We start from the raw sequence: 52,883 nt of genomic DNA, 5'->3' as shown, positions 1-52,883 counted from the left end.
CAGCGCCTCCTTGTTGATGAACAGCGTGCGGATCATCGCGCTGGAGCTGGGGTTCATCAGCACCGAGGTGAACCACCGCGCCTCGATCTTCAGCGCCGTGTCGAAGGGAACCAGCGCACCCTCATAGGCCGCCGACAGCAGCGCCTTGGCGGCAGGATACACCCCTTGCGTCTTGCCGTTCACCATCGCGGATGCGCCGACATAGGTCATGAATCCGGCCGGGTGATAGGGTGCGCCGCCGGGCATCTTGTAGCCCTTGGCGTCCCACGGTTTCACGATATCGGGTTCCGACAGTACCCATTCCTTGGCGCGGGCCAGCAGGTCCTCGGGCGGCACCACCTCGTCGATCAGCCCCGCCGCCTTGGCATCCTTGGGCGAGGACAGCTTGCCCTCCAGCAGAAACGGCGCGGCCATCATCGCGCCCATCTTGCGCACCAACCGCGTCGTGCCGCCCGCGCCGGGGAAGATGCCCAGCAGGATCTCGGGCAGGCCGATCTTGGCCTTGGGATTGTCGGCGGCGATGATTCGATGGCAGGCCAGCGGAATCTCGAACCCGATCCCCAATGCCGTTCCCGGCAGCGCCGCGACGATGGGCTTACCGCCTTTCAGCGTCTTGGGGTCGATCCCCGCGCGTTCGATCCGGCGCAGGACGCCGTGCATGTCCATGACCCCGGCAAAGATCGTCTCCGCCCCGCCTTCCTTCATCTTGGCCAGCACGTTCAGGTCCATCCCGCCCGCGAAGTCCTTCTTGCCCGAGGTCAGCACGATGCCCTTCACGTCGGGATCGGAAAGCCCCCTGGCGACCAGCCCATCCAGATCGGCAAAGCCCTGCATCGACATGACGTTCATCGACTTGGCCTGAAGATCCCAGGTGATGACCGCGACGCCATCTTCGACCGCATACGAAAAATCCATGCTCACACCCGTTCGATGATCGTTGCCGCGCCCATGCCCGAGGCGACGCACAACGTCGCAAGCCCCGTGCTTTTTCCCGACCGCTCCAATTCGTCCAGCAGCGTGCCGATGATGATTGCGCCCGTCGCGCCCAGCGGATGGCCCATGGCAATCGCACCGCCGTTCACGTTGACCTTCGAATGATCGACGTCGAACGCCTGCATGAAACGCAGCACGACGGAGGAGAATGCCTCGTTCACCTCGAACAGGTCGATGTCGCCGATCTGCATCCCCGCCGCGCGAAGGATGCGTTCCGTAACCGGAACCGGCCCTGTCAACATGATCGTCGGCTCGGTGCCGATCTTGGCCGTCGCACGGATGCGCGCGCGCGGGGTCAGGCCATGCGCCGCGCCGAACTCGGCGTCGCCGATCAGCACGCCCGCCGCCCCGTCCACGATGCCGGAACTGTTCCCGGCGTGATGGATATGCTCGATCCGTTGCAGATGCGGGTATTTCATCAGCGCGATCTTGTCGAAACCGGGCATCGCCTCGCCGATGTCCTTGAATGCGGGTTTCAGCGCGCCCAAGGCCTGCATGTCGGTGCCGGGGCGCATGTGTTCGTCATGCCCAAGGATCGTCAGCCCGTTCATATCGCGCACCGGCACGACCGAGCGGGAAAAGCGCCCATCCTCCCAAGCCGCGGCCGCGCGGCGCTGGCTTTCCACGGCGAAGGCATCTGCGTCGTCACGGCTGAACCCGTATTCGGTCGCGATCAGGTCCGCCGAAATCCCCTGCGGCACAAAACCCGTGTTCATCGCCAGCGAGGGGTCCACGGCAATCGCCGCGCCGTCGCTGCCCATGGCAACGCGGCTCATCATCTCCACCCCGCCCGCGATGTAACCGCCGCCAAGACGCGCCTGCGCGGCAGCAAGGTTCACCGCCTCCAGCCCGCTTGCGCAGAAACGGTTGATCGCAAGGCCGGGAATCCGCTGATCCAGCCCTGATGCCAGAACGGCGGACCGCGCAAGGCAGCCGCCCTGCTCGCCCACCTGCGTCACGTTCCCCCAGATCACATCCTCGACCGCGTGGCCCGAAAGGCCGTTGCGTTCGGCCAGCGCGTCCAGAACACCGGCGGACAGGCGCACCGCCGTGACCTCGTGCAGCGCGCCGTCGGGGCGGCCCTTGCCCCGCGGGGTGCGGATGGCGTCATAGATGAAGGCTTCGCTCATGATCTCTCCGGGGCTTGGTGCAAGGTCGCGCGGGTCAACTCCTCGCGCGTGGGGCTGTCGGGCAAATCCGCGATGCGGTTCACCCATGCGTGGCGGGATTCGATGCCGTCATTGCGGACCGGCTGGAACGGGAAATCGGGCGGCAGGCAGCCCGACATGATCTCGGTCGGGCCGCCATGCTGGCGATAGAACATCGGCGTGCCGCAGCGACCGCAGAACCCGCGATGTGCGATGCTGGACGAGGCGAAGACGGACGGCGTGCCATACCATGTCAGCATCGCATCATCGCACATCAGCAGCGAGGCAAAGGCATTGCCCGCCGCCCGCTGGCACATGCGGCAATGGCAGACGTTCGCCTTGGTCTCGCCCGCCTTCAGATGGAACCGCACCGCCCCGCATTGGCAACTGCCATGGGTTTCGGGCGTCTGCATCAGAACGCCTCTGCCGGCAGCGCCATGACCGGGTCCGCGCCGCTTTTGATCCGCGCCAGATGCATCGCCGTCGCCGGAAGGTGCCGCGCCATGTAATAGCGGCCCGTCGCCAGCTTGGCCGCGGCAAAGTCGCCCTGCTGGCCCGACGCCGCCTTCGCCATCCGGGCCCACATGAAACCAAGGCAGACATGCCCCATCATGTGCATGAAGTCATAAGCCCCGGACAGCGCGGCATTGGGGGTCTTCATGTTCTCCATGAAATACATCGCGGCGGTTTGCAGATCCTTGGAGGCGGCTTTCAACGGCTGGACGAAACCCGCCATTTCCGGTCCGTCATTCTCGCGACAGAAGGTCTTGATCATCTCGAAGAACGCCATGATCGGCTTGCCGCCGTCCAGCGCCAGCTTGCGCCCCACGAGGTCCAGCGCCTGAATGCCGTTCGCCCCTTCATAGATCATCGCGATCCGGGCATCGCGCACGAACTGCGACATGCCGGTTTCCTCGATATAGCCGTGCCCGCCGAAGACCTGCTGCGCCTGCGTCGCGCATTGGTATCCCATGTCGGTCTGGAACCCCTTCAGCACCGGCGTCAGTAGCGAGATCAGCGCCTCGGCCTCGGGGTCGGTCTTGGCCTTGTCGATCAACGACGCGCCCCAGAAGGTGAAGGCCCGCGCGCCTTCGAGGAAGCTTTTCTGGTCCATCAGGCTGCGACGGATGTCGGGATGCACGATCAGCGGATCGGCGGGGCCTTCGGGGTTCGCCGGAGGGATGCCGCGCCCCTGCAGCCGCTCCTTGGCATAGGCGACCGCGTTCTGATACGCAGGCTCGGCCACGGCATAGCCTTGAAGGGCGACCCCAAGCCGGGCCTCGTTCATCATCGTGAACATGCCCTTCATGCCCTTGTGCAGACCGCCCAGCAGCCAGCCTTTCGCCCCGTCGAAATTCATCACGCAGGTCGAATTGGCGTGGATGCCCATCTTCTCCTCGATCTTCGAGGTGGTGACGGTGTTGCGATCTCCAAGGCTGCCATCCTCGTTCACAAGGAATTTCGGCACGATGAACAGGCTGACCCCGCGCGTGCCGTCCCCGCCGCCCGGAGCCTTGGCCAGCACCAGATGGACGATGTTTTCCGCCAGATCGTGATCGCCTGCGGAAATGAATATCTTGGTCCCGGTGATCAGGAAGCTGCCATCCTCCTGCGGTTCGGCCTTGGTGCGCATGATGCCAAGGTCGGTCCCGGCATGGGGTTCGGTCAGGTTCATCGTCCCGGTCCAGTCGCAGGACGCCAGTTTCGGCAGATAGGTCCGCTTCTGCGCATCCGTGCCATGCAGCAGGATCGCGCTGTAGGCGCCGTGGGTCAGGCCCTGATACATGTTGAAGGCCATGTTGGCCGACACGAACATCTCGCCCACCGCCGTGTGCATCAGATAGGGAAGCCCCTGCCCGCCATATTCCTCGGCGCAGTCTATGGCGGGCCAGCCGCCTTCCTTCATTGCCGCGAACGCTTCGGGGAAGCCCTTGGGCGTGCGGACCACGCCATTTTCCAACCGGCACCCTTCGGCATCGCCGCTGGCGTTCAGCGGGGCCAGAACCTCCTCGGACAGTTTCGCGGCTTCGGTCAGGATCGCTTCGGTGAACGCCTCGTCAAGATCGGGATAGGTTTCGGACAGGTTCAGGACATGGTGCAGCACGAACTGCATATCCTCGACCGGGGCGCGATAGATCGTCATTCCTTCCTCCTATTCGGCGGCGCTGCGGAAACCGGCAAGGGTCTGCGCGCCTTGTTCAAGCTGCTGGCGAAGTTCGGTGATCGCCTCGTCCAACTCGGCGCGCTGCGCCTCCATTGCGGCAAGGCGCTGGCGGGCAAGGTCATAGGTGCGCGCGATCTGCGCCGCGCCCTGATCGCGGTCGTAAAGGTCCAGAAGCTGGCGGATGTCTTCGAGGCTGAAGCCGAAACGCTTGCCGCGCAGGATCAGCTTCAACCGGGCACGGTCGCGGCGGGTGAAAAGACGGCGGGTGCCGTCGCGGATCGGAAAGATCAGCTCCTTGGATTCATAGAAGCGCAAGGTTCGCGGCGTCACCGAAAATTCGGCGCACATTTCGCGGATCGTCATCAGCCTGTCGGTCATGGGTGTTCCCGTGCTTGCCGACCCTGACCCTAGCACGGGTTTACGTTGACGTTAGCGTAACGTCGCGTCAATGCCGGGTGATTGCCATGGCCGAGGCCCGCAGCGCGCGCAGATCGGTGATCGCGCTGTCCAGCGCATCGCGTTCGCGGATCATCTCCTCCAGCCGCTTGTCGGCCAGCGCGGCCATCGCCGCCTGCTGCGCCGCGGTCCCCTCGCGTTCATAGATCAGCAGCCACTGGCGGATTTCCTCAAGGCTGAAACCGAACCGCCGCCCGCGCAGGATCAGCGTCATGCGAGCCACCTCGCGCGGGCCGTAAAAGCGTGCACGGCCTTCCTTTTCGGGCTGCAGCAGCTCGATGTATTCGTAGTAGCGCAAGGTGCGGGGGGTGACGTCGAACCGTTCCACCATTTCCTTGAAGTTCAGCTTTTCGTTCATGCCGGTCCTCCTGCAAGGTGATGGTAGTGCGCGGCGCGGGCGGCTCAAATCTCTTGCGGCAGATCGCGCGAGGGTGCAGATCAGGGGAATGGATGCTCTCGACTCTGCCCGCCGTTTCCTTGCCGCGCTGCCTCATTGCGCCGCCCTGTCCATGACATTGGACGAGGCTGGCGACGGCTGGGCGGTGCTGTCCATGCCGTGGGACGCGCGGCTGGTGGGCGATCCGGCGACGGGCGTGATCGCGGGCGGCGCGGTGTCGGTCCTGATGGATACCGCATCGGGCGCCGCCGTCATGTCCCACCCCGAAGCGGCGGGCATCACAGCGACGCTGGACCTGCGCATCGACTACATGCGCCCCGCGACGCCGGGGCAGCGGCTGCGCGCGCGGGCGGAATGCCACCACGTCACCCGCACCGTCGCCTTCGTCCGGGCAACCACCTTCGACGATGGCGAAAAGCCCGTGGCCATGTCCACTGGCACCTTCACCGTCGTGAGGGAGATGACGCCATGACCCCCGAACCCGTTCAGGTGGTGAAACAACGGCGCGACACCGCGCTTGCGGCGCTGGTGGCCGGGGTGCCCTATATCGGCTTCCTCGGCATCCGGTTCGACCGCCGGGGGGACGAGTTGACCGCCGTGCTGCCTTATCAGGACATGCTGATCGGCAACCCGATGCTGCCCGCCTTGCACGGCGGCGTGACGGCGGCGTTTCTAGAAGTCGCGTCCATCGTCGAACTGGCATGGCAGATCCAGTGGAAGGACGTGGAGGCGGGCGGCCTGCCCCTACCCGCCTTGCCCAAGACCATCGGCATCACCGTGGATTACCTGCGGTCCGGCCTTCCGCGCGACGCCTATGCCCGCGCGCGGGTCAACCGATCGGGTCGCCGTTATGCCTCGGTCCATGTCGAGGCATGGCAGGACAACCGATCGCGCCTGTTCGCGCAGGCCACAGGGCATTTCCTGATGCCGGATGGTCGTTGACGCCGCGGCGATTCCCCTGTAACGGCACGGCTTCGATCCCATGCACCCTTGGAGGATGGGACGATTTACATATGGAGAATACCAATGGCTAAAGAGATCCCGGATCTTGTTGCCGTGGTGCGGACGGGGACTGGCAAGGGGGCCGCTCGTCAAGCTCGTCGTGAGGGCAACGTACCCGGTGTCGTTTATGGTGGCGGTGTCGACCCGCTGGCCATCAACGTCAACTACAACATGCTGCTGAAAAAGCTGAAGCAGGGCCGCTTCCTTTCGACGCTGTTCAACCTGAAGGTTGAAGGTCAGGAAGACGTGCGCGTCATCTGCCGCGGCGTTCAGCGCGATGTCGTCAAAGATCTGCCCACGCACCTCGACCTGATGCGCCTGCGTCGCACGTCGCGCGTGAACCTGTTCATCCACGTTGACTTCATCAACCACGATGCGGCACCGGGCCTCAAGCGCGGCGGCACTCTGGTCGTCGTCCGCAACGAGGTCGAACTGGAAGTCACCGCTGGCGACATCCCGGACCACATCACGGTTGACCTGACCGGCAAGAACATCGGCGATGTGATCCACATCAACGACGTCGTTCTGCCCAAAGGCGTGAACGCGACCATCGACCGCAACTTCGTCATCGCGAACATCTCGGCCCCGTCGGGCCTGCGTTCGTCGGACAACGAAGAAGGCGACGACGCCGCCGAGGAGTGATCCTTACCGGCCTACGGATCGGGGCGCGAAGGGAGACCTTCGCGCCCTTTTCATTTTCCCATCACCCAATCGTCGAAGGCGGCGATCATCCGGGGGCGCATTTCGGGATCGTCCGTCTCCACGATCTCTTGCAGGCGGTGGCGCCCGGTGATCCGGTGGACGCGGTCCGGATCGGCCTGTCGCCCGGTGATCGCGGCATAGTCGCGCAGGATATGCGGCACGAGGTCCGGCCCCAGGAAGCGCGGTGCGACGAATTCGCGGTGCAGCGGGCCGATGCCGCTGTCGGCGAAATCATAGATGCCATTCAACACCCCAAGCCGATGGTTGAACGCCATGTTCCAGCCATGCGCATCGAAAAAGCCGTAGATATCGCCGAAGGGATCGGGCGGCAGCGGATCGCGCAGCAGCGCCTCTGCCGCAAGGCGGGACACGTGCGAAAGATGCGGCAGCGCCAGCGCCGGATCTGGCCCCTCCTCGATGGGAACCGCCCCGTTCGCGGCCATCTCGGTCACGTCCAGCGCATGAAGCGCGGCGAAGAACCGCGCCAGATCGAGGGCCAGCCGCGCCTTGGCCGTCGCGTCCAGCCGGGCATAATCCTTCGGCTCCAGCACATCGCCCGGCAGCTTTCTGTGGGACGAGAAGACGGGCGGGCCCAGATGCAACACCATCTTCGGCACCGGCAGCGGCAGGCGCGCATGCAGCACCGCCAGCAGCCCCGCCTCGCGGCGCAGACGGCGTTCCGCGATCGGGTTGCGCGGGAACTTGAAGATCATGCGGTCGCCGACATCCAGCGCGATGCAGTCCCACCCGCCGTTCCGCAGCTTGAACCGCGCGCCGGCCAGTTCGGGGAATCGCGCCAGGATCGCCGCCCGCCATGGCTCGGTCGGGATCATGGCTCGATATGCTGGACCGAGGAGAAAAGCTCCAGCTCCGGATGCCCGGCATAGACATCACCATACCCGCCCGCGCCGCGATGCGCCTCGCGGAAGGCGTCGGACCGGGTCCAGTCGCGGAAGCTCTGCTCGTCCCGCCAGATGGTGTGCGAGGCGTAAAGGACGTGATCGTCCTTCGCCGGCCCGCGCAGCAGGTTGAACGACACGAAGCCCGGAACCTCCGGCAGCCGACTTTCGCGGTTTTTCCAGATCGCCTCGAAGGCATCCTCCTGACCGGGACGGATACGGAAACGGTTCATCGCAAGAAACATGGTCACCCCCTCAGACGCGGCAAAAGGTTGCCATAGATTGACGCCGCGTCAAGCGGTTGCGTCATTCGGGCGATGTCCCTAGAACGGATGCAAACGGAGGCGGCGATGAAGCTTTTGGTCGGTCTGGGCAATCCCGGCGCACGTTATGCGGGAAACCGTCACAACATCGGCTTCATGGCATTGGACCGGATCGCGTCCGATCACGGCTTCGGGCCATGGAAGCGCGGGTTTCAGGGGCAGATGGCCGAAGGGCGGCTTGGGTCCGACAAGGCGGTGCTGCTGAAGCCCGAAACCTTCATGAACCTCTCCGGCCAGTCGGTGGGCGAGGCGATGCGCTTCTGGAAGCTGACCCCCGCCGATGTGATGGTGTTCCATGACGAATTGGACCTCGCCCCCGGCAAGGTGCGGCTGAAGACCGGCGGCGGCCATGCCGGGCATAACGGCCTGCGGTCCATCCACGCCCATATCGGCGAGGCTTACGACCGCGTGCGGCTGGGCATCGGCCATCCCGGCCACAAGGACCGGGTTGCGGGCTATGTCCTTGCCGATTTCGCCAAGGCCGAGGCGGACTGGCTGGACGACGTGATGCGCGGCGTGTCGGACGGGGCGGCGGCGCTTGTTTCGGGCGACGGGCCGCGGTTCCTGAACGCGGTCGCGCAGCGGGTGGCCCCGCCCCGGCCCTCCACCGGGACAGAGCGCCCGGCGAAGCCCGCAGAACCGCCGCCCGAGGATACACGCAGCACCCTGCAGAAACTGGCGGATCGGTTCAGATGATGGAGCCTTCGGAAAACGTCCTTGGCGGCAAGCTGGAATCCTGTTCGGTCGATCCGCTGACGGGGTTCTATCGCAACGGCTGCTGCGACACCGGCACCACGGATCTGGGTCGCCACACGGTCTGCGCCGTGATGACGGCAGAGTTTCTGGCGATGTCGAAATATCTTGGCAACGATCTGTCCACGCCGCGCCCGGAATACGGGTTCAAGGGGCTGGCCCCCGGCGACCGCTGGTGCCTGTGTGCCGCACGTTTCCTTCAGGCGCATGAGGAAGGCGCGGCCCCGCAGGTGCGGCTGGAGGCGACCCATCGGCGCACGCTGGACGTGGTGCCGATGGAAATCTTGCAGATCTACGCGCTTTAGACCTTCATCTCGAAGCCAAGATGCTTGGCGACGGTGAAGATGTCCTTGTCGCCACGGCCCGACAGGTTGATGACGATGATGTGGTCCTTGGGCAGCGTCGGCGCCAGCTTGATCACATGCGCGATGGCATGGCTGGATTCCAGCGCCGGGATGATGCCCTCGGTCTGGCACAGAAGCTGGAACGCGCCCAACGCCTCGTCATCGGTCACGGAGACATATTCCGCGCGGCCCACATCGTGCAGCCACGCATGTTCCGGCCCGATCCCGGGATAATCCAGACCCGCCGAGATCGAGAACCCTTCGAGGATCTGCCCGTCCTGATCCTGTAGAAGATAGGTGCGGTTGCCGTGCAGCACGCCCGGACGCCCGCCGGTCAGGCTGGCGCAGTGCTGCATCTTCTCGTCCACGCCCTTGCCGCCGGCCTCGACCCCGATGATCTTCACCGAAGGATCGTCGAGGAACGGGTGGAACAGGCCCATCGCGTTCGACCCGCCGCCGATGGCCGCGACGATGGTGTCGGGCAGGCGGCCCTCCTGCTCCTGCATCTGGTCGCGCGTCTCGCGTCCGATGATGGATTGGAAATCGCGGACCATGCCGGGATAGGGATGCGGGCCCGCGACCGTGCCGATGCAATAGAAGGTGTCGCGGACATTGGTAACCCAGTCGCGCAGCGCGTCGTTCATCGCATCTTTGAGCGTGCCACGACCCGAGGTGACGGGAATCACCTCCGCCCCCAGAAGGCGCATACGGAAGACGTTGGGCGATTGCCGTTCCACGTCATGCGCGCCCATATAGACGATGCATTTCAGCCCGAACTTGGCGCAGACCGTCGCCGTCGCCACACCATGCTGCCCCGCCCCGGTTTCCGCGATGATCCGCGTCTTGCCCATCCGGCGTGCCAGAAGGATCTGGCCCAGCACGTTGTTGATCTTGTGGCTGCCGGTGTGGTTCAGCTCCTCGCGCTTGAGGTAAACCTTTGCCCCGCCAAGATGCTCCGTCAGGCGCGATGCGAGGTAGAGCGGGCTGGGACGGCCGACATAATTCTTCCACAGATCGTCCATCTCGGCCCAGAAGCTCGGGTCGGTCTTGGCGTGGTCATAGCACTTTTCCAGCTCCAGGATCAGCGGCATCAGCGTTTCGGAAACGAAACGCCCGCCGAAGATGCCGAAACGGCCATTCTCGTCCGGGCCGTTCATGAAACTGTTGATGCCGTCCTCGGCCATGTGCTCTCTCCTGCTGGATCGGTCCGGTTTACACCCGGCGGCAGTTCAGCGCAAACGCGGAACGGCAGGACCAAGCGCGGCACGGGCGAAGGCGGCGATCTTGGCGTGATCCTTGACCCCACGCGCCGACTCGACCCCCGAGGACACATCCACCTGCCGCACATTGGTCAGCCTGATCGCCTCGGCCACGTTCTCGGGTGTCAGCCCACCCGCCAGCATCCACGGCTTCAGCCAGCGGCGGCGGCCGACCAGCCGCCAGTCGAAGGCGATGCCGTTGCCGCCCGGCAGATCCACGGTGGGCTTTGCGTCGATCAGAAGCTGGTCGGCGGCAAGGCTCATCTCCAGCAGGTCCGCCAGATCGCCCTCGTCCGCGACGCCGATGGCCTTCATCACCGGCAGGCCATAGCGCGCGCGCACCTCGGCCACCCGTGCGGGCGATTCCGAGCCGTGAAGTTGCAACATGTCCAGCGGCACCTGATCGACGATGGAATCCAGCGCGGCATCATCGGCATCGACCACCAGCGCGACCTTGGCCAGCCCCGCCGGGGCGGCGAAAGCCAGCGCCCTCGCCTCGGGGATCGTCAGATGGCGCGGGGATTTGGCAAAGAACACCAGCCCTGCGTAATGCGCGCCAGCCGCGGCAACGGCAGCCATGTCGGCTTCCGTCCGCAGCCCGCAGATCTTGACCCGTATCCCGCTCACTTCCGGTCCAGAAGCGCCAGAACCTCATCTTGCGGCTTCTGCTCTCGCAGGCTTGCAACCTCCGCCCGAAGCTTCACGGCTTCCTTCTGCGACTTCACGCCGACCTTGCGGATCTTGTGTTCGCGAATCCATTCCCAGATGAATCCGATCAACAACCCGATCGCCGCCGCGCCAAGGATGACGAGGAACAGCGGCAGCTGCATCTGCCACGAGAACCCGAGGAAAGCGCCAAAGCTTTCGGGCAAAAGGCGAACCGTCACCGGGCCGCGATTGGCCATGGCGACGGCAAGAAGCAGGATCGACAGGACGGCGATCAGCGCGATACGGAAGCCACGGACCATCTCAGCGCCCGTTCAGCCTGTCGCGCAAAAGTTTCCCGGTCTTGAAAAACGGCACTTTCTTATCCTCTACTTCAACGGCTTCGCCGGTCCTCGGATTGCGTCCGACCCGCGCCTCCCGCGCTTTGACGGAAAATGCACCGAAGCCCCGAAGCTCCACCCGATCACCGCGCGACAGTGCTTCGATGATCTCCTCGAACACGGTGCTGACGATACGTTCGACATGACGCTGGGTCAGGTGCGGGTTTTCGTCGGCAATCTTCTGGATCAGTTCTGATCGTATCATTACCCCCCCGATGCGGCCATTCTGCCGCGCTTATCCCCCTGAATATACGCAATGTAATTCCTGTGACAAACAGGAAAACCCCCACAAGCAAAAAGGCCCCGCGACATGCGCGGGGCCTTTCCATTTGCCTTGCGGCAGATCAGCGGTTGTTCTTGAGCGCTGCGCCCAGGATGTCGCCCAGCGACGCGCCCGAATCGGACGAGCCATACTGTTCGACGGCCTCTTTCTCTTCGGCGATTTCACGCGCCTTGATCGACAGGCCCAGACGGCGGGTCTTGCTGTCCACGTTGGTCACGCGGGCATCGACCTTGTCACCGACCTGGAAACGCTCGGGGCGCTGGTCTGCACGGTCACGGGCCAGATCCGAACGACGGATGAAGGCCTTCATGCTGTTGTATTCGACCTCGATGCCGCCATCTTCGATCGCGGTGACCTCGCAGGTCACGATCGAGCCGCGCTTCACGCCGTCAACTGCATCCGTGAACGTGTCTTCGCCCAGAGCCTTGATCGAGAGCGAGATACGCTCTTTCTCGATATCGACTTCGGTGACGGCCGCCTGAACGGTGTCGCCTTTGCGATAGTTCTGGATCGCGTCTTCGCCGCGCTGGTCCCACGACAGGTCCGAAAGGTGAACCATGCCGTCGATGTCGTTGTCGAGACCGACGAACAGACCGAATTCGGTGATGTTCTTGACTTCGCCTTCGATGTTCGTGCCGACCGGATGCGTTTCAGCGAACACTTCCCACGGGTTGCGTTGGGTCTGTTTCAGGCCCAGCGACACGCGGCGTTTCGCCGAATCGATTTCCAGCACCATCACGTCGACTTCTTGCGAGGTCGAAACGATCTTGCCGGGGTGCACGTTCTTCTTGGTCCAGCTCATTTCCGAGACGTGGACCAGACCTTCGACACCGGCTTCCAGTTCCACGAACGCGCCGTAATCGGTGATGTTCGTGACGCGGCCCTTGTGGACCGAACCCAGCGGATACTGGATTTCCACCGAATCCCACGGATCGGACTGGAGCTGTTTCATGCCCAGGCTGATGCGGTGGGTGTCCTTGTTGATCTTGATGACCTGGACCTTCACGGTCTCGCCGATCGACAGGATCTCGGACGGGTGGTTGACGCGGCGCCATGCCATGTCGGTGACGTGCAGCAGGCCATCGACGCCGCCCAGATCGACGAACGCACCGTATTCGGTGATGTTCTTGACCACACCGTCAACGGTCTGGCCTTCGGTCAGGTTGGAGATGACTTCGGCACGCTGTTCGGCACGCGACTCTTCAAGGATCGCACGACGCGAGACAACGATGTTGCCACGACGACGGTCCATTTTCAGAATCTGGAACGGCTGCTTCATGCCCATCAGCGGGCCAGCGTCGCGAACCGGACGGACGTCAACCTGCGAGCCCGGAAGGAACGCAACAGCGCCGCCCAGATCGACGGTGAAGCCGCCTTTGACACGGCCGAAGATCGCGCCGTCGACGCGGGTCTCGTTGGCGTAGGCTTTTTCCAGACGGTCCCACGCTTCTTCGCGGCGGGCTTTCTCGCGGCTGATGACAGCCTCGCCACGCGCGTTTTCGACGCGGTCCAGATAGACCTCGACTTCGTCGCCGACGTTGATGTCAGCGGTCTCGCCGGGGTTTGCGAATTCTTTCAGGTCGACGCGGCCTTCCATCTTGTAGCCGACGTCGATGATGGCCTGACCCGCCTCGATGGCGATGACCCGGCCTTTGACAACCGAACCTTCGTCCGGGGTGTCGATCTCGAAGCTTTCCTTCAGAAGGGCTTCGAATTCGTCCATAGTTGCTTTAGCGCACATGCGTTTACAGTTTCCTTTATACGGTTTTTCTGGCCATGCGGTTGGCTCCGCCGGTCTTTGTGGAAATGCGAAAAGGGCCCGAGGCTTTATGCCCGACCCTGTCCGATCCTTTGACGGATGGCTTCGACGGCCATCTCGATCGCCGCCGATATAGACAATTCGGTCGTATCAAGCAAGAGCGCATCCGGTGCCGCGACCATCGGCGCGGTCGCGCGTTCGGCATCGCGCGCGTCGCGTTCGATCACCTGCGCCAGCACCTCGGCCTCGTCGCCGCCGACCTCCAGCCAGCGGCGATGCGCCCGCACCAGCGCCGAAGCGGTGACGAACAGCTTCACCTCCGCCTCGGGGCAGATCACCGTGCCGATGTCGCGCCCGTCCAGAACCGCGCCCCCGTCCTGCCGCGCGAAGTCCCGCTGGAACCGGGTCAGCGCGGCCCGCACCTCGGGGATGGCGGCGACGCGGCTGGCCGCCTGCCCCGCCTCCAAGGACCGCAGATCGCCGCGCGCCAGATCCTCGGGGGTCAACTGCGCCGCCGCGACCGGATCGCCGCCCTTCGCGCCCACCGCGCGATACAGCAGCCCCGTGTCCAGATGCGCGAACCCGAACTCCGCCGCCACGGCGCGGGCGATGGTGCCCTTGCCCGCCGCCGCCGGCCCGTCTATCGCAACCGTGAAGATCACCGGATATCCGCGCCCAGATCCGCCATCAGCTTGCCGAAGATCGGGAAGGACGTCGCGATGGGCGATCCGTCATCCACCGTTACCGGCTTCTGCGAGGCGAGGCCAAGCACCAGAAAGCTCATCGCGATGCGGTGGTCGATATGGGTGGCCACCGTCGCGCCGCCCGGCACCTTGCCGCCAAGGCCGTGGACGATCAGCGTGTCCTCGTCCTCCTCAATGGTTACGCCGCAAGCCTCCAACCCGCGCGCCATCGCGTCGATCCGGTCGGATTCCTTGACCCGCAATTCCTTCACACCGCGCATCACGGTCTTGCCCTCGGCGAACGCCGCGACGACCGACAGCACCGGATATTCGTCGATCATCGAGGGCGCACGCTCCGGCGGCACCTCGATCCCCTTCAGCGACGATGCCCGCACGCGCAGATCTGCCACCGGCTCGCCACCTTCCTCGCGCGGGTTCTCGAAGGTGATGTCCGCGCCCATCTCCACCAGCGTCGGGTAAAGCCCGTTGCGGGTGGTGTTCTGCGACACGCCGGGAACCAGAATGTCCGACCCTTCGACGATCACCGCCGCGCAGACCGGGAACGCCGCCGAAGACGGATCGCGCGGCACGGCCACGACCTGCGGGCGCAGTTCGGGCTGGCCCTGCAGGGTGATGACGTTGCCGGCGTTGGTGCGCTCCACATGCAGCTTCGCGCCGAAGCCCGCGAGCATCCGTTCCGAATGGTCCCGCGTCGCCTCGCGCTCGGTCACGACCGTCTCGCCCGGCGCGTTCAGCGCGGCCAGCAGCACCGCCGATTTCACCTGCGCCGAGGGCATCGGGGTCGTGTATTGCACCGGAACCGGGTTCGCCGCCCCCACCAGCGTCAGCGGCAGCCGCCCACCCTTCCGGCCATAGGACTGCGCCCCGAACAGCGCCAGCGGATCTGTCACGCGCCCCATCGGACGCTTGCGCAAGGACGCATCCCCCGTGAACGTCGCGGAAATCGGCGAGGTCGCCATCGTTCCCATGATGAGCCGCACCCCGGTGCCGGAATTGCCGCAGTCGATCACGTCCTCCGGCTCGCGAAAGCCGCCGACGCCGACGCCATGCACCGACCACGCGCCGGGGCCGTGCTGGATCACATCCGCACCGAAAGCCCGCATGGCCTTGGCGGTGTCCAGCACGTCCTGCCCTTCCAGCAGCCCGGTGATCTTGGTTTCCCCAACGGCCATCGCCCCGAAGATCAGCGCACGGTGGCTGATCGACTTGTCGCCCGGAATCTCCGCCACGCCTTTCAGCGGGCCGGAGCGGTGGGCGGTCATGGGTTCGGGGGTGCCGTGGCCGGACATGGGGCGTCTCCTTCTCTCGGGAACGCCCCTAGCATGTTAGCGTCAGCGGCGGAAGGTCACGTAATGCGGGGCGCGGCCTTCGCGCAGCGCCTTCTGCTCGTATCGGGTGGAATGCCAGTCGTCCCACGCGTCCGGCCCTTCATGGACCAGCGCGAACCCGGCCTTCGGCCCTTCCTCCAGCGTCTGGCGGATATAGTCGGGAATGTCCGAGGCGACGCGGAACTCCGCCCCCGGCTTCATCACGCGGAACAGCGGGATCAGGTGATCCTGCGTCACGAACCGCCGCCGATGATGCCGCGCCTTGGGCCACGGATCGGGATAGTTCAGAAACGCCTTGGAGATGCTGGCATCCGGCAGCACGTCCATCAGATCGCGCGCATCCCCGGGATGGACGGCCACGTTCGTCACCTCCGCCGCGCGGATCTTGCCCAGCAGCATTGCAACGCCGTTCACGAAAGGCTCGCAGCCGATGATGGAGACGTCGCGATACCGCGCCGCCATCGCCACCATATGCTCGCCGCCGCCGAAGCCGACCTCCAGCCACGTCTCGCGGCCCGGAAACAGGTCGATCTGCTTGCGTTCGGGGTTTTCCTCGAAGGTGATGCCGGCCGGGCGCAGATGGCCCAGATCCTCCAGATAACCCTTCTGGCTTTGCCGCAGGGTCTTGCCGTGGATGCGGCCATAGAAGTTGCGGCGTTCGGGGTGAAGGCTCATTCGTCTTCCTCGGGCGGATCGACGACGATGCGCCCTTCGGTCAGATCGACCGTGGGCACGATGGCGCGGGTGAAGGGAAGCAGAAGCGCCTCGCCCTTGCCCTGCACCTCCAGAATGTCGTCGGCGCCGTGGTTGTGCACCGCTGCGACCGTGCCAAGCAGGGTGCCGCCGGTATCGCGCACCTCCAGCCCGATCAGGTCGGAGTGGTAGAATTCGTCATCGCCAAGCGCGGGAAGCTTGTCCCGCCCGACGTAAAGCTGGGTGCCTTTCAGCGCATCCGCTTCTTCCTTGGTCGCAACGCCGGTCAGGCGCGCGCCAAGCCCGCCCGCGACGGGCCGGGTCAGCGTGATGCGGAACTGCCGCCCATCCTCCGACGCGACCGGGCCGTAATCGGCGATCGCCTCGGGGATGGCGCAGAAGCTTTTCAGGCGCACCTCGCCCCGCACCCCGAAGGACCCGGAAATCGCACCCACGCAGATACGGGACGAGGACATCTCTTACTCTTCTGCCGGAGCAGCTGCGCGGGCAGCTTTCTTGGCAGCCAGCTCTTTCGCTTTCTTGCCCGGCTCGGCGGCCTTGGGGTTGTTGCGGACGGTCTTCTCTTTCAGACCGGCAGCTTCCAGAAAACGTGCGACGCGGTCGGTCGGCTGTGCGCCCTGGCCCAGCCAGTACTGCACGCGCTCGACGTTCAGCTTGATGCGGTCTTCGCTGTCTTTCGCCAGCAGCGGGTTGTAGGTGCCCAGCTTCTCCAGGAAGCGGCCGTCGCGCGGCATGCGCGAGTCGGACGCGACGATGGCATAGTGCGGGCGTTTCTTCGAGCCGCCACGGGCGAGACGGATTTTCATGGCCATGTTGGTATCTCCTTCAAACGGTCATTTCTGGTGTTGTTCGTGATGCCTGATGACTTCGGCGATGATGAAGTTCAGGAATTTCTTGGCGAATTCGGGATCGAGATCGCCTTCGCGGGCCAGCCATTCCAGCCGCTCGATCTGCTGCCCCTCGCGCGCGGGGTCGGACGGCGGCAGCGCGTGCTCGGCCTTCAGAACGCCCACTGCCTGCGTGTGCTTGAAGCGTTCGGCAAGCGTATAGACGAGGATCGCATCCAGCCGGTCGATGCTTTCGCGATGGCCTTTCAGCAGTTCGGCAGCGCGGGCTACGTCGCTCATTCGGTCCTCCTCGGGTGGCGCCAGACGTCATGCGGAATGTCCGAGGCAAGCTTGCGCGCCTCCGGGTCGATCACCGCGCCCAGCCGCTCGGCCAGTGCGGCGGAACGGCGGTTCTCGGTCGCGATATAGCTGACGGCGGTATCCCATTGCAGATCTTCGAAGACATGGGTGCAAATCGCCTTGGCGGCTTCGTGTGCCAGCCCCCGGCCCTCGCCCAGATCCGACCAGATCGCCCAGGCGATCTCCGGCTCGGGGCGGCCTGCGATGAACATCGGCCCGGCATGTCCAAGCGGCGCGCCGCTGGTCCGGTCCGTCAGCACGAACTGGCCGAAGCCGCGCATGACCCATTGGCCGATGATGCCCGAAAACTTCAGCCATGCCGCATCGGCGTCCGCCAGACGGCTCATATACCGCGTCCGGTCCGAGGTCGCGAATTCGGCATAGGCCGGATAATCCGTTGCCACCGGGGCGCGGAGGATCAGGCGTTCCGTTTCCAGAACCGGAGTTGCGGAAAGCTGGATCATTTCTTGCGGCCAAGCCCCGACAGACCTGCGGGCAGCGTCAGCCCCTTCGGCATCCCGCCGAAACCGCCGGGCATCTGGCCCTTCATCGCCTCGGCCGCCTTGGCCAGCGCCTCGGGGTCCATCTGGCTCGGGTCCGGGGTCTTGCCGCCGATCATGTTCTTGAGGGCGTTCTTCATCATGCCGCCCTTGCCCATCTTCTTCATCATGTCCGCCATCTGGCGGTGCTGTTTCAGAAGTTTGTTCAGCTCCGACACCTCAAGCCCCGCGCCCGCCGCGATCCGCTTCTTGCGCGACGCCTGCAGAAGGTCCGGGTTCGCCCGTTCCTTTTTCGTCATCGAGTTGATCAGCGCGATCTGGCGGCGCAGCATCTTGTCGTCGAAGCCCGCATCGGCGGCGGCCTTCTGCATCTTGCCCATGCCCGGAAGCATGCCCATGACGCCCTGCATCCCGCCCATCTTCAGCATCTGGTCAAGCTGCGCCTTCAGGTCGTTCATGTTGAACAGACCCTTCTGGAAGCGTTTGACCATGCGTTCGGCCTGTTCGGCCTCGAACGTCTCGCGCGCCTTTTCGACCAGAGCGACGATGTCGCCCATGCCAAGGATGCGGCCCGCGACGCGCTCCGGCTCGAACGCCTCGATGGCGTCCATCTTCTCGCCCAGACCGACGAAGCGGATCGGCTTGCCGGTGATGGCGCGCATCGACAGCGCCGCACCGCCGCGCCCGTCGCCGTCCATCCGCGTCAGCACGACGCCGGAAATCCCGACCTGCCCGTCGAATTGGGTCGCGACGTTCACCGCGTCCTGACCCGTCAGACCATCGACCACCAGCAGCGTCTCGCGCGGCTGGGCGATGTCGCGCACCGCCTGAACCTCGGTCATCAGCACTTCGTCGATGTGCAGACGGCCCGCGGTGTCCAGCATCACGACGTCATAGCCGCCCATCGAAGCTTGGGTCTTGGCGCGTTTGGCGATCTGGACCGCAGATTCGCCTTTGACGATCGGCAGGCTGTCCACGCCGATCTGACCGGCCAGAATCGCCAGCTGCTCCATCGCCGCCGGACGGTTGGTGTCCAAGGAAGCCAGCAGTATGCGCTTGCCGTCGCGGTCTTTCAGACGTTTCGCGATCTTGGCGGTCGTGGTGGTTTTCCCCGACCCTTGCAGACCCACCATCAGGATCGCGGCGGGCGGGTTGTCGATCTTCAGCGCATCGGCACGGCCTTCGCCGGTCAGCACCTGCACCAGTTCGTCATGGACGATCTTCACGACCTGCTGGCCCGGCGTCACCGACTTGGTAACGTGTTGACCCTTGGCCTTTTCCTGCACCCGCTTGACGAAATCGCGCGCGACGGGCAGCGACACGTCGGCCTCCAGCAGCGCGGTGCGAACCTCGCGCAGGGCGGTGGCGACGTCGTCCTCGGTCAGGGCACCCTGACGGGTCAGGCGATCAAAGACGCCACCAAGCCGTTCTGACAGATTCTCGAACATGGCCTTACCCTTTCCAGTTGCCCTGCCCCGACATAGGCCGGAACGCTCCAAACGCCAACGTCACCCACGGGCGCAACGCGCTGGTGGATGGCGATCCCATGATGGGACCGGAGCGCATAACGGACTCCGGGACGCGGGCTCAATACGCGCCCTTCCCCCACGAGTCAAGGAAAGGCTTGAGTTTGCCGCCCCCACGCGTAAGTTGTGCGAAAATGCACAAAGGATGGTGCGCGCGTATGAGCTTCGAGAACTGGGACGAGATCCGCACCGCGTTTCAGGTGGCCCGCCTTGGCACCGTGTCCGGCGCGGCCGAAGCCCTTGGCGTGCATCATGCCACCGTCATCCGCCATATCGACGCGCTGGAAAAGCGGCTTGGATCGAAACTGTTCCAGCGTCATGCGCGTGGATACACCCCCACCGAAGCCGGGCGCGACCTGCTGACCGTCGCCCAGACCACCGAGGAACAGTTCGGGCAACTCGCCTCCCGCATCCGTGGCCAGGGCGAGGAGGTGGCGGGCGAGTTGGTCGTCACATCCATCAGCGGCGTGGCAGAACTGATGACCAAGACGCTGGTGGATTTCCAGAACCAGCATCCGGGCCTGATCGTGCGCTTCCTGTCCGACATGCGCGTCTTTCGGCTGGACTATGGCGAGGCGCATGTCGCTATCCGCGCCGGCGCCGCACCCGAAGAACCGGACAACGTCGTCCAACCGCTGATGCGCCTGCGTCACGGGCTGTATGTCGCGAAATCCTATGTCGAACGTTTCGGGATGCCGACCATCCAGACCGCCGCCCGCCACCGGTTCATCGGCGCGGAAGGGCCGATCAGCCGCGCCCCGTTCCACCGCTGGCTGGCAAGTTCGGTGCCGCCGGAATCGCTCGTCTTCCGCGCCTCGGACAGTTCCGCGCTGGATGAGGCTGTCATCAGCGGTGCGGGCGTCGGCTTCCTGCCGATGTTCCGCGCGCACAGCCGCGACGATCTGATCGAGGTGCTGCCCAGCCAGCCCGACTGGGATGCGCCGCTTTGGATCGTGACCCATGTGGACCTGCACCGCACGCTGAAGGTGCAGGCTTTCCTGACCCATCTGAAGACCGCCGTCAAAGGCTGGGACTGCGCGAAACCCGCTTGAACGTCGCGAACTTCGGGTATAATCCCGACCAATAGAGTAAGAAATCTTCCGCTGGCGGTTCCCTCGGCCCGCGCGAAGCATGTTCTCAAGCCAAGGGCCGCCCCTCGTGCCCGCGCCAGAGACGCATCCATTCAAGGAGCGCCCGATGGCAATGACCCCCGACCAGATCCGCACCGCACGGCAGGCAGACCCCAAGACCCGCGCCCGCGATTTCGCCGCCGCCCATGGCATCGCCGAGGCGGAACTGGTCGCGGCACTTGGCGGCATCCGCATCGACGCGCATCCCGACAGGCTGTTCCCGCTGCTGGAACCTTTGGGCGAGGTGCTGGCCCTGACGCGCAATGCCTCCTGCGTGGCGGAAAAGGTCGGCACCTACACCGATTTCCATCCCGGCCAGCACGCCTCGATGACCGTCGGGGCCGAGATCGACATGCGGATGTTTCCTTCGCACTGGGTGCATGGCTTTGCGGTGACGGATGGCGACAAACGCTCGATCCAGGTGTTCGACGCGGCGGGCGATGCGGTCCACAAGGTCCATCTTCGCCCGGCCAGCGACGTGGCTGCCTTTGACGCGCTGGTCGCGGCGCTGACGCTGCCCGCAGCGGCGCTGGACCTTGCACCGCGCACACCCGTTGAAGGCCCGAAGGCCGATCCCGCCCGTGCGGACGCCCTGCGCGCCGAATGGGACCAGATGACCGACACGCACCAGTTCCTGAAACTGACCCGCAAGCTGAAGATGAACCGGCTTGGCGCATACCGCATCGTCGGCGCCCCGCGCGCCGTGCCGCTGGACCCGCGCGCGATGACCGAGGTGCTGGAGCTTGCATCAAGCCGCAAGGTGCCGGTGATGATCTTCGTCGGCAACACCGGCTGCATCCAGATCCATGGCGGGCCGGTGGACAAGATCGTGCCGATGGGCCCGTGGATCAACGTGCTGGACCCCGGCTTCGATCTGCATCTGCGGCAGGACCACGTGGCCGAGGTCTGGCTGGTCACGAAGCCGACGCAGCGCGGCCCGGCGATTTCGGTCGAATGCTTCGACCATGACGGCGCGCTGATCGCGCAGGTCTTCGGATACCGCAAGAACACCGCGTCCGAGCCGTGGGAGGAGCTGACATCCGCCCTGACCCGCACGCTGGAGATCGCATGATGCGCGCCCTTGCGCTGCTTTTGCTGACCGCGCTGCCCTGTGCGGCGCAGGACCGTATCGCCTCGCTTGGCGGGTCGGTTTCGGAGATCGTTGCCGCGCTTGGGGCCGAGGATCGGCTGATCGCGCGGGATTCGACGACCCTGTTCCCGGAAACGCTGACCGCTTTGCCTGATGTCGGCTACGTCCGCGCCCTGTCGCCCGAAGGGGTGCTGTCCGTCGGCCCCGACCTGATCCTTGCCGAAGAAGGCGCAGGCCCCGTCGAGGCGGTCGAGGCATTGCAGCAGGCGGGCATTCCCTTCGTGTCGATCCCCGAAGATCCCTCGCCCGAGGGGGTGCTGGCCAAGATCCGCGCCGTGGGTGCGGCACTGGACATCGACGCGGAACCGCTGGCGTCGCAGGTGGAGGCCGGGTTCGACCGCGCCGCCGCCGCGCGGGCCGATGTGACCGACGCGAAGAAGGTGCTGTTCATCCTGTCGGCGCAGGGCGGGCGGTTGATGGTGGGGGGCGATCAAACCGCCGCCGGGGCGATCATCGAACTCGCGGGCGGGATCAACGCCGCCACGGGCTTCGACGGCTACAAACCCATGACGGACGAGGCGATCCTGACCGCCGCCCCCGACGTGATCCTGATGATGGACCGCGGCGGTGATCACGGCGCGGCGAACGAGGTGCTGTTCGCCCAGGCCGCGCTCGGTGCCTCGCCCGCGGCGAAGTCGGATGCGGTGGTGCGGATGGACGGGCTGCTCCTGCTCGGCTTCGGGCCGCGCACCCCGGATGCCGCGATCCAGCTTCACGACGCGCTTTACGGGGGCTGAGATGGTTGCCATCGCAGGCTCCGTTCCCGGCGACAGGTCGGACCGCGCAAAGCGGTTGTTCTTCTGGCTGCTGGCGGGGCTGGCGGCTGTGGCTGTGCTGTCCATCGGCACGGGCGCATCTGGCGTGTCGGTGCTGGACGCGGCGCAGGGCTGGATGGCGGGCAATCTCGATCCGCGCGACGCGCTGGTGCTGAAAAGCATCCGGCTGCCCCGTCTGGCGCTGGGCATGTTGATCGGGGCGGCGCTGGCGGTGTCGGGCGCGGTGATGCAGGGGCTGTTCCGCAATCCGCTGGCCGATCCGGGCGTGGTCGGCGTCGGCGCGGGGGCGAGCCTTGGCGCGGTCTTTGCCATCGTTCTGGGCGGGATGCTGCCCGTCTGGATGGGACAACATGCGGTCAGCCTGATGGCCTTTGCCGGGGCGGGCTATTCGACGCTCCTGCTCTATCGCGTCGCGACCCGGTCGGGGCGCACCTCGGTCGCAACGATGCTGCTGGCCGGGATCGCGCTGGGCGCGTTGGCGGCGGCGATGGTGGGGGTCATGACCTATATGGCCGATGACCGGCAGTTGCGCGACCTGACCTTCTGGGGGATGGGGTCGCTGGCCGGGGCAAGCTGGACCAAGGTCGGGGCCGCGCTGCCGCTGATCCTGCCCGCGATCCTGCTCTCGCCGCTTCTGGCGCGGGGGCTGAACGGATTGGCGCTGGGCGAGGCTGCGGCGGGCCATATGGGCCTGCCGGTGCAGCGCATCAAGCTGCTGGCGATCCTGACCGTTGCCGCGGCGACGGGGGCATCGGTCGCGGTGTCGGGTGGGATCGGCTTCATCGGCATCGTGGTGCCGCATCTGCTGCGCATCGGATCGGGCCCGGATCACCGCTGGCTGTTGCCCAATGCCGCCGTGCTGGGCGCGATTCTTCTGTGCCTTGCCGATATCGTCGCGCGGATGATCGTCGCCCCGGCGGAACTGCCCATCGGGATCGTGACCGCCATCCTCGGCGCGCCGGTGTTCCTGTGGATATTGCTGTCCCGCAAGGGCGTGGGGGCGCTGTGATCGTTGCCGAAGACATCTACGTTCGGCTGGGCGGGCGCGTCATCCTTGATGGCGTATCGTTCCGCGCGCTGCCGGGGCATCTGACCGCCATCGTCGGCCCGAACGGGTCGGGCAAGACGACCCTGCTGCGCGCCTTGACCGCCGAAGTGCCGTTCGCCGGGCGCACCGGCATGAACGGCACCGACATCGCCCATGCCAAGGCGTGGCAGCTTGCCGCCATCCGCGCCGTGCTGCCGCAGGCGACCCCGCTGGCCTTTCCCTTCACCGTGATCGAGGTGGTGCGCCTTGGCCTCGCCTCCGGCATTTCGGCCAACCGCGCGCATCTGGCGCAGCAGTCGCTGGCCCGCGTCGGGCTGCAAGGCTATGAGGGCCGCATGTATCAGGACCTGTCGGGCGGCGAGCAGCAACGCGCCCAGCTTGCCCGCGTTCTGGCGCAGGTGTGGGAGCCGGTGCTGGACGGCCAGCCCCGCTGGCTGCTGCTGGACGAGCCTGTGTCGAGCCTCGACATCGGCCACCAGCTTGTCGTCATGCAGATCGCCCGCGACTTTGCCGATGCGGGCGGCGGGGTGGTTGCGGTGATGCACGATCTGAACCTGACCGCGATGTTCGCCGACCGCGTGGCGCTGCTGGCGGGTGGCCGGATGGTCGCGCAGGGCACCCCGGCCAAGGTGCTGGACGATGCCAACCTGTCCCGCGCCTATCGCTGCCGGGTGCGGGTGAACACGCCGCCCGATGCGGGGACGTGGCTGGTGCCGCACGCGGCCTCGGTCTGACCGCGTCAACGCGCCGCCCATGATCACGGGATTGCGGCTTGCGGGCGGCGCGGCCCGCCCGCAAACTGCGCCTGCAACGGCAGGAGCAGGCATGGAAAACCGTCACGAGGGCGCAAGCGAAGAAGAAGCCGAAGCCATGCGCCTGCGCGCGGCGGGCGCCCCTGCTGTGGACATGCATTTCGAGGAAGGCGAGGACGAGCCGCGCCGCCCCCGCAAACCCGTCCGCAAACGCCTGTCCGAAGTGCTGGAGGATATCGCCCACGATCCTGCGCGCGACCGCATCTCGATCTCGGATCTGGTGCTGGCGATGGATGGGCGGGCCTTCGGGGCGCTGCTGCTGATCTTTGCGCTGCCCAACGTGCTGCCGACGCCGCCGGGCACGTCGGGCATCCTTGGCCTGCCGCTGATCTTTCTGTCGGCGCAGTTGATGATGGGGCGGCTGCCCTGGCTTCCGGCCTTCATCGCCACGCGGTCGATGGAACGGTCGGCCTTCGCGGCGCTGGTCGGCAAGATGACCCCGGTGCTGGGCCGCGCGGAAAAGCTGCTGGCCCCGCGCCTGACCTTCATGGTGTCGGAGATGGCGCAACGCTTCATCGGCGCGGCGCTTCTGGTGCTGGCCATCGTGCTGGCGCTTCCGATCCCGCTGGGCAACATGCTGCCCGCCTTCGCGATGACGCTGATCTCGCTTGGGATGCTGGAACGTGACGGGCTTTGGGTGGGGATCGGGCTGGTCTTGGGCGCGGTATCGCTGGTGATCGTCTGGGGCGTGGTCTGGGCGATGATTGCGGCGGCGATGTTCCTCTTGAACGAGGCGTTCAGCTAGATCCCTCGCCGCGCCCGCAGCGCCGCCCCGATGGTGCCATCGTCAAGGTAGTCGAGCTCGCCCCCGATCGGCACGCCCTGGGCCAGTGACGTGACCTTGACCGCAGCGCCCAGAACGTCGGCGATGTAATGCGCCGTCGTCTGCCCATCGACCGTGGCGTTCAGCGCAAGGATCACCTCGCGCGCGCTCTCGTCGCCCACGCGCTGCACCAGTTTCGGGATTCGAAGTTCCTCCGGCCCGATGGAATCCAGCGCCGACAGGGTGCCGCCAAGGACGTGATAGCGGCCACGGAACGCCCCGCCCCGCTCCATCGCCCAAAGATCGGCGACATTTTCCACAACGCAGATCTCGCCATTCGCGCGGCGCTCGTCCCGGCAGATGGGGCAGATGTCGGCATCGCCGATATTGCCGCAGATGGCGCAGTCGCGGGCCGAAGCCGCAACCTCGGCCAGAACCTGCGCCAAGGGGGCCATCACCTGCCCGCGCTTTTTCAGCATATGCAGCACCGCCCGGCGCGCCGAACGCGGGCCAAGACCCGGAAGCCGGGCCATCAACTCGACCAGCCGTTCGATATTGCCGGGGGCGTCCATGTCAGAAGGGCAGCTTCATGCCCGCCGGAAGGCCAAGCCCTTCGGTCAGCTTGCCCATTTCTGCTTGGTGCCGATCCTGCGCCTTCGACTGCGCGTCCTTGATCGCGGCAAGGATCAGATCCTCGACCACTTCCTTTTCCGAGGCGACGAAGATCGACGGGTCGATGTCCAGCCCCACCAACTCGCCCTTTGCCGTCGCGCGGGCCTTGACAAGCCCCGCCCCGCTTGTCCCTTCGACGATGATGCTGCCAAGCTGCTCCTGCATCTCGGCCATCTTGGTCTGCATCTCTTGTGCAGCCTTCATCATCTTGCCCATGTCGCCAAGGCCACCAAGTCCGAACATCTCAATCCTCCTCGAAAGGGTCCCATTCATCTTCGACCTCGGGCAGCGCCTCGGCTGCCGCATCGGCTACGGGGGCGCGGATATCCGCAATCGTCGCGCCGGGAAAGGCGGCAAGGATCGCCTGCACGATGGGAAGGCCCATCGCCTCGGCCCTGGCGCCCTGTTCCTCGGCCTGCCGCAGTTCCGCAATGGTCGGCGCCCCGCCCGAGGCGATGGAGACGCCCCAGCGTTGCCCCGTCCAGCCCTGCAACCGCTGCGCCAGCTTGGCCGCCAGATCGCGCGGCGCGCCCGGCCCCGGCTCGAACTCGATCCGGCCGGGTTGATAGCGAACGAGCCGCAGGCCCGTCTCCACATCATTGAGCAGCACCATGTCGCGCTTGTCGCGGATCAGCGCGACCACCGAATCGAAGGTCGCGGGCAGCGCATTCGCCACCGTGCCGCCACCCACTGCGCGGGCCATGGTGGTGCCGCCCCCGCCTTGCGGCGCGGACACCGGCGCATGGGTCGGCTGCGGCAACGAATTGATCCGCCGCATCAGCTGTTCCGGGTCCGGCAGGTCGGCCACATGGGTCAGCCGGATGATCGCCATTTCCGCCGCCATCATCGCGTTCGGGGCCAGCGCCACCTCCTCCAGCGATTTGAGCAGCATCTGCCACATCCGCGTCAGCACGCGCATCGGCAGACGGGTCGCCATTTCCAACCCGCGAGAACGCTCGTCCGGGCCGATGGTCGGATCGTCCGCAGCTTCGGGCGTGATCTTGATGACGGAAATCCAATGCGTGATCTCGGCCAGATCGCGCAGGACGGCCATCGGGTCGGCCCCGTCGGCATATTGCGCCGAAAGCTCGGACAGCGCGGATGCCGCGTCGCCCTTCATGACCATGTCGAACAGATCCAGCACCCGGCCCCGGTCGGCCAGCCCCAGCATCGCGCGGACCTGATCGGCGGTGGTCTCGCCCGCGCCATGGCTGATCGCCTGATCCAGAAGGCTGGTCGCATCCCGCGCCGACCCTTCGGCGGCCCGCGTGATCAGTGCCAGCGCGTCGTCGGTGATCTGCGCGGTTTCGGCAGTGGCGATGCGGCGCAGAAGGGCGATCATCACCTCCGGCTCGATCCGTTTCAGGTCGAACCGCTGGCAGCGCGACAGGACCGTGACCGGAACCTTGCGGATTTCCGTGGTGGCGAAGATGAACTTCACATGGGCGGGCGGCTCCTCCAGCGTCTTCAGCAGCGCGTTGAACGCGCTGGTCGACAGCATGTGAACCTCGTCGATGATATAGATCTTGTAGCGCGCGGATGCGGCCCGGTAGTGCACGGACTCCGTGATCTCGCGGATGTCGTTCACGCCGGTGCGCGATGCGGCGTCCATCTCCATCACGTCCACATGGCGGCCTTCGGTGATGGCGCGGCAGGCGTCGCATTGGCCGCAAGGTTCGGTCGTGGGGCCGCCCTTGCCGTCGATGCCGGTGCAGTTCAGGCCCTTGGCGATGATCCGGGCAGTGGTCGTCTTGCCCGTCCCGCGGATGCCGGTCATCACGAAGGCATGGGCGATGCGGTCGGCCGCGAAGGCGTTCTTCAGCGTGCGGACCATCGCCTCCTGCCCGACCAGATCGGCGAAGGTTTCGGGGCGGTATTTGCGCGCAAGGACCTGATAGGTCCCGGTCGTTTCGGTCATTCGGCCTGTCCCGGATTCGGATCGTGCCAACCTATGTGCGGGGGGCGGTTTCGTCCACCCTTGCAGGCATCCGCAATGAATCGTGAGTTGATCCGCAAACCGACTGGCGCTATTTCTGGAAAAGTTAAGTATTTGTTACGAGTGATAGGTTAAAGATGTTTCGAATGGCTGCGGCCATGTGCTTCGTGCCGTTTTTCGCGCACGCCGACATTGGCTTCGAACCCCCTTTCGGTTTGACCTGCTTCGATCAGGTTCCCACTTTCGCAACGCTGGCGACCTCGGGTCTGCCCGGCACGCCGCTGACGCGCCGCCATAACCCGCCGACGATGTATGGAATGCCGCCGATTCCCACGTCGCACCGCCCGCCGGGTGGTGGTGGCGGGGAAGACCCGCCGCCCGCGCCCGTGCCGCTGCCCCCCGCCATTGCGATGGGGATCACGGGGTTGCTGCTTCTGGCCGGGCTTTCGGCCCCGAAGCTGCTTCGCAATCGAAGGAATGTTGGTAGCGGAGGAGGGATTTGAACCCCCGACCCCAGGATTATGATTCCCGTGCTCTAACCAGCTGAGCTACTCCGCCAACGGGGCGGACCAATATGGGCAGCCGGGGGGGAGGTCAAGAGGTTTTTTGCACCTATCTTCGCCGTCTGCGGCTGGCGGAGGGGATGTTCAGCATGGCGCGGTATTTCGTCAGCGTGCGGCGCGCGACCGGCAGGTGATGCGCGCCCAGCGCATCGGCAAGCGCAGCATCCGACAAAGGCGCCGCGGGGTCCTCGGCGGCGATCAGGCGCGAGAGCATCGCGCGCACCTCGGCAGCGGCGGGGCTGTGCGTGTCGCCCAGCCGCCCGGTGAACAGCCGCCGCAGCCAGATCGTGCCCAGGGGCGTATCGACCGAGGTGCCCGCCACGACCCGGCTGATCGTGCTTTCGTGCATCGACAGGTCCGCCGCCACGCTGGCCATGGTCATCGGCACCAGCGCCGCCAGCCCGTGTTCCAGCGCCGCGCGTTGCCGCATCAGGATCGCGCGGCCTACGTTCAGCATCGTCGTGTTGCGCCCTTCGACCATCCGGGCCAATGCGCGGGCCTGCTTGACCTGCTCGCGCGCGTCATCGCCTTCGGTCGGGGTGATGGCCAGCGTGGGCAAGGAGGAACGGTTCAGCGAAACCTCCCAGCCATTCGCACCGCGCCGTGCGATCAGGTCCGGCTCTCGGGTCGGGGCGGCACCGGGCACGAATTGCGCGCCGGGCTTGGGATCGAACTGCCGCAGCACCCGGATGCGGGCGCGGATGTCGGACGCATCGGCGCCGCACAGGGCCGCGATCCGCTCGATCGCGCCGCCCGCCACCAGATCCAGATTGGTCAGCATGAAATCCATGACCGGGTCGAGGCACCCCTCCTCCTCGGCCTGAAGACGCAGACATTCGGCAAGCGAACGGGCGAACAACCCGCGCGGCTCGATCTGTTGAAGCTGGTTCAGAACCGCCTGCAGGTCCGATTCGGCGCACCCCGCGGCGAGGGCGATCTGGTCCAGCGGCTGGCCAAGCCACCCCGACGGCTCCAGCGCCTCGGCCAAGGCGACGGCCAGCCGATAGTCACGGGCGGGGCCGATGATCCGCGCAATCTCCTGCATCACATGCGCCATGAGGCTGGGCGCGGCGGATTCCGCCAGATCGGCCTCCAGCCCGCCCCCCATCTGGCGGAAGGCATTGCTCCAGCGGGGCAGCCATTCGCCGGGACCGGGGTCCGGCGGTGGGCCGACCTGAAGCGCGGGATTGGCCGCCGCCTGCTCCTCCAGCCAGCGCGCCAGTTCCGGCGCGTCCAGTTCCAGCACGCGGATCGATGCGGTCAGCCCAAGGTTCAGCTGCAATCGCTGGCCTTGGGTGATGCCTATGCGCTGGCGGGATTTCATCGCCCGGTCAAACGGTGCGGTAACGGTCGCTGACCTCGTCCGCCAGCTGTGCCGCCCGGTCGTCGAAGCGTTTCTGCACCTTGCCCCGCGCCAACCGCAGCGACTGGATGAACAGGCGGGCGGCCAGCGAGTTGGGCTTCATCTCGGCCACGATGGCAAGGCGCGTGCGCTTGGGCGTCAGCGCGATCAGGTCCAGCGTGGTCTGCGCATCCAGCGACGCGCCCGACGCAACGAAGACCAGCCGCTTGTCCGGCACGCTTTGCACGAGGCGGATGATGGCGCTCCGGGGTTTGCCGCGAAAGGTGAATTCGGTCTTCCACACGGGGGCCGGGTCGGCCTCCGTCTCGATGCGGCTTACGGTCGCACCGCGCCTGCGGATGGACCGTTCCCACCGGTCGAAATCGGTCAGCGCGGCGAAGGCAAAGTCCAGCGGCGCCTCGATATCGCTTTTGGTGGTGAATTTCATGGTCGCTCCTGCATCTGCGGTTGCATGGAGTTTTCCCTCAATCCAGCCGGTCCGCAAGCCATGAGGAAATGAGAAATCGAGCGATCGACCCCGCGCGCGGTGCGGCGATATCGGGGTGGGTTCCCGCGATGGCGGCGAACATCTCCTCTCGGGTGGCCCAGCGGGCATCCTCGATCTCCACCGGGTCGATGCGGATCTCGCGGCTTTGCGCCTCGGCGCGGCAGCCCAGCATGAGGGACGCCGGGAAAGGCCAAGGCTGGCTGGCCAGATATTCGACCCGGCCGACGGCGATGCCCGTCTCCTCCAGCACCTCGCGGCGGACGGCATCCTCAATCGTCTCGCCCGGTTCGACGAAACCGGCAAGGCAGGAATACATCCGTTCCGGCCACCCGTGCGAGCGGCCCAGAAGCAGCCGGTTCCCGTCCAGCACCAGCATGATGACGACCGGGTCGGTACGCGGAAAATGCTTGGCACCGCAGCCGGGGCAGTCGCGCTGCCAGCCGCCCATCGCGGGGGCGGACCGGGCGCCGCAGGGCGCGCAGAACCGATGGCTGCGATGCCATTGCGTCAGCGCCTTGCCAATCGCCGCCAGTTCCGCATCGCGCGGTGTCAGATCGGCCATCACCTGCCGCAGTTCCACAAAGCCCGCATCGGCATCCAGCGCGGGATGGGTCTGGCGGCTTGCATCGACGAACCCCGCCTCGATCCCTTCAGCCCCCGCTTCGGGCGACCAGTCCGAGATGTCCTGCGCGAAAGTGGCCGTGCCGTCGTCCAGCCCGAGGAACACCGTAGATTGCCCCTGCGCCAGCACGGGGCTGCCCGCCTCAAGCCGCAAGAGCGCCCCGGCCTGCACCAGCACCTTGCCGCGCCAGACGGGCAGCACCCTGCCCTGCGCCAAAAGGGCGCCCGCCTCGGCCCGCAATGTCGCCGCCCGGTCCAACCCCGAACCGCCAAGCGCCAGAATTTCCGTCATCTTCTATCCCCCGCGCCCGAACCGCGCCCGGACGGATACAGGGAAAAGTGGCAAAAACGTGGCAGTTTGTCCATGACAGCGGCGAACGGGCTGGATTCGCTGCGCGGCTTCTGATTAACCTTTGGGGAATTGCTGAAAAAAGATTTCGATGTCCCGATATTCCAACGACTTGACCGTCGCCGCCTCGGGCGATCTTCCCGGCGGGCAAAAGGACAGGGTGCACCTTCGCATTCTTGCCACCAGCGACATCCACATGCACCTCCACCCATGGGATTACACCACCGCCCGCCCGACGCAGACGCAAAGCCTTGCGCGGATCGCGGCGTTGGTCGCCGATGCACGGGCCGAGGCCGAGACCTGCATCCTGCTGGACAATGGCGATTTTCTTCAGGGCAGCCCCATGGGCGACTGGGTCGCGCATGGGCGGGGGCTGGCGGGGCGCATCCACCCCGTCGCTGCGGCGATGAACCATATGCGCTATGACGCGGCGACGGTGGGCAATCACGAATTCAACTATGGCATAGATTTCCTGTCGCAGGTGCTGGGCAGCGCGAGCTTTCCCTTCGTGTCCGCCAATATCTCGCGCGTGGACGGCACCGCTTTCCTGCCGCGATGGACTGTCCTGACCCGCCCTGTGCGCGACGGCGCGGGGACGGCGCACGATCTGCGGATCGGCATCATCGGTTTTGCCCCACCGCAGATCATGACCTGGGACCGCGCCGTGCTGGAAGGCGTGCTGACGACCAATGACATCGTCGCCGCCGCACGCGAACACGTCCCCGCCCTGCGCCGCGAATGCGATATCGTGATCGCCCTGTCCCATTCCGGCATCGCGGGCGAAGGCGAGGCAGCGGGGGCCGAGAATGCCTCTGCCGCGCTGGCCGCAGTTCCGGGGATCGACGCGGTGGTGGCGGGCCACAGCCACCAGATATTCCCCTCGTCCGCGTTCGACGGGCTGGCTTGCGCGGATGTCGCGCAAGGCACGCTGCATGGAACGCCCGCCGTGATGCCGGGTTTCTGGGGCTCGCATCTGGGCGTGATCGATCTGGTCCTGCGTCCGGGCGACTGGCAGGTGACGGGCTGGCGTTGCCATGCCCGCAGCAGCGATGGCCTCGCGCCCGATGCCGATTTCCTTGCCGTCACCGCCACCGACCATGACGAGACGGTGGATTTCGCCCGCCGCCCGGTGGGGGAAACGCTGACGCCGCTCAACACCTTCTTCGGCATGGTCGCGCCCACCCCCGCCGTCGCCCTGATCGCCGAGGCCGGGGCCGCCCATGCCCAAGCCGTGCTGGGCGACGCGCTGCCGGTGCTGGGAACCGGGTTGCCGTTCAAGGCGGGGGGGCGCGGCGGGCCGGACTATTTCACCGACATCCCCGCGGGCCCCATCGCCTTGCGGCATGTGACCGACATCTACTGCTATCCCAACAGTTTCGCCGTGCTGCGCCTGTCCGGGGCCGAGGTGGCGGGCTGGCTGGAACGCGCCGCCGCGATCTTCAACCGGATCGAGCCGGGAATCCCCGACCAGCCGCTGCTGCCGCCGGAGGTTCCAAGCTATAACTTCGACCTGATCCACGGGCTTACATTCCGCATCGACCTTGCCCGCCAAACGGACCGCATCCGCGATTTGCACCTGAACGGCGAACCGCTAGACCGCGACGCGATGTTCCACGTCGCGACCAGCAGCTATCGCGCGGGCGGCACCGGAGGATTCAGCCCGCGCCCGCCGGTTCTGAGCGGTCCCGCCACGATGCGCGAGGTGCTGATGGACCGCATCGCGACCCATCCCCCGTCTGCGGGCGCGCCGCCCTTCTGGTCGTTCATGCCCATGCCGGGCACGTCCGTGACCTTCGACACCTCGCCACGCGCGATCCACCACCTGCACGAGGTCCCGCATCTGTCCCTGACCCCGCTTGGCACGACCGAGCGCGGCTTCCTGCGGTTCCGGCTGGATCTGTGACTTGCGCCCCGCCCTCTACGGGACTATATCACCCCCCGAGAGGTTGGCGCGGGCGAACGCCTCGCCAACCCGGTCAGGTCCGGAAGGAAGCAGCCGCAACGAGTCCCGTTTGGGTCGATGTCCAGCCTCTCACCCCTCCACCCGAATCGGTGCGCCTTTGAAGGCTGGGGTCTTCGATGCCAGATCGTGCAGGTCCAGCGGGACCAGCGGGTTCGCTTCGGGATAATAGGCGGCGACGCATCCCATCGGCAGATCGTAGGGCGTGACGGCGAATCCCGGCACCCGGCGCTCCTGCCCGTCATCGGCTGCCGAGACCAGCGTCACGCGCTGCCCTTCGTGCAGACCTGCCCGCGCGATCTCTGCCGGGGACATCAGCACGATCATCCGGTCGCCCTCCAGCCCCCGCAGCCGGTCGCGATAGCCATAGATCGTCGTGTTGAACTGATCGTTCGACCGCAGCGTCATCAACGTCAGCGCTCCCTCCGGCCCATCGCCCAGTGCAGACAGCGTGTCCGGCACCGTGAACTCTGCCTTGCCGCTTTCGGTTTTCCAATCCCGGACCCGCGCCGAATTGCCGCGATAGAATCCGCCCGCGTCGAACATGCGGTCGTTGAACCGGGCGAACTGGTCGGGATAGGTCGCCTCGATCAGGTCGCGGATGCGGGCGTAATCGGCCTGCCAATCGTCCCACCGCAGCTTTGGATTGCGCGGCAGGGTCGCCTTGGCCAGCCCTGCGACGATGGCCACCTCGGACAGCAGATGCGGCGAGGCCGCGGGGCGTTTGCCCACCGATCCGTGGATATGGCTCAGGCTGTCCTCCATCGTGACCGCCTGCGGGCCGCTGACCTGCATATCCTCCTCGGCGCGGACAAGGCAGGGCAGAAGCCATGCGCCGTCGCCGACCAGCGTGTGCGAACGGTTCAGCTTGGTCGCGATCTGGACATTCAGCTCCAGCCCCGCCCATGCCGGATCGGCGCGGCCCTGATCCGGGATCGCGCGGGCGAAATTGCCGCCAAGGCTGACGAAACCCCGCACCGTCCCGTCGATCACGCCCCGCACCACCTCTACCGTGGTCATCCCGGTATCGCGCGGCGGGGCAAAGTCGAACTGCTCTGCCAGACGATCCAGCGGCACCAGTTCCGGCTTTTCCGACATGCCGACCGTGCGCTGCCCCTGCACGTTGGAATGGCCGCGCACCGGGCAGATGCCCGCGCCCTTGCGCCCGATATTGCCGCGCATGAGCAACAGGTTCACCAGCATTCCGATGCTCTGGCTGCCATGCACGTGCTGGGTCAGGCCCATGCCATAGACGCCGATGACGTTCTTTGCGCTGGCATAGATTTCGGCCACTTCGACCAGATCGGCGCGGGGAAGGCCGGACTGCGCTTCGATCTCCTCCCATGTCAGCGCGTCCATCCGCGCGGCGAAGGCGTCGAAGTCAGTGCAATGGGCGTCGATGAAGCCGCGATCGACCGCCCCCAACGCAAGCAGATGCTTGCACAGCCCCGCGATGGCCGCGATGTCGCCGCCGGGCCGCAGTTGCAGATAGATGTCCGAGATCTTCGTCGAACCGCCGGTCAGCATCTGCGCCGGGCTTTGCGGGTTCGCGAATTCCAGCAGCCCGCGTTCGCGCACCGGATTGAAGGTCACGATCCGGCAGCCACGCTTGGCAGCCTGTTGCAGCGGATGCAGGAAACGCGGGCTGTTCGATCCGGTGTTCTGGCCAAAGAACAGCAGCATGTCGCAATGCTCGAAATCGTCCAGAACGCAGGTGCCGACGGGCGATCCGATGGTCTTCTTCAGTGCCACGCTGGTCGTCTCGTGGCACATGTTTGAACTGTCGGGCAGGTTGTTGTGGCCATAGACCCGCGCGAACAGGGCATAGAGATAGGAGGTCTCCAGACTGGCCCGGCCCGAGGCATAGAAGACCGTCGATCTCGGCTCCAGCCCCCGCAGCTTCGCGCCGATGGCGGCGAAAGCCTCGTCCCATGTCGTCTGCACATAGCGGTCGGTAGCGGCATCGTAGCGCATCGGATGGGTCAGCCGCCCCACCGCCTCCAGATCGTGGTCGTTCCAAGTCCTCAGTTCCGTCACGCTGTGCGCGGCAAAGAAATCCGGGCCGCAGCGGTCGCGGGTCAGGTCCCAAATCGTGGCTTTGGCCCCGTTCTCGCAGAACTCGGCCAGATGCGGGTTCGGCGGCTTGGCCCATGCGCAAGAGGTGCACATATGCCCCTTTGGCTTGTTCTGCCGCCACAGCGTCTCCAGCACGCCGGGGGGCGAGGCGTGGCCGGTGCCCATATGGCGCAGCACGCTCTTGATCGACCCCCAGCCCCCGGTCGGGTGGTCATAGAACGGGGTCGTGGGGTCCTGTTCGCGTTCCGGGGTGTCCTTCATGGCGGCGGCTCCTTGGATTGCCGATGTCAACCAGCGGCCCGCCCAAGCGTTCCCGGATCAGCAGGGGCCAAGCCAGAACACACCGGAAAGTGTCAGCAACGTCGATGCCATCGCGGCGGCTGCGGCGATGGCCGCGCTTTGCCCCAAAACCCCGCCTCGCCGCGCCAGCCATAGCGGGATCGCCCCCGCCACCAACCCGACCGCGACGCACAGGATCAGCAGCCCGCGCAGCAACCCCGCCTCCATCCCGATCGCGCAGCCCGTCGCCTGCACGGCATAGACGGCAAGGAAGGCTGCCGACCAGATGACGAAGCCCGCAATCAGAAGGACCAGACGCCTCATGCCGCACCCTCGGCCAGAAGGCGCAGCAGCGCCGGGAACGTCGCCGCGACGACGGTGACCAGCGCGGCATAGCGCTGCCATTGGGCAGAGATGCGGCGATCCCCCCATCCCGCCAGCAGAACGCCGATGGCCGCATGAACCGCCCCCCATGTCGCCAGCGCCGCCAGCGCGGCAGGGGCGGCATGATCCTGCACGCCCTCCATCCGCCAAAGGATCGCGGTGAACGCGGCCACCGTCACCAGTTGCGGAACCAGCGCCCGCCCCGGAAGCGCCAGCGCCACCAGCCCCCCGACCACCGCCACCCAGGCGGGCCAGCCGAAGCCCGGCCATTCCGCCGGGGGCCAGCCGGGGGCCGAGATCGCCAGGAACCCCGCCCCGAACACCAGCGAGGCGAAGGCCGTCGCATCCGCCGCGATGATGAACCGCATCGCCAGAAGCGAAGGGGGCATCCGCGCCGCGCGGTGGTTCGGCAGCATCAGCCCCTGCCCCGCATCCAGAACCGCAGGCGCGGGCATGGCCGCGGTCCAGCGCAGGAACAGCGCCACCACCGCCACCGCAAAGACCGGGGCCAGCAGATACGCCTTGAACAGCAGGCTCAGGAACACCCCGCCGGTGGCCAGCGCGGTCAGCAGCGGCAGGAAGGTCGGCTTCGGCAGGATCACGATCTGCTCTGGCCGACCCGACAGGGGATCGACGCCCAGTGTCTCCATCTCTCCGCGCGGGGTGGCCAGCAGGCCCTTGCCCGCCGCCAGCGACGGCCCGTCTATGTCGCCCATCGGGACCGAGGCAAAGTTATAACTGGGCGGCGGCGTCGGCATCGCCCATTCCAGCGTGCCAGCTCGCCACGGATCGCGCCGGAACGGCCGCCCGAACAGCATCAGCAGCACCAGATCCAGCGCCAGCAGCGCAAAGCCGATGGTCGTCACGAACCCGCCCATGGACGAGATGAAGTTCAGCACCTCCCACCACGGATCGTCATAGCTGTGGACGCGCCGCGTCATCCCCAGAAGCCCCGTCAGGTGCATTCCCAGAAAGGTCAGGTTGAACCCGACGAAGATCGTCCAGAACGCCGCGTGGGACAGCTGCTGCACCGGCTGGCGCCCGGTCATGTGCGGCAGCCAGTAATAGGCCGCCGCCATCATCGGGAAGACGAAACCGCCGACCAGGACGTAATGCAGATGCGCCACCACGAAATGCGTGTCATGCGCCTGCAGATCGAACGGCACCATCGCCAGCATCACGCCCGAAAGCCCGCCGCAGACGAAGACGAACATGAACCCGAACACATGCAGCATCGGGATGGAAAAGCGCGGCCGCCCCGCCGCCATCGTTGCCAGCCACGAGAATATCTGCACCGCCGTCGGCACTGCCACCAAGGCGCTGGCGATCGAAAAGAACGACAACGACAGATGCGGTATCCCCGTCGCATACATATGGTGAACCCACAGCCCGAAGCTGAGGAACCCCATCGCCACGATCGCCGCCACGATGGCGCGGTATCCGACCAGACGGTGGCGCGAAAAGACCGGGATGATGGTGGAGAGCACCCCGGCGGCGGGCAGGAAGATGATATAGACCTCTGGGTGGCCGAACAGCCAGAACAGGTGCTGCCACAGAAGCGGATCGCCCCCGCGCGTCGGATCGAAGAACGGAAGGCCAAAGGCGCGCTCGGCCTCCAGCAGCAAGGACCCGAGGATCAGCGGCGGGAACCCCACCAGCATCATCCCCGCGACGACCAGCATATACCAGCCGAAGATCGGCATCCGGTCCAGCGACATCCCCCCGGCGCGCAGCATCAGGATTGACACCAGCATCTCCACCGCCGCCGACAGGGCCGAGATTTCGACGAAGGTGATCCCCAGCAGCCAGACATCGGCGTTGATGCCGGGGCTGTAGGTCGCGGATGACAGCGGCGCATACATGAACCAGCCCGCATCCGGCGCGGCCCCCATCAGCAGCGCGACGATCAGGATCGACCCGCCTAAAAGGTAGCACCAGTAGCCATATGCGGACAGGCGCGGGAACGCCATGTCCCGCGCCCCAAGCATCTTGGGCAGCAGATACATCGCCAGCCCCTCGAAAAAGGGGATGGCGAACAGGAACATCATGATCGTGCCATGCATGGTGAAGACCTGGGCATAGGTCCCCGGCTCCATGAACTCGCTTTGGCGCGAGGCAAGCTGGATGCGGATCAGCATCGCCAGCAGCCCGCCGATGGCAAAGAACACCAGCGCGGTCAGCATGAACCGCTTGCCGATCACGGTATGGTTCACGGCGGCAAGGCGGCCCCAGCCGGGGGCCGTGCGCCAGATGCGGTCAAGTTCCTTGTGGCGGCGGATGGGGGTCATTCGCGCCCCCAATCGTCGCTTGCTACGGCGGTGAAACTCATATCCACATGCCCCGTTCCGCAATATTCGGCGCAGACACCGCCATATTCGCCGGGGGCGTCGGCGCGCAGCACGATCCGGTTCGCATGGCCGGGTATCGCGTCGATCTTGCCGCCAAGGCGCGGAATCCAGAAGCTGTGGATCACGTCGGGGCTGGTCACGACGATCTCCACATCCCGGCCGGCGGGCAGGTGCAGCACGTCGGTCGTCTCGGACCCGTCGGGGTAGCGGAAGGTCCATTGCCACATGCGGGCCTCGGCCTCGATCTGGGTGGATGCCGTGCCGCCCAGCGTGCCCTCGCCCAGCCAAAGCGCCGCCCCGGTCAGCGCGGCCAGCACGGGCAGCGGAAACACCAGCCCGCCGCCCACGATCCACCACCGCGCCGGGATGCCCCGACCCGCCGCCGGGCGCAACAGCAGCCACAGGAACAGCGCCAGCATCAGCGCAAAGATCGCCGCCCCGCCCCAGAACATCCACCACCACAGCGTCGCGATCCCCTGCGCCGCCGGACCTGCCGGCGACAGCACGGACAGATCGCGATCGCAGCCTGCGGCGAAAAGGATCGGGAACCCGGCCAGCCCCAGACGTCTTGTCGGGGCATGAAGGAAACCGACGAACATATCGCCGACGAAACGCATGGCAGCGAACAGAACCCCGTCATCGCGAAGGTCGAGGAAAAGGCGACCGACAGCTTCATCGCTGTCGCGGGTCATCCGCTGCATGCGATGGCCGTCCATTTTCCGATCGCGCTGATGATCTGCACGCTGGGCATCGACATCCTTTACTGGTGGGACGCGGACCCGTTCTGGGTGCGCACCGGGCTGTGGTCTTCGGGGCTGGCCTTCTTTGCCGGGATCGGCGCGGCGCTGGTCGGCACGGTCGAACTGCTGGCCGTGCCCGGCATCCGCGCCCGGGCCGCAAGCTGGGCGCATGGCATCGCCGGGATGGCGCTGGTGTCGGTCGCCGGTGCGAACTGGGGCCTGCGGCTGGCCTTCCCCGAGGCGGTGCTGCCGCAGGGGCTGGCGCTTTCGGTCGTCGGCGTCGTCCTGACGGGCATTGCGGGCTGGCATGGGGGCAAGCTGATCTTCGATCACGGCATCGGCCTCATGGTGTCGCCCAAGGATTGATGCGCACCACCAGGTCGGGCAGCGCGCCGGGGCGGAACAGGTCCGGCGCGATGGGCATCTGGGGTTTGGCCAGCACCAGCCACAGGATGCCCGTCACGATCGCCCCCGTCGCCAGCGTGACCGTCACGAACCGCCAGCCGGGATAGCGTTCGCCCTTGCGGAACAGCCGGATCACGACGAGTCCGGTCAGCACATGGACGAAGGTCATCACCGCGACCAGCGCCAGCTTGGCCGCGAACCACGGCGCGAACACCTCGCGCGCAAAGATCAGCGCGATGCCCGACGCCACCGCCACGAACGCGAAGGGCGAGACGATGGCGATATAGGCGAAGCGCACCATCTCCTGCAGTCGGTGCAATTCGTCGTCGCTGCGGACATGGCGGCGTTGGATATAAAGCGAGGGCAGCGCCAGAAGGCCCGCGCTCCAGACGGCGATGGCGGCGATGTGGACGGCCTTGAGCAGCGCGATCATGCGTGGCCCGCGCGCGGCAGAACGCGGGTCAGCACGCCATGGATCGCGAACCCCAGATAGGGCAGCGCCGCAGGAGCCCACATCAGAAGGCCCGCAAGCTGCTGATCCTCCAGCGGATCGATGCCGTAAGGCGCGGTCGTCAACGCGTGAAACGGGTGAAGCACGCGCCCGGCAAAGGTCAGAAGCGCGCCCAGCATCCCCATCTGCAAAAGCGTGCCGAGCGCCAGAACCGCCCCCTGCCCCGGCCGCGCCATCATCGCCGACCACAGCCAGACGGCGGTGCCCAGCAGCGTCGCCTCCATCATCCAATAGACGGCATCGCTGCCCAGCGCGGCGGCATAGGGCGCGGGCATGTGCCATGCCCAGACCGCCGCCATATGCGCCAGAAAGGCGAGGCTGCCCTGCCCGATCCGAACACCCGCCCCCGAAACCAGAAGCGGCGCCGCCACCGCCACGATCAGCACGTGATGCAGCACCCGCGCCGAGAAAAGCGCACTGGCCAGCGCGCAAAGCGGCGAGACGAAGCTGACCGCCAGCACCGCGACCCCTGCGATCCACGCGGCCCGAGAGCCGTTAACCCGAAAGGTGCAAAGCGCCGCGATGCCCAGCGCCGCCAGCAGCAGCGGGCCGGTATTCCATGCGGATGCCAACTCCGAAGGCGCGGGCGGCGCGCCGCAATAGGGGATGCTCGTCTGGGCCATGATCGTCCTTCCGTCACAAAGGAAATGTCAGCACGGCGTCCTCGGTTCCCGGAGCCGCACGTGCATCATTGTCGCGCCCGTTCGGCCAGTTCTCGCCGACCCTTTCAGCCGGTTCACGCGGCGGTTCGCCAAGCGAAGCTCCGCGCATGGGAAACGCGCAAAGGTGGCAATATCCTCGCCCCGCAACCGGCGGATGCCGGCCCCAGACTGCGAAAGGAATATCCGTGACCGGCAAAACCCTTTCGGCGTGCATCTGCGCCGCCACCTTTGCCTTCATCATCATGCCGGAAGCCGCTTCGGCCTATGTCGGGCCCGGTGCGCTGCCCACGCTTGGGGTGGTGGCCTTGGGGCTGGCCGCCCTTGTTACTGCGATCGGCGGCCTTGCGGCACGGCGGGTCGCGGAGGCCAAGGACCGTCGGGGGTGACGGCCCGCACCGCCGCGCGGGCCGCCATCAACGAAACGATCACGCCCTGGCTCGCCCTGTTTCCCAGACGCGCGGGCGGGCCGCCCCGATCCGAGGACAGGCAGCGGATCGCGCCCCCGGCTGCGGATCGCCCGGTGCTCGTCACCTCGCTTGCGCGGTCGGGGACCACTCTTCTGGATGTCCTGACCGGGCAGGAGGAATTCGCAGCCCCCACCCGCCGCCATATGCCCCTTGCGCTGTCACCGATGCTTTGGGGCAATCTGGCGCGCAGCCTCGGCGCCCCCGGCCCGGTCGAGGAAGTGGCGTGGATGGCCTTCTGGAAGGCCCATTACGCCAAGGATCACATCCGCCCGTGGACCGACCAGCGCCACCCGGAATTCGAGGCGTTCCTGCGCCGCTATATGGTGCGCGTGGTTGCGGGCAAGGCCGGGGCGTCCCGCTATATCTCGGGGAACCCCGCTTCGCTTGCGCGGCTGCCGTGGCTGCGGCGCGCACTGCCGGATGCGGCCGTGGTGATCCCGCTGCGCGATCCTTTCGTTCATGCCCATTCGCTGCTGGGCCAGCACCGCGCCGGATCGCAGCGCGACCCGGCAGCAGCGTTTCGCCCCTTGGGCGGCCCGCGCAAAGGCGATCCGATGACGCCGGAGTTCTGGCTGTCCTATTGGGCCGACACCTATCGCATGGTGCTGGAGACGGCGGGATCGAACGCCATCCTCGTCGATCAGGACGCGCTTTGCTCGGACCCGCGCAACCACCTGCCGGTTCTGGCCGATGCGCTGGACCTGGCGGATCCGGCGGCACTGGCCGAGGCCGCGCCGCGCTTTCGCCCGCCCCGCGCCGTCTCGCCGCCGGAAAGCGCCCCCGCCGCGCTGATCGCCTGCGTCCACGACACCCATGCCGCATTGAAGGCGCGCTGTCTGCGACCATAGCTTCCCCGAAGCGCCGTGAAAGGCTACCATCCCACCTATGGACCGCATCGCCGTCACCCGTTTCGTGGATGCCAATTTCAGCCTGCGCGGCAGCGTGAGGCTGCATCGTCATGCGCTGAGCTGGGACATGCTGAAGGCCCCGGCCAACGTCTCGCTTGCGCCGCTGTTCCTCATGCAGCGGTTGGCGGGGCTCACGCTGGACCGGATGCGCCTGCCCCGCGCCGCACGCTGGGTCACGGCCCGCCCGCTGATGTTCCAGACCGCATTGGCGACCGAGCTGGACCTGCGCCTGCGTCGCGACCTGCTGGAGCCGCTTGGGCTGGCCGCGCTGACGGGCGATTATGTCGCGACCCGCACCGCCACGAACGAGATCGCGGCGACCCTTGGCACCGTCGGCTTCGGCGCGGTGGCGTTCAAATCGCTGACCCCCGGCGTTCTGTCGCTGGCCCCGACGCTGGCGGCGGTGATGGCCCAAGGGGCGGCCATCGCGTCCTTCCCGCTGGGCGGTGCGCTGGGCGCGGTGTGGTATGGCGCCTTTCCGTCCACCGTGCCGATGGCGACCGTCATCGCGACGGGCGCGGCGCTGGTTCTCGTCATCGCGGTCCTGTCCACCTTTGCCGGCATCGTCACCGATCCGCTGCAACGCCGCCTCGGCTGGCACCAGCGACGCCTGAACCGGCTGATCGACGCGCTGGAGGCAGAGACCCGCGCCCCCGGCACCGGCCGTTTCGCCGCGCCGGAACATTACGTCGCCCGCAGCGGCGATCTGGCCGATGCCGCGCTGAACGCGATGCGCTGGATCAGGGGCTGAGCCGCGCCGCGCTTTTGCCAGCCAAGCGCAGGCCCAGCTGCAAATCCTCGGCGCCCGGCCAATGGTGCCAGCCACCGGCGGCTCTGGCAGGCGGCGCGGGAATCGGGTAAAATCGCGCCCATGACCTATGATCGCCCCATCCTCACCCCCCCTGACGGAGAGACGAAAGTCCTTCTCCACTCCTGCTGCGCGCCCTGTTCCGGCGAGGTGATGGAGGCGATGACGGCATCGGGGATCGATTACACGATCTTCTTCTACAATCCCAACATCCACCCGAAGAAGGAATATGTCCTGCGCAAGGAGGAGAATATCCGCTTTGCCGAAAAGCACGACATCCCCTTCATCGACGCCGATTACGACGCCGACAACTGGTTCGCCCGCGCCAAGGGGATGGAGTTCGAACCCGAACGCGGCATCCGCTGCACCATGTGTTTCGACATGCGCTTCGAACGCACCGCGCTTTATGCCTATGAGAACGGATTTCCGGTCATCACATCCAGCTTGGCCATTTCGCGCTGGAAGAACATGGCGCAGATCAACGATTGCGGCGTGCGTGCGGCCAAACCCTATGACGGCGTGAAATACTGGGAATTCAACTGGCGCAAAGGCGGCGGCGCATCCCGCATGATCGAGATTTCCAAACGCGAGGAATTCTACATGCAGGAATATTGCGGCTGCATCTATTCCCTGCGCGACACGAACGAGTTCCGTCTTTCACAGGGGCGAGAGAAGATCGAAATCGGCAAGATGTATTATTCGAACGAGAAACCCGAAGAATAAGTCGCGATCCATCCCCGGAACGAACGATAATTGGCGAAATGCGACTCACGGATTAAATGTTGCTGGAATCATCCTGCGCTGGCACGATCTGATTCTGGTCAACATTTGGTGAGTGTGATGTTAAAGATTGCGCTGGCAGCCTTCGCGGCTGCGGGATTTTCGACCATGGCCGAAGCTGCGGTCGTCACCTATACCTACAACTATGCGTTCGATTCCGAAACAGTCGCCTTCGACGGCATTGGTGACGATGGCGAAGGGGGCTCCTATACCTATTCCATTTCGCGCAGCGCGAGTTTGGATGAAACCGGCAGCTTCGACATTTCGATCGATACCGACATCGTCGAAATATCCGGCCTTACCCTGACATGGTATGATGACGCCACGAAGGGGCTTACCACGACATTGCCGGGCGTCGGTTTGCGGACGTTGACATTCGGCGCGGACGGGATGCCGGAGTATTGGGATCTGTATGTCGAAACCACGTCCGAGACGTGGAATTACTATTACGGCGGCGATTTCTATAACGGCGGCGAATATATCAGCATCAATGCGCTGGGCGAGGCGCCGTTCTTTCTTGGCCTGCCGGACGGGATCGAAGGCTATGGCCTGCTGACGACCGGCAAGACCGGCCCCGGCGGCACATGGAGCGTCGCAGGCGGCGAAATGCCCTTGGCCGCGGCGGCGCCGCTTCCGACCCCCCTGCCCGCGTCCGTCCTGCTGCTGATCGGCGGGATCGGCGCGCTCGGCCTCATGCGGCGCGGCGCAAGACGCGCGTGACGAAGGCGGCGGTGAACACCGCCGTCAGCACCAAAACCACAGTCGGCGCGGGGGCGCTGTCCAGAAAGAAACTGGCATAGGCCCCCGTCAGCATCGCGCCGACGCAGACCGCGACCGACACCGCCATCATCCGCCCAAAGCTGCGCACCAGCAGAAAGGCAGTCGCCCCCGGCGTGATCAGCAGCGCCACCGCCAGCACCAGCCCGACCGAGGACAGCACCGCCACCACCGTCAGCGACAGGATGCACAGCAGCCCATAATGCAGCCAGCCCACGCGCAGACCCGAGGCCTGCGCCTGCGCCGGATCGAAGGCGTGCAGCAGGAAGTCCTTCCATTTCAGCAGCAGGATCAGCGCGACCGGAATGCAGATCCCCGCCGCAGTCCAAAGGTCTTGCGCCCCCACGCCCAGCATGTTGCCGTAAAGCACATGATCCAGATGCTCGTTCGTGGTGATCGAGGTATAGAGGATGATCCCCACCGCAAACATCCCCGAGAAGACCACCCCCATCACCGTGTCGCGCTTGACGCGGCTGTTCTCGGCCAGCCAGCCGGTGGACAGCGCGGCAATCATTCCGGCGATGAACGCCCCGATCACCAGCGGAATGCCCGTGATCCAGGCCAGCACCACCCCCGGCAGCACCGCGTGGCTGACCGCATCGCCCATCAGCGCCCAGCCTTTCAGCACCAGAAAGCAGGACAGGATCGCGGTCGGCGGCCCGACGATCAGGCAGATCAGAAAGGCGTTCTGCATGAAGCCGAATTCGAACGGCGAAAGCGGGGTCATTCCAACGCCTCCGCCGCGCGCCGCCGCGCCGCAAGCAGCCCGTGCTTGGGCGCAAAAGTGAAGACGCCAAGGAAGATCGCCGTCTGAAGCGCCACGATCACCGCCCCCGTCGCCCCGTCAAGGAAATAGCTGATATAAGCCCCCACGAACCCCGTCACCGTCCCGATCACCACCGAGGTCGCGATCAGCCTCGGGAAACGGTCGCACAGAAGATATGCCGTCGCCCCCGGCGTCACGACCATCGCGATCACCAGAAACGCCCCCACCGTCTGCATCGCCGCCACGATGGCCGCCGACAGCAGCACGAAGAACATCGCCTTCAGCCGCGCAGGGTTCAGGCCGATGGACCGCGCATGGCTTTCATCGAAGAAGGTGACCATCAGGTCCTTCCATTTCAAAAGCATCACGCCCAGACAGACGAAGCCGATGATCGCCAGCTGCAGCGTATCTTCCGGGGTGATCGACAGGATGTTGCCCATCGTGATCGTCTGCACCGACACCGCGATCGGGTTCAGCGAGATCATGAACAGCCCCAGCCCGAAGAAGCTGGTGAAGATGATGCCGATGATGACATCCACCTTCAGCCCCGAACGGTCCGACAGGAACAGCATCGCCCCCGCCGCCAGCCCGCCCGCCAGAAACGCCCCCAACGCAAAGGGCAGCCCGAGCATGTAAGCCCCCGCCACCCCCGGCACGACAGAGTGCGACAGCGCATCCCCGATCAGCGACCAACCCTTCAGCATCAGATAGGCCGACAGGAACGCGCAGACGCCCCCGACCAGCGCCGAGACCCACATCGCGTTGGTCATATACATGTAGTCGAACGGCTCCAGCAGCGTCATTCTTCCGCCTTCCGAACCTTGTCGCCGTAATGCACGATGGGCCGTTCGTCATCCGAGATGATCGTCAATTCGCGCGGGTCGTCATCGTCGTGCAGCGCGGACCCGGTCAGGGTGAAGTGTCGCAGCACCCCGCCGAAAGCCAGTTCCAGATTGGCGCGGGTGAATATCTCCTCGGTCGGGCCATGGGCCAAGACGGTGCCCTTGACCAGAACCACGCGGTCGCAGAATTCCGGGACCGAGCCGAGGTTGTGGGTGGATACCAGCATCACCCGCCCCTCGTCGCGCAACTCGCGCAACAGGGCCACGATCTGATCCTCGGTCTGGACATCGACGCCGGTGAACGGCTCGTCCAGCAGGATCACGCGACCGTCCTGCGCCAGCGCACGGGCAAGGAAGACGCGTTTGCGCTGGCCACCCGAAAGCTCTCCGATCTGGCGGTGGCGGAAATCCTGCATCCCGACGCGGCGCAGCGCCTGATCCACAGCCGCGTGATCCGCCGCAGATGCACGGCGGAGGAAGCCCATGTGACCATAGCGCCCCATCATCACCACATCCTCGACCAGCACGGGGAAAGCCCAGTCGACTTCCTCGGCCTGCGGGACATAGGCGACGACGTTGTGGCGCAGTGCCTCGCGCACGGTCATGCCCAAAAGGCGGATTTCGCCCCGCGCTGCGGGAACGAAGCCCATGATGGCCTTGAACAGCGTGGATTTCCCCGCGCCGTTCACCCCCACCAACGCCGTGACGGTGCCGCGCGGGATGGCGAAACTGGCGTCGCGCAGCGCCGTGTGGCCGTTGCGATAGGTGACCGTCACACCATTGGCGACGATTCCATCATCGGACATGTTCGGTCAGCCCCTTCGCCACGGTTTCCGAAGTCACCCGCAGCAGGTCCAGATAGGTCGGAACCGGCCCGTCCGGCTCGGACAGCGAATCCACATAGAGCATGCCGCCATATTCCGCGCCCGTCTCGCGCGCCACCTGTTCGGCGGGTGCCTGGCTGACGGTGCTTTCGCAGAACACCACCGGGATGTGATGTTCGCGCACGCCGTCGATCACGGTCCGCACCTGCCGGGGAGTTCCGGTCTGGTCGGCGTTGATTGGCCACAGATACAGCTCTTGCATCCCGAAATCGCGGGCAAGATAGCTGAACGCCCCTTCGCAGGTCACGAGCCAGCGTTTGTCCTCGGGGATCGCCATGACCTGATCGCGCAAGGGCCCGATCGTGTCGCGGATCTTTCGCTTATAGGCCTCGGCATTCGCCTCATAGACCTCGGCATGTTCGGGGTCGTATTCCTGAAGCGCGTTGCGGATGTTGTCGACATAGATCAGCGCGTTATCCAGACCCATCCACGCATGGGGGTTCGCCAGCCCCTCGTATGATCCCTCGCGGATTGGCACCGGCTCGATCCCTTCGGTCAGGACCGCGGACGGCACATCGCCCATGTTGCTCAGGAACTGTTCGAACCAGCGTTCAAGGTTCAGCCCGTTCCACAGGATCAGATCGGCCCCCTGCGCGCCCGCGATGTCGCGCGGCGTCGGCTCGTATCCGTGGATCTCTGCCCCCGGACGGGTGACGGAGACGACCTCTGCCGCGTCCCCCGCCACGTTCCGCGCCATATCGGCCAGCACAGTGAAGGTTGTGACGACCTTGAACGGCTCCTGTGCGGCAGCGGGCAATGCGATCAGGCTAGTGGCGGCAAGCAGGCGAAGAAACATCGTGGGCTCCTGTCATTCTCGGCACGGACAGAAGATGCGAACGATTCTCAACTGTCAACTCCTAATGAGAACGGTTCGCAATTACCTCCGGTTCCATGGGAAGTTTCGGGCTGATAGGGTGACGTGGAAATGGAGGCACCCAATGGACGTCGTCATCTATCACAACCCCGCCTGCGGCACCTCGCGCAATGTGCTGGCGATGATCCGCAACGCGGGGATAGAGCCGCATGTGATCGAATACCTGAAGACGCCGCCTTCGCGCGCGATGCTGGTGCAACTGGCCGAACGGATCGGCGTCCGGGCGCTGCTGCGGGAAAAGGGCACGCCCTATGCCGATCTGGGGCTGGGCGATCCGGCGCTGGACGATGATGCGCTGATCGACGCGATGGTGGCGCATCCTGTGCTTATGAACCGGCCCGTCGTGATCAGCCCCAAAGGCGTGCGCTTGTGCCGCCCGTCCGAGGAGGTGCTGGACCTGCTGCCGCCCCAGCGCGGCCCGTTCGTCAAAGAAGATGGCGAGCAGGTGGTGGACCCGAACGGGGTCCGCACGCGCAGCGCCTGAAAGGAAAAAGGCGGCCCGAAGGCCGCCCTCTCAGTCCCGTGCCCGTTCGACGTAGGAACGGTCTTCGGTGTTGATCACGATCCGCGTGCCGGTGCCGATATGCGGCGGAACCATCACGCGCACCCCGTTGGTGCAGATCGCGGGTTTGTAGGACGACGACGCCGTCTGACCCTTCACGACCGGCTCGGTCTCCGAAATCTCGACCACGACGCGCTGCGGCAGTTCCAGCGCGATCGCGACACCTTCGAAGGTCCGCAGGTAGACCTTCACGCCGTCGCCGAGGAACACGTTGTCGTCGCCCACCACGTCGGGGGACACGACCAGCTGCTCGTAGGTTGCCGGTTCCATGAAGTGGAAGCCTTCGCCGTCTTCATAGAGGAAGTCGTATTCGCGCTCGTCCACCGTCGCCTTTTCGACCATCTCGGTCGTGCGCCAGCGTTCCGACACCTTCACCCCGTCCGAGATGCGGCGCATGTCGACCGACGTGGTCGGCGTGCCCTTGCCGGGGTGAAAGTTCTCGGATTTCAGAACGGCATAGAGCTTGCCGTCCATCTCGACGACATTGCCCTTGCGAAGGGAGGATGCGATGACTTTCACGAATTCGTCCTTGCTGGGGGTCCCGGTTGACGGGAATTGCCGCGTGATCTAGCGCATTCCAGCGGAAATCGAAAGCCCGAACCAATGACCGAGACTCGCTGGTGGGATGCCCACCGCCATGAAGGCCGCCGCCCCCTGCTGCTGGAGCGGAACCGCATCCAATCGCGCATCCGGCTCTGGCTGGCCGATGAAGGTTTCATCGAGGTCGATCCCGCCGCGCTTCAGAACAGCCCCGGCAACGAGACGCATCTGCACGCCTTCGGCACGGATGCCATCGGCAATGACGGCGCGGCGCGGCGGATGTATCTGCACACCTCGCCCGAATTCGCGATGAAGAAACTGCTGGCGGCGGGCGAGACGCGGATCGCGGCCTTCGCCCATGTCTTCCGCAATCGCGAACGCGGGCCTCTGCATTCGCCGGAATTTACCATGCTGGAATGGTATCGCGCGGGCGAAGATTACACCGTGCTGATGGACGACTGCATGGCGATCCTGCGGATGGCTGGCCCGCTGCAGTTCCGCGACCGGGTCTGCGATCCCTTTGCCGAACCCGAACGGCTTTCGGTGCCGGATGCCTTCGCCCGCGTGGGGGTCGATCTGCTGCCGACCATCGGAAACCGCGATGCGCTGGCGGCGCAGGCCGGGCTGCGGGTGGCCGATGACGACACGTGGTCCGACATCTTCTCGCGCATCCTGTCGGAGAAGGTGGAGCCGACATTGGGCCTGGGCCGCGTCACGATCCTCGACCACTATCCCATCGTCGAGGCGGCCCTTGCCCGCCCCGCCGCCGATCCCCGCCTTGCCGAACGGTTCGAGCTTTATGCCTGCGGGGTGGAGCTTGCCAACGGCTTCGGCGAGCTGACAGACCCTACCGAACAGCGCCGCCGCTTCGTGGCCGAGATGGACGAAAAGGCCCGCCGATATGGCGAGCGTTACCCTATCGACGAGGATCTGCTGGCGGCGCTGGCGCATATGCCCGCATCCTCGGGGATCGCGATGGGATTCGACCGGCTGGTGATGCTGGCCACCGGCGCGCCGCGGATCGACGACGTGATCTGGGCGCCCGTGGGTTACTGAGCGGCGAGTGCGGCTTCCTCGTCGCAGACGACGGTGAAGGTCTTCAGCACATGCGGGCCGAAGCTGTGGATCATCGCCACATCCGCTGCATCGCGCCCATAGGCGATCTGGATGCGTCCGATGCGGGGGACATTGTGCCGCGCATCGAAGGCATACCAGCGTCCGTCCAGAAACGCCTCGAACCAGGCCGAGAAGTCCATCGGCCCGCCATACGGTACGCCGATATCGCCCAGATAGCCGTTCACATACCGCGCCGGGATCGACATGGCACGGCACAACGCGATGGCCGTATGGGCAAAGTCGCGGCACACGCCCGTTCCGTCCCGCAGCGCCCCCGCCGCCGTGCGAAAGGATGATGCGTTCTGATAGTTGAAGGCGATGCTGGCATTCACATGGTCGCAGATCGCCTGCACCCGCGCCCATCCCGGCGGCAGATGCCCGAAAAGACCCCATGCCAGATTGCCAAGTTCGTCGCTTTCGCAATAGCGGCTGGGCAGCAGAAAGGTTATGACATGATCGGGCAGCTGGTGGATCGGCGTCTCTGCCGCCGCAAGGTTCACCTCGTCCGGCTGACCGCTGTCGCGGATCAGCCCATCGCCGCGCAGACGCAGATCCCCTGGCGAAGCAAGAATTCGCTGGCAGCGATTGCCGAACCCATCGGTGAACTCATGGATGCTCGCGTGGGGCGAGACTTCGATCACCTCGTCCTGTTCCAGATCCGGACGGCGCGCCTCCCGGATCGCCATGCGCGAGACGAGTGTCGTCTCCTGCGGGCAGGAAATTGTGATGTCGTAGCCGAACCTGATGAACATTCTCACCCCCCAAAATGGCGGGGGATCAACATGCCGACATGGGTAAAGTTCCGCTCAGATGCGGCGCAGGCGGATCACGACATCGACACGGCTCAACTCGGCCCCCTTGGGCAGATCAGGCAGGCGTGCGATTTCAAGCTGATCGGCGGGCGCGTCGGTCAGTTCCGCCGTGTCTTCCCAGAAGAAATGCGGGTGATCGTCCATGCGCGTGTCGAAATAGCTTTTTGAGCCATCGACCACGACCTCCTGCATCAGCCCCGCCTCGCAAAAGGCGCGCAGTGTGTTGTAGACCGTGGCAAGGCTGACCTTTTCCCCCGCATCGGTCGATGCCGCGAACAGGCTTTCCGCCGTCACATGCCGGTTCTGGCCGTCGCCGACCAGCAGCGCGGCCAAGGCCACGCGCTGCCGCGTTGGCCGAAGGCCACCCTTCGCCAGCCAGTCCGTTCCACGCTCCAGCACATTTTCCGTCATAGGGTCGTCACCTCGCATTCCCCTTCTATATCGTGCGCCCTTGGGTTTTTTCAAACGGATTCCCCCGCCCTTGCCCTTACGCAAGCCCAAGTGGTAGAGGGATGGCAAAGTATGATGGGGAGCCTGATGGCCGGATATCCGACGAGTTTCGACAAGGAAGCACTTCTGGCCTGCGCGCGCGGGGAGCTTTTTGGCCCCGGCAACGCCCAGCTTCCCGAACCGCCGATGCTGATGATGGACCGCATCACGGAAATCTCCGAAGACGGGGGCGAACATGGCAAGGGTCATGTGGTCGCCGAATTCGACATCAATCCGGACCTGTGGTTCTTCTCCTGCCACTTCCCCGGCAACCCGATCATGCCGGGCTGTCTTGGTCTTGACGGTCTGTGGCAGCTGACCGGCTTCAACCTTGGCTGGCGCGGCTGGCAGGGTCGCGGCTATGCGCTGGGCGTGGGCGAGGTCAAGCTGACCGGCATGGTCCGCCCCGACCGCAAGATGCTGCGTTACCACGTCGATTTCACCAAGGCCGTGCAGACCCGCCGCCTGACCATGGGCGTCGCCGATGGGCGCGTCGAAGCGGATGGCGAGGTCATCTATCTGGTCAAGGACATGAAGGTCGCCCTGTCGGCCAGCTGAACCCGAAAGGATTCCCCCATGCGTCGCGTCGTCATCACCGGCATCGGCATCGTCTCCCCCATCGGCAACAACGCGGAGGAGGTGGAAGCCTCTCTGCGCGCGGGCCGTTCCGGCATCGTGGCATCGCCCGATTACACCCAGCACGGTTTCCGCAGCCAGGTCCACGGCATGCCGCAGATCGTGCTGGAGGATCACATCGACAAGCGCGACCTGCGCTTCATGGGTCCGGGTGCCGCCTACAACTTCATCGCCATGGAACAGGCGATCAAGGATTCGGGGCTGGAGGAAGCCGACGTGTCCAACGAGCGCACGGGCCTGATCATGGGTTCGGGCGGTCCGTCCACGTCCAACTTCTTTTCCGCCCACAACACGGTGATCGAAAAGGGCGCGCCCAAGCGTATGGGCCCGTTCATGGTCACGCGCTGCATGTCGTCCACGAACTCGGCCTGTCTTGCGACGCCGTTCAAGATCAAGGGCGTGAACTACTCGATCACCTCGGCCTGCTCGACTTCGGCGCATTGCATCGGCAACGGTGTGGAGCAAATCCAGCTGGGCAAACAGGACATCGTCTTCGCCGGCGGCGGCGAGGAGCTTGACTGGACCCTGTCCTGCCTGTTCGACGCGATGGGCGCCATGTCGTCAAAATACAACGACACGCCTGCCACCGCCTCGCGCCCCTATGACGCGACGCGCGACGGTTTCGTGATCGCAGGCGGCGGCGGCGTGGTGGTTCTGGAGGAACTGTCGCACGCCCTTGCACGCGGCGCGAAGATCTATGGCGAAGTCACCGGCTATGGCGCGACCTCGGACGGCTACGACATGGTCGCCCCCTCTGGCGAGGGTGGCGAGCGGTCGATGCGTCTGGCCCTGTCCACCCTGCCCGAAGGCCGCAAGATCGACTACATCAACAGCCACGGCACATCGACCGGCGTTGGCGACGTGACCGAGGTGAAGGCCATCCGCCGCGTCTTCGGCGAAGGATCGACCCCGCCCATCGCATCGACGAAATCGCTGACCGGCCACTCGCTCGGCGCGACCGGCGTGCACGAGGCGATCTATTCGCTGCTGATGATGAACGGCAATTTCATCGCCGCATCCGCCAACGTGACCACGCTGGACCCGGAACTCCACGAAGGCGAAATCGTCACGACGCTTCGCGAAGGGGTTGAACTGGACGG

Annotated in this window: 63 protein-coding genes, 1 tRNA gene and 1 other RNA gene (2 of these 65 only partly in view); 24 read left to right on the top strand and 41 right to left on the bottom strand. The window is 65.8% G+C overall.

The genetic code is table 11. The features are described 5' to 3' along the window. The 6 genes from E2K76_RS07305 to E2K76_RS07280 all read right to left on the bottom strand — a co-directional run. Window positions 1-915 carry the start of a 3-hydroxyacyl-CoA dehydrogenase NAD-binding domain-containing protein gene (locus tag E2K76_RS07305; protein WP_136683625.1) on the bottom strand. 1,194 nt of this gene lie to the left of the window's left edge, so 915 of the gene's 2,109 nt are visible here — the first part of the coding sequence; it begins with the start codon at window positions 913-915; its stop codon lies off the left edge, out of view. A 2-nt stretch (window positions 916-917) separates the two neighbouring features. Continuing rightward, window positions 918-2,123 (bottom strand): acetyl-CoA C-acetyltransferase, encoded by a 1,206-nt coding sequence (locus E2K76_RS07300; protein ID WP_136683624.1) that lies wholly within the window; start codon window positions 2,121-2,123, stop codon window positions 918-920. Next, window positions 2,120-2,554, bottom strand: a complete 435-nt coding sequence (locus tag E2K76_RS07295) for a GFA family protein (protein ID WP_136683623.1) — start codon at window positions 2,552-2,554, stop codon at window positions 2,120-2,122. The genes E2K76_RS07300 and E2K76_RS07295 overlap by 4 nt, the downstream gene beginning before the upstream one ends. Beyond that, window positions 2,554-4,284, bottom strand: coding sequence for an acyl-CoA dehydrogenase C-terminal domain-containing protein (locus E2K76_RS07290; RefSeq protein ID WP_136683622.1), 1,731 nt, complete (start codon window positions 4,282-4,284; stop codon window positions 2,554-2,556). The genes E2K76_RS07295 and E2K76_RS07290 overlap by 1 nt, the downstream gene beginning before the upstream one ends. A 9-nt stretch (window positions 4,285-4,293) precedes the next feature. Beyond that, window positions 4,294-4,683: a MerR family transcriptional regulator gene (locus E2K76_RS07285; RefSeq protein ID WP_136683621.1), complete on the bottom strand. Its 390-nt coding sequence runs from the start codon at window positions 4,681-4,683 to the stop codon at window positions 4,294-4,296. A 67-nt stretch (window positions 4,684-4,750) separates the two neighbouring features. Beyond that, a complete protein-coding gene (locus E2K76_RS07280; RefSeq protein ID WP_136683620.1) occupies window positions 4,751-5,119 on the bottom strand; it encodes a MerR family transcriptional regulator in 369 nt (122 codons plus the stop codon). Between the two features lie 88 nt (window positions 5,120-5,207). Here E2K76_RS07280 and E2K76_RS07275 point away from each other — a divergent pair, with 88 nt between their 5' ends. From E2K76_RS07275 to E2K76_RS07265, 3 genes are all read left to right on the top strand, one after another. After that, window positions 5,208-5,630 carry a PaaI family thioesterase gene (locus tag E2K76_RS07275; RefSeq protein WP_136683619.1) on the top strand — a complete coding sequence of 141 codons (423 nt, stop codon included), beginning with the start codon at window positions 5,208-5,210 and terminating at the stop codon, window positions 5,628-5,630. Continuing rightward, window positions 5,627-6,100: a PaaI family thioesterase gene (locus tag E2K76_RS07270; protein WP_136683618.1), complete on the top strand. Its 474-nt coding sequence runs from the start codon at window positions 5,627-5,629 to the stop codon at window positions 6,098-6,100. The genes E2K76_RS07275 and E2K76_RS07270 overlap by 4 nt, the downstream gene beginning before the upstream one ends. 84 nt (window positions 6,101-6,184) lie before the next feature. Beyond that, the gene (locus tag E2K76_RS07265; protein WP_136683617.1) at window positions 6,185-6,802 is read left to right on the top strand and encodes a 50S ribosomal protein L25/general stress protein Ctc; all 618 of its coding nucleotides are present in this window, start codon (window positions 6,185-6,187) and stop codon (window positions 6,800-6,802) included. Between the two features lie 50 nt (window positions 6,803-6,852). On the opposite strand, the gene E2K76_RS07260 is transcribed toward E2K76_RS07265, so the two are convergent. Both E2K76_RS07260 and E2K76_RS07255 read right to left on the bottom strand, forming a co-directional pair. Further along, window positions 6,853-7,695 carry a phosphotransferase family protein gene (locus E2K76_RS07260; protein WP_136683616.1) on the bottom strand — a complete coding sequence of 281 codons (843 nt, stop codon included), beginning with the start codon at window positions 7,693-7,695 and terminating at the stop codon, window positions 6,853-6,855. Continuing rightward, complete coding sequence (locus E2K76_RS07255; RefSeq protein ID WP_136683615.1) at window positions 7,692-8,006, bottom strand: antibiotic biosynthesis monooxygenase family protein; 315 nt, start codon at window positions 8,004-8,006, stop codon at window positions 7,692-7,694. Before E2K76_RS07255 ends, E2K76_RS07260 begins: the two co-directional genes overlap by 4 nt. A gap of 105 nt (window positions 8,007-8,111) precedes the next feature. On the opposite strand from E2K76_RS07255, the gene pth reads away from it, so the two are divergent. Both pth and E2K76_RS07245 read left to right on the top strand, forming a co-directional pair. After that, the gene (gene pth / locus E2K76_RS07250) at window positions 8,112-8,780 is read left to right on the top strand and encodes an aminoacyl-tRNA hydrolase (RefSeq protein WP_136683614.1); all 669 of its coding nucleotides are present in this window, start codon (window positions 8,112-8,114) and stop codon (window positions 8,778-8,780) included. Further along, the gene (locus tag E2K76_RS07245) at window positions 8,777-9,142 is read left to right on the top strand and encodes a DUF2237 family protein (protein WP_136683613.1); all 366 of its coding nucleotides are present in this window, start codon (window positions 8,777-8,779) and stop codon (window positions 9,140-9,142) included. Before pth ends, E2K76_RS07245 begins: the two co-directional genes overlap by 4 nt. Here the strand turns inward: E2K76_RS07245 and trpB are convergent. The 13 genes from trpB to ffh all read right to left on the bottom strand — a co-directional run bounded on the left by trpB (window position 9,139) and on the right by ffh (window position 19,409). After that, window positions 9,139-10,365: a tryptophan synthase subunit beta gene (gene trpB / locus E2K76_RS07240; protein WP_136683612.1), complete on the bottom strand. Its 1,227-nt coding sequence runs from the start codon at window positions 10,363-10,365 to the stop codon at window positions 9,139-9,141. The two genes, E2K76_RS07245 and trpB, sit on opposite strands and share 4 nt — an antisense overlap. Before the next feature lie 45 nt (window positions 10,366-10,410). Then, window positions 10,411-11,067, bottom strand: a complete 657-nt coding sequence (locus E2K76_RS07235; protein WP_136683611.1) for a phosphoribosylanthranilate isomerase — start codon at window positions 11,065-11,067, stop codon at window positions 10,411-10,413. Continuing rightward, window positions 11,064-11,408: a lipopolysaccharide assembly protein LapA domain-containing protein gene (locus E2K76_RS07230; protein WP_136683610.1), complete on the bottom strand. Its 345-nt coding sequence runs from the start codon at window positions 11,406-11,408 to the stop codon at window positions 11,064-11,066. Before E2K76_RS07230 ends, E2K76_RS07235 begins: the two co-directional genes overlap by 4 nt. Before the next feature lies 1 nt (window position 11,409). Then, window positions 11,410-11,691 carry an integration host factor subunit beta gene (gene ihfB / locus E2K76_RS07225; RefSeq protein WP_136683609.1) on the bottom strand — a complete coding sequence of 94 codons (282 nt, stop codon included), beginning with the start codon at window positions 11,689-11,691 and terminating at the stop codon, window positions 11,410-11,412. 139 nt (window positions 11,692-11,830) lie between these two features. Continuing rightward, complete coding sequence (gene rpsA, locus E2K76_RS07220) at window positions 11,831-13,510, bottom strand: 30S ribosomal protein S1 (protein ID WP_136683608.1); 1,680 nt, start codon at window positions 13,508-13,510, stop codon at window positions 11,831-11,833. Between the two features lie 86 nt (window positions 13,511-13,596). Beyond that, window positions 13,597-14,190, bottom strand: a complete 594-nt coding sequence (locus E2K76_RS07215; protein ID WP_136683607.1) for a (d)CMP kinase — start codon at window positions 14,188-14,190, stop codon at window positions 13,597-13,599. Next, window positions 14,187-15,521, bottom strand: coding sequence for a 3-phosphoshikimate 1-carboxyvinyltransferase (gene aroA, locus E2K76_RS07210; RefSeq protein WP_136683606.1), 1,335 nt, complete (start codon window positions 15,519-15,521; stop codon window positions 14,187-14,189). The genes E2K76_RS07215 and aroA overlap by 4 nt, the downstream gene beginning before the upstream one ends. A gap of 42 nt (window positions 15,522-15,563) precedes the next feature. Beyond that, entirely contained in the window at window positions 15,564-16,235 is a 672-nt protein-coding gene (gene trmB, locus E2K76_RS07205) for a tRNA (guanine(46)-N(7))-methyltransferase TrmB (protein ID WP_136683605.1), read from the bottom strand. Beyond that, window positions 16,232-16,729, bottom strand: coding sequence for a ribosome maturation factor RimM (gene rimM, locus E2K76_RS07200; protein WP_136683604.1), 498 nt, complete (start codon window positions 16,727-16,729; stop codon window positions 16,232-16,234). Before rimM ends, trmB begins: the two co-directional genes overlap by 4 nt. A 3-nt stretch (window positions 16,730-16,732) precedes the next feature. Beyond that, window positions 16,733-17,086 (bottom strand): 30S ribosomal protein S16, encoded by a 354-nt coding sequence (gene rpsP / locus E2K76_RS07195; RefSeq protein ID WP_136683603.1) that lies wholly within the window; start codon window positions 17,084-17,086, stop codon window positions 16,733-16,735. A 21-nt stretch (window positions 17,087-17,107) separates the two neighbouring features. Continuing rightward, the gene (locus E2K76_RS07190) at window positions 17,108-17,401 is read right to left on the bottom strand and encodes a chorismate mutase (RefSeq protein ID WP_136683602.1); all 294 of its coding nucleotides are present in this window, start codon (window positions 17,399-17,401) and stop codon (window positions 17,108-17,110) included. Further along, a complete protein-coding gene (locus E2K76_RS07185) occupies window positions 17,398-17,925 on the bottom strand; it encodes a GNAT family N-acetyltransferase (protein WP_136683601.1) in 528 nt (175 codons plus the stop codon). Before E2K76_RS07185 ends, E2K76_RS07190 begins: the two co-directional genes overlap by 4 nt. After that, window positions 17,922-19,409 carry a signal recognition particle protein gene (gene ffh / locus E2K76_RS07180; protein ID WP_136683600.1) on the bottom strand — a complete coding sequence of 496 codons (1,488 nt, stop codon included), beginning with the start codon at window positions 19,407-19,409 and terminating at the stop codon, window positions 17,922-17,924. The genes E2K76_RS07185 and ffh overlap by 4 nt, the downstream gene beginning before the upstream one ends. Window positions 19,410-19,645: 236 nt before the next feature. On the opposite strand from ffh, the gene E2K76_RS07175 reads away from it, so the two are divergent. The 6 genes from E2K76_RS07175 (at window position 19,646) to E2K76_RS07150 (ending at window position 25,148) form a co-directional block, all read left to right on the top strand. Further along, the gene (locus tag E2K76_RS07175) at window positions 19,646-20,539 is read left to right on the top strand and encodes a LysR family transcriptional regulator (RefSeq protein WP_136683599.1); all 894 of its coding nucleotides are present in this window, start codon (window positions 19,646-19,648) and stop codon (window positions 20,537-20,539) included. Window positions 20,540-20,684: 145 nt separating this feature from the next. Next, the gene (locus E2K76_RS07170; protein ID WP_136683598.1) at window positions 20,685-21,689 is read left to right on the top strand and encodes a hemin-degrading factor; all 1,005 of its coding nucleotides are present in this window, start codon (window positions 20,685-20,687) and stop codon (window positions 21,687-21,689) included. Next, window positions 21,686-22,504 (top strand): heme/hemin ABC transporter substrate-binding protein, encoded by an 819-nt coding sequence (locus tag E2K76_RS07165; protein ID WP_136683597.1) that lies wholly within the window; start codon window positions 21,686-21,688, stop codon window positions 22,502-22,504. Before E2K76_RS07170 ends, E2K76_RS07165 begins: the two co-directional genes overlap by 4 nt. 1 nt (window position 22,505) lies before the next feature. After that, window positions 22,506-23,552, top strand: coding sequence for a FecCD family ABC transporter permease (locus E2K76_RS07160; RefSeq protein WP_136683596.1), 1,047 nt, complete (start codon window positions 22,506-22,508; stop codon window positions 23,550-23,552). Then, window positions 23,549-24,325 carry a heme ABC transporter ATP-binding protein gene (locus E2K76_RS07155; RefSeq protein WP_136683595.1) on the top strand — a complete coding sequence of 259 codons (777 nt, stop codon included), beginning with the start codon at window positions 23,549-23,551 and terminating at the stop codon, window positions 24,323-24,325. The genes E2K76_RS07160 and E2K76_RS07155 overlap by 4 nt, the downstream gene beginning before the upstream one ends. Window positions 24,326-24,416: 91 nt before the next feature. Further along, entirely contained in the window at window positions 24,417-25,148 is a 732-nt protein-coding gene (locus E2K76_RS07150; RefSeq protein ID WP_246032915.1) for an exopolysaccharide biosynthesis protein, read from the top strand. On the opposite strand, the gene recR is transcribed toward E2K76_RS07150, so the two are convergent. The 3 genes from recR to E2K76_RS07135 are packed head-to-tail and all read right to left on the bottom strand — an operon-like array spanning window position 25,145 to window position 27,756. Further along, window positions 25,145-25,738 (bottom strand): recombination mediator RecR, encoded by a 594-nt coding sequence (recR, locus tag E2K76_RS07145; RefSeq protein WP_136683594.1) that lies wholly within the window; start codon window positions 25,736-25,738, stop codon window positions 25,145-25,147. The genes E2K76_RS07150 and recR overlap by 4 nt on opposite strands. Window position 25,739: 1 nt before the next feature. Next, window positions 25,740-26,081 (bottom strand): YbaB/EbfC family nucleoid-associated protein, encoded by a 342-nt coding sequence (locus tag E2K76_RS07140; protein ID WP_136683593.1) that lies wholly within the window; start codon window positions 26,079-26,081, stop codon window positions 25,740-25,742. Window position 26,082: 1 nt separating this feature from the next. Further along, window positions 26,083-27,756, bottom strand: a complete 1,674-nt coding sequence (locus E2K76_RS07135) for a DNA polymerase III subunit gamma/tau (RefSeq protein WP_136683592.1) — start codon at window positions 27,754-27,756, stop codon at window positions 26,083-26,085. A 164-nt stretch (window positions 27,757-27,920) separates the two neighbouring features. On the opposite strand from E2K76_RS07135, the gene E2K76_RS07130 reads away from it, so the two are divergent. Continuing rightward, window positions 27,921-28,277 carry a hypothetical protein gene (locus E2K76_RS07130; RefSeq protein WP_136683591.1) on the top strand — a complete coding sequence of 119 codons (357 nt, stop codon included), beginning with the start codon at window positions 27,921-27,923 and terminating at the stop codon, window positions 28,275-28,277. Here E2K76_RS07130 and E2K76_RS07125 read toward each other — a convergent pair. The 4 genes from E2K76_RS07125 to nudC form a co-directional block, all read right to left on the bottom strand. After that, window positions 28,256-28,332, bottom strand: a tRNA-Met gene (locus E2K76_RS07125). The two genes, E2K76_RS07130 and E2K76_RS07125, sit on opposite strands and share 22 nt — an antisense overlap. Window positions 28,333-28,386: 54 nt before the next feature. Continuing rightward, on the bottom strand, window positions 28,387-29,661 hold the full coding sequence (gene rpoN / locus E2K76_RS07120) for an RNA polymerase factor sigma-54 (protein WP_136683590.1): 1,275 nt from the start codon (window positions 29,659-29,661) through the stop codon (window positions 28,387-28,389). A gap of 7 nt (window positions 29,662-29,668) precedes the next feature. Next, a complete protein-coding gene (locus E2K76_RS07115; protein ID WP_136683589.1) occupies window positions 29,669-30,127 on the bottom strand; it encodes an SRPBCC family protein in 459 nt (152 codons plus the stop codon). Window positions 30,128-30,164: 37 nt separating this feature from the next. Beyond that, window positions 30,165-31,100 (bottom strand): NAD(+) diphosphatase, encoded by a 936-nt coding sequence (gene nudC, locus E2K76_RS07110; RefSeq protein WP_136683588.1) that lies wholly within the window; start codon window positions 31,098-31,100, stop codon window positions 30,165-30,167. A 148-nt stretch (window positions 31,101-31,248) separates the two neighbouring features. Here nudC and E2K76_RS07105 point away from each other — a divergent pair, with 148 nt between their 5' ends. Both E2K76_RS07105 and ffs read left to right on the top strand, forming a co-directional pair. Further along, window positions 31,249-33,060 carry a bifunctional 2',3'-cyclic-nucleotide 2'-phosphodiesterase/3'-nucleotidase gene (locus E2K76_RS07105; protein ID WP_136683587.1) on the top strand — a complete coding sequence of 604 codons (1,812 nt, stop codon included), beginning with the start codon at window positions 31,249-31,251 and terminating at the stop codon, window positions 33,058-33,060. 36 nt (window positions 33,061-33,096) lie between these two features. Further along, window positions 33,097-33,195: signal recognition particle sRNA small type (ffs, locus tag E2K76_RS07100), an RNA gene on the top strand. On the opposite strand, the gene E2K76_RS07095 is transcribed toward ffs, so the two are convergent. The 4 genes from E2K76_RS07095 to E2K76_RS07080 are packed head-to-tail and all read right to left on the bottom strand — an operon-like array spanning window position 33,190 to window position 38,821. After that, complete coding sequence (locus E2K76_RS07095; RefSeq protein ID WP_136683586.1) at window positions 33,190-35,454, bottom strand: FdhF/YdeP family oxidoreductase; 2,265 nt, start codon at window positions 35,452-35,454, stop codon at window positions 33,190-33,192. The two genes, ffs and E2K76_RS07095, sit on opposite strands and share 6 nt — an antisense overlap. Window positions 35,455-35,511: 57 nt before the next feature. After that, window positions 35,512-35,796 (bottom strand): hypothetical protein, encoded by a 285-nt coding sequence (locus E2K76_RS07090; protein ID WP_136683585.1) that lies wholly within the window; start codon window positions 35,794-35,796, stop codon window positions 35,512-35,514. After that, window positions 35,793-38,144 carry a cytochrome c oxidase subunit I gene (gene ctaD / locus E2K76_RS07085; protein ID WP_136683584.1) on the bottom strand — a complete coding sequence of 784 codons (2,352 nt, stop codon included), beginning with the start codon at window positions 38,142-38,144 and terminating at the stop codon, window positions 35,793-35,795. The genes E2K76_RS07090 and ctaD overlap by 4 nt, the downstream gene beginning before the upstream one ends. Next, window positions 38,141-38,821 carry a cytochrome c oxidase subunit II gene (locus E2K76_RS07080; protein WP_169053231.1) on the bottom strand — a complete coding sequence of 227 codons (681 nt, stop codon included), beginning with the start codon at window positions 38,819-38,821 and terminating at the stop codon, window positions 38,141-38,143. The genes ctaD and E2K76_RS07080 overlap by 4 nt, the downstream gene beginning before the upstream one ends. Here E2K76_RS07080 and E2K76_RS07075 point away from each other — a divergent pair. Next, complete coding sequence (locus tag E2K76_RS07075) at window positions 38,783-39,310, top strand: DUF2231 domain-containing protein (RefSeq protein WP_136683582.1); 528 nt, start codon at window positions 38,783-38,785, stop codon at window positions 39,308-39,310. The two genes, E2K76_RS07080 and E2K76_RS07075, sit on opposite strands and share 39 nt — an antisense overlap. On the opposite strand, the gene E2K76_RS07070 is transcribed toward E2K76_RS07075, so the two are convergent. Next, complete coding sequence (locus E2K76_RS07070) at window positions 39,288-39,782, bottom strand: CopD family protein (RefSeq protein ID WP_136683581.1); 495 nt, start codon at window positions 39,780-39,782, stop codon at window positions 39,288-39,290. The two genes, E2K76_RS07075 and E2K76_RS07070, sit on opposite strands and share 23 nt — an antisense overlap. Further along, complete coding sequence (locus E2K76_RS07065; protein ID WP_136683580.1) at window positions 39,779-40,483, bottom strand: cytochrome c oxidase assembly protein; 705 nt, start codon at window positions 40,481-40,483, stop codon at window positions 39,779-39,781. The genes E2K76_RS07070 and E2K76_RS07065 overlap by 4 nt, the downstream gene beginning before the upstream one ends. 224 nt (window positions 40,484-40,707) lie before the next feature. Here E2K76_RS07065 and E2K76_RS20280 point away from each other — a divergent pair, with 224 nt between their 5' ends. From E2K76_RS20280 to E2K76_RS07045, 5 genes are all read left to right on the top strand, one after another. Further along, window positions 40,708-40,908 (top strand): hypothetical protein, encoded by a 201-nt coding sequence (locus E2K76_RS20280; RefSeq protein ID WP_169053230.1) that lies wholly within the window; start codon window positions 40,708-40,710, stop codon window positions 40,906-40,908. Next, a complete protein-coding gene (locus E2K76_RS07060; RefSeq protein ID WP_169053229.1) occupies window positions 40,905-41,837 on the top strand; it encodes a sulfotransferase in 933 nt (310 codons plus the stop codon). Before E2K76_RS20280 ends, E2K76_RS07060 begins: the two co-directional genes overlap by 4 nt. Window positions 41,838-41,874: 37 nt before the next feature. Continuing rightward, a complete protein-coding gene (locus E2K76_RS07055) occupies window positions 41,875-42,648 on the top strand; it encodes a DUF6635 family protein (protein WP_136683578.1) in 774 nt (257 codons plus the stop codon). A gap of 120 nt (window positions 42,649-42,768) precedes the next feature. Then, on the top strand, window positions 42,769-43,428 hold the full coding sequence (locus tag E2K76_RS07050) for an epoxyqueuosine reductase QueH (protein WP_136683577.1): 660 nt from the start codon (window positions 42,769-42,771) through the stop codon (window positions 43,426-43,428). Between the two features lie 117 nt (window positions 43,429-43,545). Then, the gene (locus E2K76_RS07045) at window positions 43,546-44,205 is read left to right on the top strand and encodes a VPLPA-CTERM sorting domain-containing protein (RefSeq protein WP_136683576.1); all 660 of its coding nucleotides are present in this window, start codon (window positions 43,546-43,548) and stop codon (window positions 44,203-44,205) included. On the opposite strand, the gene E2K76_RS07040 is transcribed toward E2K76_RS07045, so the two are convergent. The 4 genes from E2K76_RS07040 to E2K76_RS07025 are packed head-to-tail and all read right to left on the bottom strand — an operon-like array spanning window position 44,177 to window position 47,550. Then, complete coding sequence (locus E2K76_RS07040; RefSeq protein ID WP_136683575.1) at window positions 44,177-44,989, bottom strand: metal ABC transporter permease; 813 nt, start codon at window positions 44,987-44,989, stop codon at window positions 44,177-44,179. The genes E2K76_RS07045 and E2K76_RS07040 overlap by 29 nt on opposite strands. Beyond that, entirely contained in the window at window positions 44,986-45,831 is an 846-nt protein-coding gene (locus tag E2K76_RS07035) for a metal ABC transporter permease (protein WP_136683574.1), read from the bottom strand. The genes E2K76_RS07040 and E2K76_RS07035 overlap by 4 nt, the downstream gene beginning before the upstream one ends. Then, complete coding sequence (locus E2K76_RS07030) at window positions 45,828-46,676, bottom strand: manganese/iron ABC transporter ATP-binding protein (RefSeq protein WP_136683573.1); 849 nt, start codon at window positions 46,674-46,676, stop codon at window positions 45,828-45,830. Before E2K76_RS07030 ends, E2K76_RS07035 begins: the two co-directional genes overlap by 4 nt. Then, window positions 46,666-47,550 carry a metal ABC transporter substrate-binding protein gene (locus E2K76_RS07025; protein WP_136683572.1) on the bottom strand — a complete coding sequence of 295 codons (885 nt, stop codon included), beginning with the start codon at window positions 47,548-47,550 and terminating at the stop codon, window positions 46,666-46,668. Before E2K76_RS07025 ends, E2K76_RS07030 begins: the two co-directional genes overlap by 11 nt. 142 nt (window positions 47,551-47,692) lie before the next feature. Between E2K76_RS07025 and arsC the strand changes: the two genes are divergently transcribed. Continuing rightward, a complete protein-coding gene (gene arsC, locus E2K76_RS07020; RefSeq protein WP_136683571.1) occupies window positions 47,693-48,112 on the top strand; it encodes an arsenate reductase (glutaredoxin) in 420 nt (139 codons plus the stop codon). 30 nt (window positions 48,113-48,142) lie between these two features. Here arsC and efp read toward each other — a convergent pair whose 3' ends face one another. Beyond that, complete coding sequence (gene efp / locus E2K76_RS07015) at window positions 48,143-48,709, bottom strand: elongation factor P (RefSeq protein WP_136683570.1); 567 nt, start codon at window positions 48,707-48,709, stop codon at window positions 48,143-48,145. Between the two features lie 84 nt (window positions 48,710-48,793). Between efp and epmA the strand changes: the two genes are divergently transcribed. Then, window positions 48,794-49,786, top strand: coding sequence for an EF-P lysine aminoacylase EpmA (epmA, locus tag E2K76_RS07010; RefSeq protein WP_136683569.1), 993 nt, complete (start codon window positions 48,794-48,796; stop codon window positions 49,784-49,786). Here the strand turns inward: epmA and E2K76_RS07005 are convergent. Together E2K76_RS07005 and irr are read right to left on the bottom strand one after the other, a co-directional pair. Continuing rightward, window positions 49,780-50,598: a transglutaminase-like domain-containing protein gene (locus tag E2K76_RS07005; RefSeq protein ID WP_136683568.1), complete on the bottom strand. Its 819-nt coding sequence runs from the start codon at window positions 50,596-50,598 to the stop codon at window positions 49,780-49,782. The two genes, epmA and E2K76_RS07005, sit on opposite strands and share 7 nt — an antisense overlap. Window positions 50,599-50,652: 54 nt before the next feature. Continuing rightward, complete coding sequence (gene irr, locus E2K76_RS07000) at window positions 50,653-51,069, bottom strand: Fur family transcriptional regulator Irr (RefSeq protein WP_169053228.1); 417 nt, start codon at window positions 51,067-51,069, stop codon at window positions 50,653-50,655. Between the two features lie 126 nt (window positions 51,070-51,195). Here irr and fabA point away from each other — a divergent pair, with 126 nt between their 5' ends. Together fabA and fabB are read left to right on the top strand one after the other, a co-directional pair. After that, a complete protein-coding gene (gene fabA / locus E2K76_RS06995; protein ID WP_136683566.1) occupies window positions 51,196-51,705 on the top strand; it encodes a bifunctional 3-hydroxydecanoyl-ACP dehydratase/trans-2-decenoyl-ACP isomerase in 510 nt (169 codons plus the stop codon). Between the two features lie 18 nt (window positions 51,706-51,723). Continuing rightward, on the top strand, window positions 51,724-52,883 hold the 5' portion of the coding sequence (fabB, locus tag E2K76_RS06990; protein WP_136683565.1) for a beta-ketoacyl-ACP synthase I. Its footprint extends 67 nt past the window's final position; 1,160 of the gene's 1,227 nt are visible here — the first part of the coding sequence; its start codon is at window positions 51,724-51,726; its stop codon lies beyond the right edge, outside the window.

It is taken from the genome of Falsirhodobacter xinxiangensis (assembly GCF_004959935.1).
Taxonomy (GTDB): Bacteria; Pseudomonadota; Alphaproteobacteria; order Rhodobacterales; family Rhodobacteraceae; genus Falsirhodobacter; species Falsirhodobacter xinxiangensis.
Note: the sequence above shows the minus strand (reverse complement) of the source record. Positions and strands in the feature narration are given on the sequence as shown.

Bases quoted from the DNA above. Each gene is read 5' to 3' on its own strand.
- E2K76_RS07300 (WP_136683624.1), bottom strand. From the start codon at position 2,123: ATGAGCGAAGCCTTCATCTATGACGCCATCCGCACCCCGCGGGGCAAG.
- E2K76_RS07295 (WP_136683623.1), bottom strand. From the start codon at position 2,554: ATGCAGACGCCCGAAACCCATGGCAGTTGCCAATGCGGGGCGGTGCGG.
- E2K76_RS07290 (WP_136683622.1), bottom strand. From the start codon at position 4,284: ATGACGATCTATCGCGCCCCGGTCGAGGATATGCAGTTCGTGCTGCAC.
- E2K76_RS07285 (WP_136683621.1), bottom strand. From the start codon at position 4,683: ATGACCGACAGGCTGATGACGATCCGCGAAATGTGCGCCGAATTTTCG.
- E2K76_RS07280 (WP_136683620.1), bottom strand. From the start codon at position 5,119: ATGAACGAAAAGCTGAACTTCAAGGAAATGGTGGAACGGTTCGACGTC.
- E2K76_RS07275 (WP_136683619.1), top strand. From the start codon at position 5,208: ATGGATGCTCTCGACTCTGCCCGCCGTTTCCTTGCCGCGCTGCCTCAT.
- E2K76_RS07270 (WP_136683618.1), top strand. From the start codon at position 5,627: ATGACCCCCGAACCCGTTCAGGTGGTGAAACAACGGCGCGACACCGCG.
- E2K76_RS07265 (WP_136683617.1), top strand. From the start codon at position 6,185: ATGGCTAAAGAGATCCCGGATCTTGTTGCCGTGGTGCGGACGGGGACT.
- E2K76_RS07260 (WP_136683616.1), bottom strand. From the start codon at position 7,695: ATGATCCCGACCGAGCCATGGCGGGCGGCGATCCTGGCGCGATTCCCC.
- E2K76_RS07255 (WP_136683615.1), bottom strand. From the start codon at position 8,006: ATGTTTCTTGCGATGAACCGTTTCCGTATCCGTCCCGGTCAGGAGGAT.
- pth (WP_136683614.1), top strand. From the start codon at position 8,112: ATGAAGCTTTTGGTCGGTCTGGGCAATCCCGGCGCACGTTATGCGGGA.
- E2K76_RS07245 (WP_136683613.1), top strand. From the start codon at position 8,777: ATGATGGAGCCTTCGGAAAACGTCCTTGGCGGCAAGCTGGAATCCTGT.
- trpB (WP_136683612.1), bottom strand. From the start codon at position 10,365: ATGGCCGAGGACGGCATCAACAGTTTCATGAACGGCCCGGACGAGAAT.
- E2K76_RS07230 (WP_136683610.1), bottom strand. From the start codon at position 11,408: ATGGTCCGTGGCTTCCGTATCGCGCTGATCGCCGTCCTGTCGATCCTG.
- ihfB (WP_136683609.1), bottom strand. From the start codon at position 11,691: ATGATACGATCAGAACTGATCCAGAAGATTGCCGACGAAAACCCGCAC.
- rpsA (WP_136683608.1), bottom strand. From the start codon at position 13,510: ATGTGCGCTAAAGCAACTATGGACGAATTCGAAGCCCTTCTGAAGGAA.
- aroA (WP_136683606.1), bottom strand. From the start codon at position 15,521: ATGTCCGGCCACGGCACCCCCGAACCCATGACCGCCCACCGCTCCGGC.
- trmB (WP_136683605.1), bottom strand. From the start codon at position 16,235: ATGAGCCTTCACCCCGAACGCCGCAACTTCTATGGCCGCATCCACGGC.
- rimM (WP_136683604.1), bottom strand. From the start codon at position 16,729: ATGTCCTCGTCCCGTATCTGCGTGGGTGCGATTTCCGGGTCCTTCGGG.
- rpsP (WP_136683603.1), bottom strand. From the start codon at position 17,086: ATGGCCATGAAAATCCGTCTCGCCCGTGGCGGCTCGAAGAAACGCCCG.
- E2K76_RS07190 (WP_136683602.1), bottom strand. From the start codon at position 17,401: ATGAGCGACGTAGCCCGCGCTGCCGAACTGCTGAAAGGCCATCGCGAA.
- E2K76_RS07185 (WP_136683601.1), bottom strand. From the start codon at position 17,925: ATGATCCAGCTTTCCGCAACTCCGGTTCTGGAAACGGAACGCCTGATC.
- ffh (WP_136683600.1), bottom strand. From the start codon at position 19,409: ATGTTCGAGAATCTGTCAGAACGGCTTGGTGGCGTCTTTGATCGCCTG.
- E2K76_RS07175 (WP_136683599.1), top strand. From the start codon at position 19,646: ATGAGCTTCGAGAACTGGGACGAGATCCGCACCGCGTTTCAGGTGGCC.
- E2K76_RS07170 (WP_136683598.1), top strand. From the start codon at position 20,685: ATGGCAATGACCCCCGACCAGATCCGCACCGCACGGCAGGCAGACCCC.
- E2K76_RS07165 (WP_136683597.1), top strand. From the start codon at position 21,686: ATGATGCGCGCCCTTGCGCTGCTTTTGCTGACCGCGCTGCCCTGTGCG.
- E2K76_RS07160 (WP_136683596.1), top strand. From the start codon at position 22,506: ATGGTTGCCATCGCAGGCTCCGTTCCCGGCGACAGGTCGGACCGCGCA.
- E2K76_RS07150 (WP_246032915.1), top strand. From the start codon at position 24,417: ATGGAAAACCGTCACGAGGGCGCAAGCGAAGAAGAAGCCGAAGCCATG.
- recR (WP_136683594.1), bottom strand. From the start codon at position 25,738: ATGGACGCCCCCGGCAATATCGAACGGCTGGTCGAGTTGATGGCCCGG.
- E2K76_RS07140 (WP_136683593.1), bottom strand. From the start codon at position 26,081: ATGTTCGGACTTGGTGGCCTTGGCGACATGGGCAAGATGATGAAGGCT.
- E2K76_RS07135 (WP_136683592.1), bottom strand. From the start codon at position 27,756: ATGACCGAAACGACCGGGACCTATCAGGTCCTTGCGCGCAAATACCGC.
- E2K76_RS07130 (WP_136683591.1), top strand. From the start codon at position 27,921: ATGGCTGCGGCCATGTGCTTCGTGCCGTTTTTCGCGCACGCCGACATT.
- rpoN (WP_136683590.1), bottom strand. From the start codon at position 29,661: ATGAAATCCCGCCAGCGCATAGGCATCACCCAAGGCCAGCGATTGCAG.
- E2K76_RS07115 (WP_136683589.1), bottom strand. From the start codon at position 30,127: ATGAAATTCACCACCAAAAGCGATATCGAGGCGCCGCTGGACTTTGCC.
- nudC (WP_136683588.1), bottom strand. From the start codon at position 31,100: ATGACGGAAATTCTGGCGCTTGGCGGTTCGGGGTTGGACCGGGCGGCG.
- E2K76_RS07105 (WP_136683587.1), top strand. From the start codon at position 31,249: ATGTCCCGATATTCCAACGACTTGACCGTCGCCGCCTCGGGCGATCTT.
- E2K76_RS07095 (WP_136683586.1), bottom strand. From the start codon at position 35,454: ATGAAGGACACCCCGGAACGCGAACAGGACCCCACGACCCCGTTCTAT.
- E2K76_RS07090 (WP_136683585.1), bottom strand. From the start codon at position 35,796: ATGAGGCGTCTGGTCCTTCTGATTGCGGGCTTCGTCATCTGGTCGGCA.
- ctaD (WP_136683584.1), bottom strand. From the start codon at position 38,144: ATGACCCCCATCCGCCGCCACAAGGAACTTGACCGCATCTGGCGCACG.
- E2K76_RS07075 (WP_136683582.1), top strand. From the start codon at position 38,783: ATGAAGGAAACCGACGAACATATCGCCGACGAAACGCATGGCAGCGAA.
- E2K76_RS07080 (WP_169053231.1), bottom strand. From the start codon at position 38,821: ATGCGTTTCGTCGGCGATATGTTCGTCGGTTTCCTTCATGCCCCGACA.
- E2K76_RS07070 (WP_136683581.1), bottom strand. From the start codon at position 39,782: ATGATCGCGCTGCTCAAGGCCGTCCACATCGCCGCCATCGCCGTCTGG.
- E2K76_RS07065 (WP_136683580.1), bottom strand. From the start codon at position 40,483: ATGGCCCAGACGAGCATCCCCTATTGCGGCGCGCCGCCCGCGCCTTCG.
- E2K76_RS07055 (WP_136683578.1), top strand. From the start codon at position 41,875: ATGGACCGCATCGCCGTCACCCGTTTCGTGGATGCCAATTTCAGCCTG.
- E2K76_RS07050 (WP_136683577.1), top strand. From the start codon at position 42,769: ATGACCTATGATCGCCCCATCCTCACCCCCCCTGACGGAGAGACGAAA.
- E2K76_RS07045 (WP_136683576.1), top strand. From the start codon at position 43,546: ATGTTAAAGATTGCGCTGGCAGCCTTCGCGGCTGCGGGATTTTCGACC.
- E2K76_RS07040 (WP_136683575.1), bottom strand. From the start codon at position 44,989: ATGACCCCGCTTTCGCCGTTCGAATTCGGCTTCATGCAGAACGCCTTT.
- E2K76_RS07035 (WP_136683574.1), bottom strand. From the start codon at position 45,831: ATGACGCTGCTGGAGCCGTTCGACTACATGTATATGACCAACGCGATG.
- E2K76_RS07030 (WP_136683573.1), bottom strand. From the start codon at position 46,676: ATGTCCGATGATGGAATCGTCGCCAATGGTGTGACGGTCACCTATCGC.
- E2K76_RS07025 (WP_136683572.1), bottom strand. From the start codon at position 47,550: ATGTTTCTTCGCCTGCTTGCCGCCACTAGCCTGATCGCATTGCCCGCT.
- arsC (WP_136683571.1), top strand. From the start codon at position 47,693: ATGGACGTCGTCATCTATCACAACCCCGCCTGCGGCACCTCGCGCAAT.
- epmA (WP_136683569.1), top strand. From the start codon at position 48,794: ATGACCGAGACTCGCTGGTGGGATGCCCACCGCCATGAAGGCCGCCGC.
- E2K76_RS07005 (WP_136683568.1), bottom strand. From the start codon at position 50,598: ATGTTCATCAGGTTCGGCTACGACATCACAATTTCCTGCCCGCAGGAG.
- irr (WP_169053228.1), bottom strand. From the start codon at position 51,069: ATGACGGAAAATGTGCTGGAGCGTGGAACGGACTGGCTGGCGAAGGGT.
- fabA (WP_136683566.1), top strand. From the start codon at position 51,196: ATGGCCGGATATCCGACGAGTTTCGACAAGGAAGCACTTCTGGCCTGC.